We start from the raw sequence: 56575 nt of genomic DNA, 5'->3' as shown, positions 1-56575 counted from the left end.
CCTGCCTCCTCGCGGACACCTTCCCCGCGGCGCGGGTCGTCGCGGTGGACGGCGCGGAACCCCTCCTGGAGCGGGCCCGCGCCCGCGCGGAGCGACTCGGCATCGCCGACCGTTTCAGCACCCTGGAAGCCGAACTCGGCGACGGGCTCGGGGACTTGGAGTATCCCGCCGATCTGCTCTGGGCGAGCAGGTCCCTGCACCACGTGGGCGACCAGCGCGCCACGCTCGCCGGATTCGCGCGTGGCCTGGCGCCCGGCGGCACCCTCGCGCTGCTGGAGGGCGGTCTGCCCGCGCGCTACCTCCCGCGCGACATCGGCATCGGCCGCCCCGGCCTGCAGGCCCGTATCGACGCGGTGCACGAGGAGTGGTTCAGCCGGATGCGGGCCGAGCTGCCCGGTGCGGTGGCCGAGACGGAGGACTGGCCCGCCCTGCTGACCGCCGCCGGCCTGCGCCACACCGCGACCCGCACCTTCCTCCTCGACCTCCCCGCCCCGCTGTCGGAGGAGGCCCGCGCCTTCGTCGTCACCTCCCTCACCCATCGCCGGAACGGCCTCGCCGAAGACCTCGACCGGGACGACCTCGCCACCCTCGACCGGCTCCTCGACCCGGACGACAAGGCGAGCGTGCACCACCGGCCGGACGTGTTCCTGCTGACGGCGCACACCGTGTACGTCGGGGTCAAGGACGCGTAACCCTCGTCCACTCAGCACTCGCCCGGGCGCGCGAACACGGTGACCCGCGCGCCCCGCACTTCGCGCGCCCCGCACTTCGCGCGCCCCGCACTTCGCGCGTGCCGCACTCCTCGAAGTACGCGGCCAGGATCCGCCGTTTGACGGTCTCCTGCGGGGTCGTGTCCAGCGGCTGTCCGGCGGGATCGCGCAGGGCGACGATGCGGGGCTCACCTGGAGTTCGGCCGGCCTGGCCCTGTGGCGTACGGTCAGCCCGGCCCCGGCGGACGGCGGGCCACGCCGGCCGCTCATCACGTTCCCCGTCGACACCCCCGCCGTGACCGACATCCGGCTCGACCCGCGCGAGGGCGTGCTGCGCTACCGCGAAGGCTCCCAGGCAGGAGTCGTTCGCACCCTCTCGCTGCACGGGCTCATCAGCCCGGCGTGGCGGAAGAAGGCGCAGGCCGCCGCCGCGTTCGACGCCGCCGGGGAGCCGACCGAACCCGCGGTGCGGCCTGCGGTGAGGGCCATCGCCGCCGACGGCACGGTGCACACCGCCGTCAACACCCGCGACGGGATCCGCGTCAGCCGACAGGGCCCGCACCCCGGCTCCCGCGTCATCGGAAAGCCGACCGAAGGCCCCGCCGCGATCGACCCGGCCGGGCGTACGGTCGTGACCCTTGAAGGAGTCCTGATCGACGTCGCGACGGGCAGGCGGAGGCAGGGATTCGCGGGTGAGGATCTCCTGCCCACCGCGGCCTTCAGCCCGGACGGACGCTTCTCGGCCGCCGCTGACATCCAGGGCCGCCTCACCCTGTGGGACGGTGGAGGCCGGCACCGGATCGCTGTCCTGGCAACCGCCGACTCCACCGTCGAGCGACCCGCCCTGGGTTTCTCGGCCGACGGCTCGCTGCTGGCCGCGAGCCGGGCCGATGGTTCCGTCCGGGTGTGGGAGACGGCGTCACCACAGTTGCCGGGGGCGACCCTGCCGGCCGGTGACGGTCTCATCCTGGCTGTTGGATTTACGCCGGGCGGAAGGGAGTTGCGCATCGCAACGGCCCACATGCCCCTCCGTTCCGTGCAGTTGGCGCCGGGCCGAGCGGCGGCCGAGGTGTGTGCACGGGCTGACGGCGGGGCGACCCGGGCCGAGTGGAGCAGGTATCTGCCCGACGTGCCCTATCGGCACACGTGTTGAGACTCCCAGCTCTGACGTCGAGTTCTGCGGGCTTGACTTCGAGAGCGCTCCAAGTGGTGAACTCCCGGAGTTCACTGGAGACGTATGGGGGTAACCATGACCGACTCGCCTGTCGCACTCATCACGGGTGGCGGAAGCGGTATCGGCGCCGCGGTCGCACGGCGGCTTCTGGACGCGGGGCACCGGGTCACGGTCACCGGACGGGGTGAGAAGCGGCTGCACGCCTTCGCCGGGGAACTCGGCCGTCCCGAGGGGATGTTGACGGTTGTCGGAAACGCGGCCGAGTACGACCAGGTGCAGGCGGCGGTCGACGCGACGCTCAAGGAGTTCGGCCGGCTCGACACCGTCGTCGCCAATGCCGGCTTCGCCACGCACGACACGGTCGCCGAGGGCGACCCGGCGGGCTGGTCCGAGATGGTGCTGACCAATGTGCTGGGTCCCGCACTGCTGATCAGGGCCTCCATCGATGCGCTGAAGGAGACACGCGGCCGGATCGTGCTGGTCGGCAGCGTCGCGGGTCACATCCACACCCCGGGCAACATCTACGGGGCGACGAAGTGGGCCGTGACCGGCCTCGCCGAGAACACCCGCCGTCAGGTCACCGAGTTCGGTGTCGGGGTGACCCTGATCTCCCCAGGCCGCGTGGAGACTCCGTTCTGGGACAGCTACGGCAGCCTGCCGCCGGGCCATCTGCTCACGGCGGACCAGCTCGCCGAGTCGATCGTCTGGGCGATCGGGCAGCCGGAAGGCGTCGACGTGAACACCGTGGTCGTACGCCCGCTTGGCCAGCCCGTCTGACGGGCGCGGCGTAAGGGGAGCGGGGAACTGCGCGATCGGCCACGGACGGCGCGCAGTCCCCCAACGACGTTCAGCGAATGGTCAGTTGCTCTGAAGGAACTGCTTCGCCAGTGAGTCACCCAGCGACACCGCCGCACTGTGATTCTCGATCGGCGACACCTGCGAGTTCTTGAACAGGATGTACGTCACGCCGGAGTCCGTACCGCCGGTCTCGGGATTCGGGTCGATGCCAAGGGCCTGGGCGGTGGCGTACGAGGCCTCGCCAATGATCTTCGTGGGCCCGGTGTCACCCACCACCGCGTACTCGACCTTGCCGTTGTAGATGACGGCGACCACGCCGCCGCCCTTGATGCCGGAGCTCGTGTACTTCCAGATGCTGCTGGTGCTGGGCACGACGACGTACGGGAGCGAGTCGGCCCGCAGCGGCTTGCCGTCGGACTGGTGGAACGCGGTGTCGTCCTGGAACCAGGGGTCGGTGTTGCCGTTGCACTTGCTGGTGACCTGGCCGTCGCAGTCGATGTCCATGTCGGCCTTCCAGAACACCGCGCCGTTCTTGCCGCACACGGGAATGGTGGCCGAGGTCTCGTCGTCGGTCTTGTACTTGCCGTTCGAAATCTGCGAACAGGACGTCACCTTGGCGAGCAGGTCGGCCGCGCTGACCGAACCCTCCCGTGCGGAGCGGGGGTTGACGGCGCCGGAGGCGTTGGCCGGGAGTACCGCGGTGGCGAGGAGCGCGGCGCCGGAGGCCGCGGCGAGGGTCAGTGTTCGAGTGCGCACTGTGGGGGACCCTTCTGTTAGGAAACTTTCCTTACCGGGTGCCGTACAAGGTGGACCCCTCCGCATGACCTCGTCAAGCCCCGTGGTGCAACGCCGGCCTTCTGACTCGATTGCGACCATTCCTCTGCGGGAGAAGACTGGCTATGAAGGCGTCTATATCGAACATTCCGGGTAGTTGCCCGGCTTCTGGGAGGCGAGGCGTCATGTTCGTACGGACTGTGTACGCGACCGGCGATCCCGCGACGATCGACACGGCGATCAGATCGTTGAATACGCAGGGCCGGGACCTGCTCGAGGACCGCCCGGGGTATCGCGGATCCGGCATCTTCGTGGACCGGAAGCTCGGCAAACTCTTCGTGCTGAGCTGGTGGGAGTCCGAGGAGGCCAGGCGGAACAGCGACGAGGTGCTGCGCGAGCGGCGTGTGGCGCTCCTGGAGCCGTTCGTGGCGACGCTGGCGGTCGACAACTACGAGGCGGTGGTCTTCCATCCGGTCCGGCAGCCGCAGGCGGGAGGCGGACTGCGGGTCACCAGGCTGGAGTTCGATCCCGCGGACGCGGATCTGCTTGCCGACACCTTCCGGGCGACGGTGGTCCCCGTGCTCGAGAGCCTTCCGGGGCTGGCCAGGACGTCTCTGCTCATCGACCGGGAGCGGGGGCGCGGCCTGGTCGGCACCCTGTTCGTCGACCGGGAGTCCCTGGTCGCGTCCCGCGGCGCCCAGTCGGCGGTCCGGCGCGAGGGTGCGGCCAAGGCGCATGTGACCGTGACCGGACTGGAGGAGTTCGAGATCGTCTTCACGGACGTGCGGGGCGGCTGACGCCTCCTGTGCGGGGGCCGGCCGGCGACGGATCGTTCGGCGGGTCGTGTCCCGTACCCGCCGACGACGGGTCGTTCGACGGGTTGTGCCCCTAAGGGAGCCTGTCGACGACCGCCGCGGGGTCTCCCGTGCGCGTCCGCCCCACCGCGCGGGAGACCCCGCGGCGGGGCGGACCGTCGTACGGCTGCGGGCCTCAGCCCATGTCGAAGGTTGCCGGGTCCGGACCCAGACGGCGGTCCTCGTTCAGCGCGGTGATCGCCGCGATGTCCTCGGTGTCCAGCGAGAAGTCGAAGACGTTGATGTTCTCCTTGATCCGGGACGGGGTCACGGACTTGGGGATGACGATGTTCCCCAGCTGGAGGTGCCAGCGCAGCACGACCTGCGCCGGCGTGCGGCCGTGCTTCTGGGCGATGGCGACGATCGCCGGGACCTCCAGGAGGCCCTTGCCCGAGCCGAGCGGCGACCAGGCCTCGGTCGCGATGCCCTGCTCCGCGTGGTACTCGCGCGCTGTGTGCTGCTGGAGGTGCGGGTGCAGCTCGATCTGGTTGACGGCCGGGATGACGGACGTCGCGCCGAGCAGCTTCTCGAGGTGCTCCGGAAGGAAGTTGGAGACGCCGATGGCCTTGGCGCGGCCGTCCGCGTAGAGCTTCTCGAAGGCCTTGTACGTGTCGATGTACTTGCCCCGGGACGGCAGCGGCCAGTGGATCAGATACAGGTCGAGGTACTCCAGGCCGAGCTTGTCCAGGGACGCGTCGAAGGCGCGCAGCGTCGAGTCGTACCCGTGGTCGCTGTTCCAGAGCTTGGTGGTGACGAAGAGATCCTTGCGGGCGATGCCGGAGGCGGCGATGGCCTTGCCGGTGCCCTCTTCGTTGCCGTAGATCGCCGCGGTGTCGATGCTGCGGAACCCGGCCTCCAGCGCGGTGGCGACCGCCCGCTCCGCCTCGTCGTCCGGCACCTGCCAGACGCCGAAGCCCAGCTGCGGCATCTCGACGCCGTTGTTCAGGATGATCGGGGGGACCTTGCTCACGAGCTTTCGATCCTTCAGTCGTCGGGTGGTACTCCCATGGTCAACGATCACGGGCCGTAATGCATTCCTGACCGGTGGATTCGTTGTGGATTCATGGTGAGGGCCGGGCGTCGGCCCTTGGCGCGAGCGGAGGTTGGCCGGAAATGGATCCGACCTTCTCGGTCCGGACCATTGACCGGGTCCCGTCACCCCGCAACTCTGTAACACGTCACTGAACGCTCCCGTGAACTCAGTGCACGCACGTGAACGCCAGCGTCTGCTTGGGCCCCACCACACCTGTCTGGGCTCCACACCCCCCACCTATCAGGAAAGCGGGTACGCACACATGAACGAACAGCTGGCTCTCGAGGTCTCCCGCACGCAATCGACCGTTCGGGAAACATCGGAGGAAAGAGTCTGGGAGGCCCCCGGGTATCTCGTCGTCGAGACCGCCCTGGAGGTCACCGCGTACGCCCTCGGCGAGCGCTAGACCATCGGTGGTCGAACCATGACCGCGACAACCGTGCGCGACGACGGGCCGCGGCCCCTTGGCGAACCCCCGAGTTCACCGAGCGGCTGCGCGCCGTGGCCGAGGAGCGTTACCACGACCGGCACCCCTTCAACATCCGTCTGCACCAGGGCGAGTTGACGCGCGAGGAGCTGCGCAGCTGGATCGCCAACCGCTTCCACTACCAGCGCCACATCCCCGTCAAGGACGCCCTGATCCTCGCCAAGCTCGACGCGCCCGCGCTCAGCCGCGCCTGGCTGCGCAGGATCCAGGACCACGACGGAACGGCCGGCTGCGAGGGCGGCATCGAACGCTGGCTGCGGCTCGGCGAGGCGGCCGGCCTGGACCGCCCGACACTGTGGGACGCGTCCCGGGTGCTGCCCGGAGTGCGGTTCGCGGTCGAGGGTTACGTCACCTTCTGCCGCCGGCGACCGGCCCTGGACGCGGTCGCCGCCTCGCTCACCGAGCTGTCGGCACCCGGGCTGATGCGCAAGAGGATCGCCGCTTTCGAGCGGCACTATCCCTGGATCGACGCCGACGGGCTCACGTACTTCCGGGCCCGCATCGGCCAGGGCGGACGGGACGGCGAGGAGCCCCTCGCACTCGTCCAGGCCTGGGCCCGCACCAGGGAACAACCCGAACGCGCGGTGGCCGCACTGGCGTTCAAGTGCGAGGTGCTGTGGGCCTTGCTGGATGCGGTGGACCGAGGCGGCTGGGAGGACCGGGGCGGCCGGGAGGACCGAGGTGACCGCGTGGACCGGAGCGACCGGGAGGACCGGGGCGACCGCGTGGACCAGAGAGACCGCGTGGATCAGGGCGGCGGAGTGGCCCACGCCGACGTGCCGCGCGCCCCGGCGAGCGGGTCATGACCTGGCGCCCCGCCCTCTCCAGGTCGGTGATGCACCGTCACGACTACGTCAGGGAGACCGACTTGCTCCTCCTCCCCGAGCGAGTCGTCGTCCTGCGCGGCGCCGCGGGCAGCGTCATCCGACTCTGCGACGGCAGTCGTGAGGTGCCCGAGATCGTCGCCGAGCTGGGCGAACGGTTCCCCGGCGCGCCGGTCGCCGACGAAGTCCCCGCATTCCTCTCGACGTTGCGAAAGGAGGGCTGGCTCCAGTGATCGCGGCTCCCCCCTGGGCCCTGCTCGCCGAACTCACCCACGGCTGTCCCCTGCGCTGCGCGTATTGCTCCAACCCCGTCGAACTGATCAGTCGGTCAAGAGAGCTGGGCCATGGCGGTATCTCCGCTGCTGCTCGGCACCGATCTCACCCACCTCGACTCCGTCGACAAGGCGATGCTGACGAACGACCGGCTCATCGGCGTCGACCAGGACGGCGTCGCCGCCAAACGGGTTGTGAACAGTGGTGTCAAGCAGGTCTGGAGCAAGAAGGAAAACAGCGGCGACTACGTGGTGGCGTTGTTCAATACCGGTACGTCCGGCAACGCGACGGTCACCGTGAACTGGTCCCAGGTGGGCTTCACGGGCTCCGGCGACGAGACGTCTACATGGCGTCCCTGCGCGGCGAACGCCTCTGGCGCATCCCCATCAACGGCGACACGGAGAACGTCGGCACGGCCGCCGCGTACTACGTCGGCACCTACGGCCGGCTGCGCACGGTCACCAAGGTCCCCGGCGCAGACCAGCTCTGGCTCTCGACCACCAACTGCGACAACAACGGAGGTGCGGCGGACGGCTCGGACAAGATCTTCAAGGTGAGCATCAACTAGCGGTCACTGAGTGGGCGCTGCGCCGAGGTACGCGTCTCTGACCCTCGGGTCGGCGTGTACCTCGGCGGGTGTGCCCTCGGCGAGCACGTGGCCGAGGTCGAGGACGACGACGCGGGAGCAGAGTTCCATGACGAAGGCGACGTTGTGCTCGACGAGGAGGACGGCGCAACCTTTTTCAACTGTCAGATAACGGATGACAGATGTCAATTGACGGATAACAGATGACAGATGACCAATTTCGTCAGCTGTCATCCCGGACGCGGGCTCGTCCAGCAACAACACCCTGGGCGGGTCCGCGACCGCCCGCGCCAGTTCGACCATCCGAGCCTGACCGACGGGAAGCGCTCCGGCGTACGCGCCGCCGATGTCCTCCAGTCCGCAGCTGCGCAGGACGGCCGCCGCGCGTTCCCGGCGGCTCTTCTCGTACGTCCGTCGTGTCGGCGCCGCCAGCAGATCCGCCGCGAGTCCGCCCCCGCCGCCGCGCCATTCCTGGGCCACGAGGAGGTTGTCGGCCACCGTGAGCCGGCCGAACAGCTGCTGCCGTTGAAAGGTGCGGCGCATGCCGTGGCGGGCGCGCCAGACGGGGGAGCGGCGTGTGATGTCCGTGCCGTCGAGCAGGATGCGGCCCTCGTCGGGGCGGCGGATGCCCGACAGCGCGTCGAAGAGGGTGGTCTTTCCGGCGCCGTTGGGGCCGATGAGCCCGCACACCTCGCCGGGGCGCAGGGCGAGGTTCACACCGTCGAGGGCGCGGATGCCGCCGAAGCGGACACCGACGCCGACGGCTTCGAGTACCGGTGTGCCGGTCATGGCCGCACCACCCCTTCGGGCCGCGGCCCCTGTTGTCCGGACCCGCCCGCCGCGATCCCCAAGTACGCCTCCGCCAGCCGGTCCGCGTCCACCTCGCCGCGCGGACCGCACCACGTCACCCGCCCCTGCGCGAGATACGCGACCGTGTCCGCGACCCCGAGGACTTCGGCCGCCTTCTCCTCGACCAGCAGCAGCGCCGTCCCCGCCTCCTTCAGCTCGGTCAGCAGCCGGAACACCTCTTCGACCACGCGCGGGGCGAGACCGAGCGACGGCTCGTCCACGATCAGCACCTTCGGCGGGCGCTGGAGGAGCGGAGCGAGCGCCAGCATCTGCTGCTCGCCGCCGGACAGCGAACCGGCGAGGACGCCGCGGCGCCCCGCGAGGCCGGGAAAGCGCGCGTACACGGCGTCGCGCCCGTCCCGCGCGCGCAGGTGCAGGGCGAGGTTCTCCTCGACGGTGAGGGAGGGGAAGATCCCGCGTCCCTCGGGCGCGAGCACGATCCCCGCGCGCGACCGGCCGACGGCCCGTTCGCGGGTGGCGTCGCGCCCGGCGACGTACACCTGGCCGGTCAGCGGTGCCAGGAGTCCGGCGGCGACACGGCAGGTGGTGGACTTTCCGGCGCCGTTCGGGCCGAGCAGGGCGAGGATCTGGCCGGGACGCACGGCGAGGTCGACGCCGTGCAGGACGGGGGCGCCGTCGTATCCGGCGTGGAGGGCGCGGAGTTCGAGGGCCGCTTCGGGGGAGGGTGGCGAAGGTGCCGCGGCTGTCACAGGCGGTGTCGTCGTCGCGCGCCCACGGTGCAGTCGGGTGGAGACCGCCGCCGCGTACCCGTCCGGGTCGTTGGCCAGCGCCAGCCCCGCCAGGCCGAACAGGACCACCGGCAGATGGACGGACTCGGTGACGTAGTCCGACAGCAGATGCGGTACGACGGCGTAGACGAGCCCCGCGACCACGGCGAACTGCGGACGGTGTACCCCTGCCGCCACGACCACCGCGAGCCAGATCAGCCCGGTCATCGCGGTGAAGTCGGTCGCGGTGATGCGGGTGCTGTACGACGCGTACATCACGCCGCCGAAGCCCGCGAGCCCGGCCGACAGCGTGAAGAGCATCAGCTTGGTGCGGAGCACCGACACGCCCGATGCCATGGCCGCCGCAGGGGCCGAGCGGACCGCGAGCATCGCGCGCCCGGACGGCGAGTGGCGCAGCGCGCTGAGCGCCGCCACGGCGACCGAGACGAGCACGATCATGGCCACGCCCATCGCGCGGTCGTCGCCCAGGTCCACCGGCCCGAAGACCGGGCGCGGGATCGCCCAGCCCGTGTCGCCGTTCCTCAACCAGCCCATCTGGAAGAGGACTTGGTCCGCGAGGAAGGCCAGCGCGAGGGTCGCGAGGGCGAGGGTGCGCCCGTCGAGCCGCAGCGCCGGAAGCGCCACCAGGGCGCCCAGCACGGCCGCCGCGCAGGTGCCCACCGCCGCGGCCGCCACGAACGGCCAGCCATGGCTCATCAACAGGCCCGCCACCAGCGCCGCGCCCGTCACGAACGTCGCCTGCGCCAGCGACACCATCGCGCCGAGCCCCGTCACCACGGTGAACGAGACGAACACCAGGGAGAGGGCCAGACCTTGGGCGAGGATGCCGCTCCAGAAGGGCGTCGTGATCGTGTAGAAGGCGAGGGCGAGCAGGAGCCCGGCGGCCGTCCACGGTCCCCAGCGCCGTACCCACGACCGCCGCGCCAAGTAGTCCACCGGCGGCGCGTCCGTGGCCGCCGTGCCCGCCGTCCGCTGCCGTCGGGTCAGCACCAGCAGGCCGGCGAAGAGGATCAGGAACGGAACGGCCGTACGGAACCCGGTGATCCGCTCCGCGAAGGTGGCGTACCCCGCGACCAGGTTCTGCAGCACCCCGAGCCCGAGGCCGCCCACGAAGGCGAGCGGAATCGAGGCGAAGCGGCCGAGGACCGCGGCCGTCGCCGAGACGAACAGGAAGAGGGTGAAGTCGTGGGCGGACAGGCCGAGGAGCGGGGTGGCCAGGACACCCGCGAGCCCGGCGAGCGCCGACGACAGCATCCACGCGATCGACGACAGCCGGTCCGCGCTCATCCCGCGCAGCTCCACGAGGGACCGATTGTCCACCGCGGCACGGAGTTTGAGCCCCAGCGCCGTGTGCCGCATCAGGATCCACAACCCGATCGCGACCACGGCGGTCGCCACCCAGGTGATCAACTGGTCGGAGTCGACGCCGACTCCGTCCATCAGCTGCCACGACTTCGCCGGACTCGGCCCGACCCCGGGAAGCCCGAACTGGTTCTCGGCGGGCTTGACCGAGACCCCCGCGTCCTCAAGCAGCTCGACGATCCAGAGCCCGAGGGCCGGCAGCGCCACCAACAACCCGATGGTGGCGACGATTTGAGCGGTCTCGCCCACCCGCGCCAGCTTGCGGAACATCAGCCGGTCCAGACCCCAGCCCAGCGCGGGCGCCACGACGCACACCAGCAGGACGGCCGTCGGGACAGCGGGCCAGCCGAGGCCCGAGTGCAGCTCGTAGAAGGCGAGCGCGCACAGATACGCGGTGGCGCCGTGCGCGAAGTTGAACAGGCCCGAGGCCGAGTAGGACAGGACGAGTCCGGTGGCGAGCAGGGCGTACAGCGCGCCCGAGACCAGTCCGCTCAGCACGAATCCCAGCAGGTCCGACATCCCAAGTCCCCTTCAAAGAGCCGCTACTTGAAGGGAATGGGCGAGTAGCACTTGAAGGGCGCCGACACGACGTACTTCCCGTCCTTGAGCTGGACGAGCGCCCCACAGCCGAACGACTCCTTCTGCCCGCTGGGCTCGGCGCGGTCGCCGACCATCGTGCCCGTGTCGGAGAACCCGCCCGCCGCCTTCTGGAAGGACGCCACCGTCAGGTCCTTGCCCGCCTTCTGGGCAATGGCGAGGAAGAGATCGGCGCTCATGTACCCGGTCATCATGTGCATGTTCAACGGGACGTCCTTCCCGGCCGCCTTCCTGATGTCCTCCTTGAACTGCTTCATCGCCGCGCTGTTCTGCTCGAACGGCTGGAACGACAGCAGGATGTGCACCCCGTCGAGCGCCTTCTTCGTCGCGTTCTTGGCGAGCAGCGACGGGTCGTAGTCGGTGGGATCGGTGAGCACGCCGTGGTATCCGGTGCGCTTGAGTGCCGTGAACAGGCCGATGTTGTACGGGGTTTGCATCACGGAGACGACGGCGTCCGGCGCCTTGCCGCCGTTGCTGCGCAGGATCTCCTTCGTGTACGCCGACCAGTCGCTCGGCACGGCGCCCGCGGGCACGGACGACTTCGCGAACGTCACCTTGAAGCCCGCCGAGGTGAAGCTCTGCTTGTAGGTGCGGATGGCGAAGGTGCCGGCGTCGCTGTCGTTGGCGAGGATCGCCACGGACTTGCCCTGCGAGCCGCCCGTCACCTGCTTGAGCCCTTCGGGCCAGGTCTGCGAGATGGTGCCGCCGGGCATCGGCACCATGCAGCCGCCGAATCCGTAGATGTAGGTCGGCCCGCAGAAGGAGGGCAAGGTGCCCCAGCCGAAGGTCGGGACCTTCTGCTGCTGGAGGAAGTCGGCGCCCGAGAAGGTCGTCGAGCTCATCGGCGCGATCGCGAACACCTTGTCCTGCTGGACGAGTTTGCGGGCTGCCGCGAGGTTCTTGGCCGGGTCCTGGCCGTCGTCCTCGGCGCCGAGGTAGTCGATCTTCCTGCCGTTCACGCCGCCCTCCGCGTTCGCCCGGTCGAAACGGGCCTTCGCGCCGAGGTCGGTGTCCTTCTTCGAGTAGCCCGTGGCGGTGGTCATCGACACGATGCCGCCGACCTTGATCGAGTCCGTGGTCACCCCGCGCACGGAGCTTCCCGCCTTGTCCGAACTCCCGCCGTCGGCAGCCGAGTTGCAGGCGGTGGCGAGCAGCAGCGCGGCCACGGCGGCGGTGATGGTGCGGATCGGTCGCGACACGGTCGGTCCCCCTCCGTCGAGTGACCGAAAGTGTGCGCAACATCTGACGGGTCGTCAATAACTGACGCGACAGTAAGTGATGAACCGTCAGAATCTCTCTCCGGGCGGGCTCATGCCCGTGCTGCGCCTCCCGTTCCGGGAGGGCTCACGCCCGTGCAGCGCCTCCCGCTCCGGGACGCCTCACGCCCCGTACAGCGCCTCCACCTCGGTCGAGTACGCCTTCTCGATCGCCTTCCGCTTCAGCTTCAGCGAAGGCGTCAGCAGCCCGTGCTCCTCGGTGAACTGGTGGGCCAGTATCCGGAACGTACGGATCGACTCGGCCTGCGAGACCAGCGTGTTCGCGGCGACCACCGCGCGCCGCACCTCGGTCTCCAGATCGGGGTCCCGGACGAGCTCGGCGGGGGCCAGCTGCGGCTTGCCGCGCATCTGGAGCCAGTGCTCGACGGCCTCGGAGTCGAGGGTGACGAGCGCCGCGATGTAGGGCCGGTCGTTGCCGACGACGATGCACTGGGCGACCAGCGGATGGTCGCGCACCCGCTCCTCCAGGACGCCCGGCGAGACGCTCTTGCCGCCGGAGGTCACCAGGATCTCCTTCTTGCGCCCGGTGATGGTGAGATAGCCGTCCTCGTCGAGGGAGCCCAGGTCACCGGTGGCCAGCCAGCCGTCGTGCAGGGTGGCGTCGGTGGCCTTGGGGTCGTTGAGATACCCCTGGAAGACGTTGCCGCCGCTCAGCCAGATCTCGCCGTCGTCCGCGATGTGCACGGTGGTGCCCGGGATCGCCTGGCCGACGGTGCCGAACCGGGTGCGCTCGGGCGGGTTGGCGGTCGCGGCCGCCGTGGACTCGGTGAGCCCGTACCCCTCGTAGATGAAGACGCCCGCGCCCGCGAAGAACAGCCCGAGCCGCCGGTCCATCGCCGAGCCGCCCGACATCGCGTGCTTGACCCGGCCGCCCATCGCGGCCCGCACCTTGGAGTAGACGAGCTTGTCGAAGAGCTGGTGCTGCACGCGCAGGCCGGCGGAGGGGCCGGGTCCGATGCCCCAGGCCTTCGCCTCCACGGCGTCCGCATAGCGCACGGCGATCTCGACGGCCTTCTCGAACGGGCCCGATTTGCCTTCCTTCTCGGCCTTGCGGCGGGCCGCGTTGAAGACCTTCTCGAAGATGTAAGGCACGGCCAGGAAGAACGTCGGCTGGAACGCGGCCAGGTCCGGCAGCAGGGCCGCCGCGTTCAGCTGCGGCTGGTGCCCGAACTTGACCTTCCCGCGGACCGCGGCGACCTGCACCATGCGCCCGAAGACATGCGCGAGCGGCAGGAACAGCAGCGTGGCCGCCTCGTCACCGCGCTTGGAGTGGAAGACGGGCTCCCAGCGCTCGATGACCGTGTCGGCCTCGAACATGAAGTTGGCGTGGGAGATGACACAGCCCTTGGGGCGCCCCGTGGTGCCGGAGGTGTAGATGATCGTCGCGATCGACTCGGGCGTGACCGCGCGCCGGTGCCGGTGGACCACCTCGTCGTCCATGTGCGCGCCCGCCTCGTACAGCTCCTGCACGGCGCCCACGTCGAGCTGCCACAGCTTGTGCAGCTGCGGCAGCCGGTCCACGACCGTGGCGATGGTCATGGAGTGGTCCTCGTGCTCCACCATGACCGCCGACACCTGCGCGTCGTGCAGCATCCAGAAGACCTGCTCGGCGGAGGAGGTCGGGTAGATGGGCACGACCTGGGCACCGATCGTCCACAACGCGAAGTCGAAGAGCGTCCACTCGTAGCGCGTACGGCACATGATCGCGACCCGGTCGCCGAACCGGATTCCCTGGGCGAGCAGGCCCTTGGCAAGGGCGAGGACCTCGTCACGGAACTCGGCGGCGGTCACATCGCGCCACTGGTCGCGCTCGTCCTTGCGGCCGAGGGCGATGTGGAGGGGGTCTTCGAGGGCATGGTCGAAGACGACGTCGGCCAGGCCGCCCAGCGGCGGTGCCGACGCCAACGGAGGGTTGGTGAACTCGCGCAATCCCGCTCCTTGTAGCGCTCCGCACAGCGCCGTGAAAGCTACCCCACCGGGCCGCCGGGCGGGAGGGGGGTCGGAGCGCCGAGGGGTACGGCATATGCACTGGTCAGTCGAGGAAATGCCCGCACTTGGGGAAGGGCCGGACAGAATCCCTTACGGTTCCGTAAGTTTCGGTGGCGTAATCTCCACGGAATCTGTACGACCCGATTACGGTGCGCGGTGCGTCGGATACCGGACGTGGAGGATCCGCTTCCGGCCAGGTGTGGCCCCGCGCGGGCCTGCGTGGCCCTGTCCCGGCCGTCCTGCGGGGCCTGGCCCGGCCCCCCTGTCCGGCGTCCTGTGGGGCCCTGTCCGGCCCTGTCCGCCCGCCCCGCACGGCCTCGTGCGGTGACACCGCGTCCCTCTCCTCCGGAGTTACCCGCGAGGAGCCGTCACTTTCTCGGCGGGCGCCTCGGTCACGCCGGCCGCGGGACGCGGTGTCCGCACCAACACCAGTACCAGCGCACCGGCGATCATCCCCGTCACACCCGCGGTCACGGACGCCGTGTTGAGCCCCGACGCGAACGCCGCACGCAGGGTGTGCTCGGAGAGCGTGCCCCGCAGCGCCCCGGCGCCACCGCCCGCCAGCGTGTGGGCGGCGTCGTGCGACAGGGTGTCCTGCATGCGGGAGGTCAGTACCGTGCCGAAGGCGGCGACCCCGAGCGCGTACCCGAGCTGCCGGACCGTGTTGACCGCGCCGCCCGCCATGCCCGCCCGCTCCAGCGGTACGGCGGCCAGCGCGGCGCCCGCGATCGCGGGGGAGACGAACCCGGTGCCGATCCCCACCAGCACCAGGCCCGGCACCAGGACCGTCCAGCTCGTGCCCGCGTCCAGCACGGCCTGGCAGAACGCGCCCGAGCCGATCAGCAGCAGCCCGCCGCCTATGGTCAGCCGCGCCGGAACCCCGTGCAGCAGCTTCCCGGCGAGGATCGCGACCACCACCGAGGCGCCCGTCATCGGCAGCAGGGTGAGCCCGCCGCGCACCGGGCTCATGCCCAGCACCGTCTGCATCCAGATCGAGAGATACGGGATGACGCCGAACGCGGCCCCGTTGAAGGCGAACGCGCCCGCCATCACGCCCACGAACGCGGGCTTGCGCAGCAGCGACAGATCGAGCAGCGGATGGGCGACACGCCGCTCGACGAGGATGAAGGCGACCAGCGCCGGCGCCGCGAGCCCGAACGAGCTCGCCGTGACCGCCGACGTCCAGCCGTCGGACCCGGCCCGCACCACCCCGTACGTCGTCGCCCCCGCGAAGCACGCGAACGCCGCCGTGCCCGCCCAGTCGATCTGCATCCCGCGCGGACCACGCGACTCCGGCACCACCCGCAAAGTCAGCCACACCGACGCCACGCTCACCGGCAGGTTCACGAAGAAGATCCACCGCCAGCCGGGCCCCTCGGTGAGCAGCCCGCCGAGCACCGGCCCGACCGCCGCCGCGCTCCCGCTGACCGCGCCCCACACCCCGAGCGCCACCGACCGCTGCCGCCCGTGGTAGACCGAGCCCAGCAGCGGCAGTGTCGTCGCGAACATCGCCGCCGCGCCCACGCCTTGCAGCCCGCGCGCGGCCACCAGCATCCCGGGCCCGGACGCGAGCCCGCACAGCAGCGACGCCACCGCGAACAGCGCGACGCCCGCCACATGCACCCGGCGCCGGCCGAGGATGTCGGCCGCGGCCCCCACTCCCAACAGCAGCGCGGCCAGCGCCAGCGCGTACCCGTCGATCACCCATTGCAGATCACTCAGCGACGCGTGCAGCGCCCGCGCCATGTCCGGCAGCGCGACGATCCCGATCGTCACGTCCAGCAACAACATGAACGTGCCCAGGCACACCGCCGTGAGCGGCCCCCATGTACGCATGTCCTCAACTCCTTGTGTCACGGATGCGTATGCCTCCGTACGATGGGGTCGTGCTGGATGATCACGGTGGCCACGGACGCCGGATCGACGGAATCCGACAGGGACGGGCCTCATGGAGATGGAATCCCACACCTTCGACAAGCTCGATCTGCACCTGCTGTCCGCGCTGGAGACGAACGGCCGCGCACCCTTCAGCCGGATCGCGGCGGTGCTCGGTGTCTCCGACCAGACGATTGCGCGGCGCTATCGCAGGCTGCGCGCCGAGGGCGGGCTGCGCGTCGTCGCCGTCCGCGACGCCGAACGGCTCGGCCGGGACCACTGGATGCTGCGGCTGCGCTGCGCGCCCGACAGCGCGGACACCATCGCGGACGCGCTCGCCAAGCGCCCCGACACGGCCTGGATCGGGCTCGCCTCGGGCGGTACCGAAGTGGTCTGCATGACCCGCCCACGCAGCCCCGGTGACCACGACGACCTGCTCCTCGGCAAGCTCCCGCGCACCCCGAGCATCATGGAGATCCGCGCCCACCAGCTGATGTACCGCTTCTTCGGCGGACCGTCGGGCTGGCTCGGCAAGTTCCGCGTGCTGACGGACGATCAGCTCGCCGCGCTGCGCCCCGAGTTCCCCCCGGGCCCCGGCCCCGCCCGGATCGAACCGGAGGACGAGCCGCTGGTCGCGGCCCTCGAACGCGACGGGCGTGCCACCTACCCGGAGCTGCAACGGGCCATCGGCGGCTCGGAGTCCGCCGTCAAGCGCCGCCTCGCCGGGCTGCTCGCCTCCGGAGCCGTGTACATCGACGTCGAGTACCACTCCGAGATCCTCGGCTACCCACTCGCCGCCTGCCTCTGGATCACCACGGCTCCCGGCGCCCTCCACTCCGTCGGACAAGCCCTCGCCACCCACGACGAGATCGCGTTCGCCTCCGCGACCGCGGGCCCCTCCAACATCGTCGTGACCGCCGTCGCCCGCGACACGGCCGGTCTCTACGGCTACCTCAGTGGCCGGCTCGGCAGCCTCGAAGGCGTCCAGTACATCGAGACGACGCCCTTCCTGCGCCGCATCAAGCAGCTCACCTACGCCAGACCGTCCCGCTAGGCGACGCCGACCTCACGTTCTACTCCCGTCCAGCCTTCACCGCACCGAGCGTCAACGTCGCTCTTCCTCACGTGGCAGCCATCAATGGTCCCCCTGTGCGGAGGGCGGGATGAGCAAGCTCGCGGAAGCAGCGTGAAATACGCCTGGCGACGCGGTGGCAGCCTGCGCATACCCGGGCAAGCCCTGGACCGCGGGCAAGCCCTGGGCCGGAGCAGCTCACCCGCGCGAGGCCGGTGTGCCGCCGCCCCGGTGCAGCCGCTCCCCGCCCCCGAGGATTGCCGCCGCCAGCGCGTCCGCCGCTCCCTGCGCGGACGTACGCCGCCGCCCGTGCACCAGGACGAAGTCGACCTCCCCGAGCTCCGGCAGCCCCGCTCGCTCGGGGACCCGGACCAGCCCGGGTGGGACGAGCCCCCGTGAGTGGGCCATCACTCCGAGGCCCGCGCGGGCGGCCGCGATCAGGCCGTTCAGGCTGCCGCTGGTGCACGCGATGCGCCAAGGGCGGCCCTGGCGTTCCAGGGCTTCGAGGGCGAGGGCGCGGGTGATGCCCGGCGGCGGGTAGACGATCAGCGGGACCGGGCGGTCGGCGTCGAGGCGCAGGCGCTCCGCGCCGATCCACACCAGGCGGTCGTGCCACACGAGCTCGCCACGGGGATCCTCGGGCCGCCGCTTCGCCAGCACCAGGTCGAGCTTTCCCGCCGCGAGCTGCTCGTGCAGCGTGCCGGAGAGCTCGACCGTCAGCTCCAGGTCCACCTCGGGATGGTCGTACCGGAACCCCTCCAGGATCTCCGGCAGCCGGGTGAGGACGAAGTCCTCCGACGCGCCGAAGCGGAGCCGGCCCCGCAGCCGCGTCCCGGTGAAGAACGACGTCGCCTGCTCGTGCACCTCCAGGATCCGGCGCGCGAAGCCGAGCATCGCCTCGCCGTCCTCCGTGAGCTCCACGGAGTGGGTGTCCCGCGAGAACAGCTGCCGTCCTGCGGCGTCCTCAAGGCGGCGTACGTGCTGGCTGACCGTGGACTGGCGCAGCCCGAGCCGCCGGGCGGCCTGCGTGAAGCTCAGGGTCTGCGCCACCGCCAGGAACGTACGCAGCTGGGACGGGTCGTACACGCCCCCAGGGTAGTGCGGATATCGCGAAACGCAATAACAGTCAGAGCGGTATGACGGATTCCCGATCGCGGGCCGGAAGAGGACGATGGAGAGGGCACGACCTGACGCCAGTCGCCCCCTACGACAACCGAGCAGTGGAGCACCGTGAAACGCCTGCAGTGGCCGAGTTGGATGCCGATCGACCCGTACATCCTGCTGTTGCTCGGGACAGTGGGCCTCGCGGCCCTCTTCCCGGCGCGGGGTACGGGCGCCGACGTCGCGTCGGGCGCGTCCACGGCCGCGATCGCCTTCCTGTTCTTCCTCTACGGGGCGCGCCTGTCCACCCGCGAGGCGATGGAGGGGTTCAAGCACTGGCGGCTCCACGTCACCGTGCTGGCCTGCACCTTCGTGGTCTTCCCGCTGCTCGGCCTGGCCGCTCGCGGACTGGAGCCGGTGTTCCTGACGCACAACCTCTACACCGGACTCCTCTTCCTCACGCTCGTCCCCTCGACCATCCAGTCGTCGATCGCCTTCACCTCCATCGCGCGCGGCAACGTGCCCGCCGCGATCTGCGCGGGCTCCTTCTCCTCGCTCGCGGGCATCGTCATCACCCCACTGCTCGCCGCGGCGCTGCTCGGCAACAGCGGCGGCGGGTTCTCCGCCGACTCGCTCGTCAAGATCGTGCTCCAGCTGCTGGTGCCGTTCCTCGCCGGACAGGTGCTGCGCCGCTGGATCGGCCGGTTCATCGCGCGGCACAAGAAGGTTCTCGGATACGTCGACCGCGGCTCGATACTCCTCGTCGTGTACGCCGCGTTCAGCGAGGGCATGGTGCAGGGCATCTGGCACCAGGTGAGCCCCGTCAGGCTGGCCGGACTCCTCGTGGTCGAGGCCGTGCTGCTGGCCGTCATGCTGGCGCTGACCTGGTACGGCGCGAAGGCTCTGTGCTTCGACCGGGAGGACCGGATCGCGATCCAGTTCGCGGGGTCGAAGAAGTCGCTCGCCTCCGGACTCCCCATGGCCAGCGTGCTGTTCGGCGCGCACGCCTCGCTGGCCGTGCTGCCGCTGATGCTCTTCCACCAGATGCAGCTCATGGTGTGCGCGGTGATCGCCAAGCGCCGCGCCCGCGACCCCGAGCCTGTTGCGACCCCGGTCCCCCCAGTCGCAGAGTCACGAATCGCGGTCGGTACAGGGACACGTTCCGACTGATGTTCGCCTGGGCCGAAGCGCCCGTCGCGTCCAGCCAGTTGACGTCGTAGCTCAGCACGAGCCGGTCGCCGTCGCTCAGTTCGGCGTGCACCTGCGGGTTGTACGCCGCCACCTCTCCCTGGGGCAGCGGCGGACTGAAGCTGCGGGTGGGCCCGCGCCAGGGTCCGGTCGGCGAGCACGCCCAGTACGACGTGACCGTCGTCAGGCCCGAGGCGCCGGCCGCCATCGTGAACAGGACGTACGTGCCGCCCTCGCGGACCACCGTGAACGCGCTGCCCACGCCCTTGCGCCGGCCGTCCCCGAGCACCGGCGCCGGACGCGCCCGCACCGTCCACCGCGAGCCGTCCCAGTACTCCCAGGCGTCCGGTTCGGCGAGCCTGCCGCGCGGCACGCGCGCGACGTACGCCTTCGACGTGGGGCGCGAGGCGGCCTGTCCGTCGTCGCCGCCGAAGATGTACGTCCAGTCGCCCGCGTCGACCGCCGAGGTCCCGAACAGCACGCGCTGGGAGGCGTCCGCGACGGAACGCTGGTCCAGGACCGTGGTGATGCCTTCGAGGCGCAGGTCGGGCAGCGAGAGCGTGGCGACCTCGGTCGACGTGGGCACGCCGTAGATCCAGGGGGCCTGGCCCGTCGTACGGGTCCACAGCAGGACGCGGACGACCTGCTGGGAGGAGCCGGGGGAGCGGGGCTCGACACGGGCCGCGACCGGCCAGCGCCACTGGTTCGGCCCGGGGTCCGGGAAGACGGGGGCGGGCAGCGTGGTCTGCAGACGGCCTTCGTGGGACATCACGACGGCCGAGTTGCGCACCAGTGGCGCCGAGAAGTCGCGCCAGGCGTACGACTCGCCGACCGGGTTCGGCGGCCCGTGCACCTGGCCGAGATACGTGTCCGAGAACAGCCACAGCACCCGCCCGTCCGGCAGCCGCACCGAGTGGGTGCCGTCGCCGCCGGTCCAGTCGTCGGTGCGCGTCGCGTCGTCGCCGTACCGGGCGAACTCGCCCGTGAGCTTCGTGTCAGCGGCCCAGGTCTTCACCGTACGGGCCGTACACGCGCCGCCGCCCTCCCGGTGGTGGTCCGGGAGGGCAGTGAGCAGCACGGCCGCGCAGACCAGGGCCAGCAGGATGCCGAGCCCGGCCCCGTTCTGCCGTCGTACTCGTGCGTCGTCGGGCACGGACGGGACGTTAGTGGTCTCCGCTCACATGGTCCATGGGGAGCCACAGGACGGTGTCCCGGGTCACGTTCCCGGAGGGCGCCGCGGACAGCTCTTCGTCGCTCAACGCCCGGTCGTAGACCCGTACGTCGTCGATCGCACCGGTGAAGTACGCCCGGCTGTCGAGCCGTTGGCCGATGTACACCCCGAACGGCGAGTTCCGGCTGACCGATCCGGGCACGTCCGCCGTGCCGACCGTCGTACCGTCGACGAACAGCGTGAGCAACCCGCCGCCCCGGCGCAGCGCCAGATGGTGCCACTGGCCGTCGTTGTAGGCGCCCGTGGTGCGCACGGACGCCGTCGTCGGGGCCGCAGCGCCGTTCCTGGTGGTGATGAGCCCGGTGATCCGGTTGGACGCGGGCTCGCCGCGCAGCCACACCTGCGGCTGCGTCGTACCGATCCCGCCCATCCACAGCAGCGGCTGCTCACCGGTGGCTGCGGTGTAGCGGAACCACAGGGACGCCGTGAAGTCCTTCGTCCCGAGCGGGAGCCGGTCCTGGTACGGCAGTCGTACGGCGTCGTCGGTGCCGTCGAACTGCAGGGCGCCGCCGAACACACCCTCCGTCTCCTCGGCGCCACCGAGCACCGCGGCCCGCTTGGCGTGCGGAGCGAGGTCGGCGGTTGTCGGGTCCGGGCCGCGACGCGGCTTCAGCCAGTGCTCGGTGAACCGGGCGAAGCGGATCTCGTCGCGCGCGTCGACCGCGCCGCCCTCGTACATCAGCCCCACCGTGTCGCCGTCGACGCGGACCATGTCCGAGTACCCGGACCAGTCCGTGGTGACGACCGTGCCCCGGTCCACGCTGTCCCAGGTGCGTCCGCCGTCGTAGGAGGAGCGGATCATCATGGTCCGGCGGCGGTCCGGGTCGCCCGGGCAGGCCAGCAGCAACCGGTCGCCGAGGCGCAGGGAGGAGCCCTGCACCTGGGGTGTGTAGAGGTCTGGGATGTCGCGGAAGGGCGTGACGAACGTGTCGCCGCCGTCGCGGCTGACGGCCTGGGTGCGGTGGCCGAGGTCGGTGCCGTCCTGCTCGCGCCCGCTGACGAGGACGGATCCGTCGGTGCGTTCGGTGAGCGTCATCTCGGACGGTTTCTGGCGGAAGGTGCCGTCGTCCGCGATGGGCCACGAGTCGGTCGCGCCGATGTCCCAGTGGTCGCCGCCGTCGTCGCTGGTGATGAGCGCGGCGTGGTTGGCGGTGACCCGACTGCCGTTCCATGTCTCGCTGTTGACGCCGAAGACGAGGCGTCCCGCGTGCCTGCCCCGGGTCAGCTGGATGCCGTGCACGGGCCCGGTGGCGTACCAGGAGTTCCAGTCGGCCGGCAGGATCTCGTCGCTCAGGTCGCGCGGCTGCGACCAGGTGAGGCCGTCGTCGTCGCTGTACTGCGTGTGCGGGGTGCGGTTGCAGGGGACGGAGCAGCTCGCGCTGTCCGTGCGGCCGGGGTTGTAGGTCTCGGCCAGGACGATGCGGCCCGTCTCGCGGTCCACGATGGGCGCCGGGTTGCCGTGCGTGTCGCCGCCGCCGTCGTTGACGACCTGGAGGGGGCTCCAGGTGCGCCCGCCGTCGGTGGAGCGCTTGACCACGATGTCGATGTCGGCCGCGTCACCGCAGTTGAGGACACGCCCCTCGGCGAACGCCAGCAGCGTGCCCTCGGTCGTCTTCACGACGGCCGGTATACGGAAGCAGGCGTAGCCGGGATCCTGCGAGGCCTTGAACAGCACCTGCTGCTCGAACTCGCCTGTTGGGGCCGCCTGTTCGGCCCCTGCCGGGCTCGGCAGCGCGAGCAGCGCGGCGACGGTGAGTACGGCTGTCAGGGTGGATCTCAGACGTGCGCGGAGACTTGACGGCATGGTGCGACCTGCCCTTCATGCGTCTGAAATGCATCTGGACATCTGGACATCCCACGTCCAACGTTCGCGTCACAGACGCTACTTGGGCTCTCAGGTGCCCCACAAGAAGCGTGCACCGGTCGTGCTCACCCTCGATCTCGCCGACGGCGCGGGGGCGGCAGAAGGGGAAGTACAACCGCGGGCTGGGGAGTTGGGGCGGGGACCGCTCCGCTCTTGCGGCAGACCAGGGCGTCCGGATCGTTCGCGGGCACCTGGAGCGTGTAGCCGTCCGGGCAGGTGGGTCCGGGGTCGCCCTTGGGTCCGGGGTCGCCGGGATCTCCCTTGTCACCCGCGTCCCCCTTGTCGCCCCTCGTGCCCGACAGGCCGGAGGACCCCGGCTGGCCCTGGTAACCCTGCTCGCCCTGGGGGCCGGGAGGTCCCATGGGTCCCAGGGAGCCGTCCGATCCGGGCTCTCCCGACGGGCCGGGCGAGCCGGACGGTCCCGGGGCACCTGGTTCACCGCGCGGCCCGCGCTGCCCAGCGGCACCTGTCTTCCCGCCCGCGCCCGGCGCACCTTTGGCGCCGGGCTCTCCCGGAGCCCCGGCGGGCACGCGCACCCGGTCGATCAGGTCGTCCACGGCCTCGGAGGGGTCCGGGGCCGCGGGAGTTCCGCCGCCTGCCTCGACCTGGGCGCGCAGATCGCGTACGTCCTGCGCCAGCGTGGACAGCGCCTTGCCGCGCCGGTCCGCCTCCGAGCGCAGTTCCTCCGCCTTGCGGTCCCCGGCGTCGATGCGCGCCCACAGGATCACCGCGATACCGGAGAGGGCGATCAGCACACAGACGAGGAAGATGCTGCGCCAGCGCAGGGCGAGCAGCCGCTGGAACCCGTTCACGGCGCACCTCCGAGGCGGTGGATGTCGAGGCGCAGCCGGGCGATCTCCGACTGGTCCGCCGCGTGCAGCGTGGACAACTCGTCGATGCGCGTGTCGCGTTCGACGACCTGGCGCTCGAGGCGGTCGCGCTCGGACTGCAGCTTGTCGGTGAGACTGGAGAAACCGTTCAGGGCGTTCTCGCCCCGCTTCCCCAAGTACGCCACGACGGCCGCGCCCAGCACGCCCGCGCAGGCCAGTAACGAGCCGAGCAGGGTGGTGCCGGCATCCAAGTAACTGCCTCCTACCCGGACGACGGGCCGCGCAGGCGTGGCCCGGTGGAACTCACCGGGAGTAACGAGCCCGGGCGCGTGGGGATGTGCGCGTGACGCCTGGCACCCCGGATGGGTGGTGACGGAGCGTCAGCGACGATGTACCACCGTGCCGTCGCTCGACACGACCGGCGGCCTCAGGGACGCGGCGCCGCCGTGCCGTCGCGCTGTCAGGGACGCAGCCCCCGCCGTGCCGTCGCGCTGTCAGAGACGCAGCGTCACGGTGCCGTCGCGCTGTCAGGGACGCAGCCCCCGCCGTGCCGTCGCGCTGTCAGAGACGCAGCGTCACGGTGCCGTCGCGCTGTCAGGGACGCAGTACCACCTTGCCGAGATTGCCGCGCGACTCGATCACCTGGTGTGCCTTCGCCGCGTCCTCCAAGGCGAACTCCCCGTGCACGGCCGGCCGCAGCGCCCCGTCCACGAACAGCCGCCACAGCTCCTGCCGCCACCGCTCGTACAACTCCGGCTCCCCGCGTGCGATCCGCGCCATCTGGAAGCCGATCACCGACTTGGCGCCCACCAGCAGGTCGTACGCCTGCACGGTCCCGCCGCCCGAGCTGTACGCGACGAGCCGCCCGCCGGGAGCGAGCGCGGCGACGGCCGGGGTGAGCAGCTCGCCGCCGACCGCGTCGAGGACGTAGTCGACGGGCGTGCCCCACCCGTCGGTGTCGTACGTGATCACCTCGTCGGCGCCGAGTCCGAGCACGAACTCCGCCTTGCCGGGGGCGGACACCGCGCCCACGACGCGCGACGCGCCCCGCAGCCGGGCGAGCTGCACGGCGAGATGGCCGACGCCACTGGCCGCCGCCGTGACGAGCGCCGACTCGCCGGGGACGGGGCGCGCCGCTTCCAGGGCGCCGAGCGCGACCAGACCGCTGCGGACCAGGGCGACGGCGTTCACGGCGCTCGCGCTCTCGGGCACGGGGCCGGCCATGGCTTCGAGCAGGAGCGCGTAGTCGGCGTACCCGTGCCCGAAGCAGAGTCCGGTGACGCGGTCGCCCACCCCGAAGCGGGTGACTCCCGGGCCGACGGCGACGACTTCCCCGGCGATCTCGCCGCCGAGCGGGATCGGCTCGGCCGCTTCGGTCACCTTGCGCACGACGGGGAGGGTCACGCCGATCGCCTCGGTGCGGACGAGCAGCTCGCCGGGCCCGGCGGTGGGCGCGGGAACGTCTTCCAAGAACAGTGGGCCACCGGCGTGTTCGTACCGAACGCGACGCATCACACCTCCAGGGATCCCGGGACAGGTCGTTGGGAGTCCCAACGGTATCCGGAGATTCGTTGGGATGTCCAACGGATATTCGCTACCCTGGCGGCATGTCCGCACCCCTGTCCGCGATCCGCGCCCTCCCCAGCTGGCTGCTCGGCCGGGCCGCCGCCCGTGGCCGGGCCCTCGTCGCCGAAGCACTGGCGGCCGAGGGCCTGAAGATGTGGCACCACGTGGTGCTCTCCGCCGTCTCCGAGCTCGGCCCCGTCGCCCAGGCGGAGCTCGGGCGCGGCATCCAGCTCGACCCCAAGGACCTGGTCGGCGTCCTCAACGACCTTCAGGGCGCCGGTCTGGTCGTCCGCGAACCGGACCCGAAGGACCGCCGCAAGAACGCGGTGTCGATCACCGAGGAGGGGGCCCGTCTGCTCAAGCGCTGCGAAACGGCGGCCCGCGAGGCGAACGACGCCCTGATGGCCCCGCTCTCGGCCGCCGAACGTGAGCAGTTCATGGGCTTGTTGATCCGGATTTCCGGTACGGACGGCTGACGCGAGCTAACGTTCCGTCATGACCGCACCCGAAGCCGAACCCCGTCTCGCCCTCGACCCCGCGCGCACGGCCCTCGTGCTCGTCGACCTGATGGACCGCATCGTCGGGCTGCCCCTGGAACCACGGAAGGGCACCGAAGTCCTCGCCACGGCCGAGGAGGTGGCGGCGGCCTTCCGGAAGGCGGGTGCGCTCGTCGTCCTCATCCGGGTCGAGCGGTCCGGAGTCGCCGAGCAGCCGCCCGGCAGCGGACTCGCCGCCGGGCTCGCGGCGGAGGGCGACATCGAGATCGTGAAGCGGACCATCGGCGGGTTCCAGGGCACCGGCCTCGACGAGCGGCTGCGCGAACACGGCGTCACCACGCTCGTGTTCGGCGGGATCGCCACCAACCTCGGCGTCGAGTCCACCGCCCGCGCCGCAGGAGACCTCGGCTACGACCTCGTCTTCGTCGAGGACGCCATGTCCGCGTTCACCGCCCCCGAGCACGAGGCCTCCGTCCGCCTCGACTTCCCGCGCCTGGGCACGGTGGTGACGGCGGCGGAGGTGCACTTCGTCACGGGCTGAGCGACGGCAACCTACGAGGCGAAGGGCCTCCAAAAAGGAAGGGGCGCGGCGGGGCCCCTCCGGCGCAGGGGGCGCTCCCCGCCGTTCGGGGCCCCGCCGCCGTGTCGCGGGGAGCCGGTCAGCCCTGGGCGGCCGCGGCCCGCAGGGCGATGCGGTGCTCGCCCGCGTACACGTTCATGGAGGCGCCGCGCAGGAAGCCCACCAGGGTCAGGCCCGTCTCCGCGGCCAGGTCGACCGCCAGGGACGACGGGGCCGAGACCGCCGCGAGCACCGGGATGCCCGCCATGACCGCCTTCTGCGCCAGCTCGAAGGACGCCCGGCCGGAGACCAGCAGGACCGTCCGGGAGAGCGGGAGCGTGCCGTTCTGCAGGGCGCGGCCGACCAGCTTGTCGACCGCGTTGTGCCGGCCCACGTCCTCGCGTATGTCGACCAGCTCGCCCTCCTCCGTGAACAGCGCCGCCGCGTGCAGGCCCCCGGTCCGGTCGAAGACCCGCTGCGCCGCCCGCAGCCGGTCGGGGAGGCTCGCGAGCAGTTCGGGCTCGAGCCGGACCGGGGGAGCGGTGGCGCCCTCCGTGTCGTCGATCGTCCAGCGGGCCGTCGTGCGGACCGCGTCCAGGCTCGCCTTGCCGCACAGACCGCAGGACGACGTCGTGTACACGTTGCGTTCGAGCGTGATGTCGGGGATGACGACGCCGGGCGCCGTCCGCACGTCGACGATGTTGTACGTGTTGGAGCCGTCCACGGTGGCGCCCGCGCAGTACACGATGTTCTGCAGCTCGTCGGCCTTGCCCAGCACCCCTTCGCTGACCAGGAAGCCCGCGGCGAGCGCGAAGTCGTCGCCCGGCGTGCGCATGGTGATCGCGAGGGGTTTGCCGTTGAGGCGGATCTCCAGTGGTTCCTCGGCGACGAGCGTGTCCGGGCGGGTGCTCACGGCCCCGTCCCGTATACGGATCACCTTGCGTCGTTCCGTGACTCGTCCCATGTCCTGATCAGTCCCGGTTCTGTACGTGCTGGTGGCCGAAACGGCCCTTGCTGCGGAGAGCGTGGTGGGTCACCGGGCCGACGTACGGCGAGGTGACCTTCACGCTCCCATTGTCCTGCACGTGCGGAGCGGGCTCGCGGCCCGCTCCGCACGTATGCGAAGAGCGACCGTCCCGCCGCTCCGCACCCTTCGCGTTCCCTCACGCAGCGGTCCGCAACGCGAGCAGGTCCGAGATGGCGTGGACGGTACGGAGCGTCGGCACCGGAACCCCGGTGATCTCCGCCAGCTCCACGACGGCCGCGAGCAGCACGTCGAGTTCGAGCGGTTTGCCGCGCTCCAGGTCCTGGAGCGTGGAGGTGCGGTGGTCGCCGACGCGTTCGGCACCGGCCAGCCGCCGCTCGATGGAGACGCCGACCTCGCAGCCGAGGGCCTCCGCGACGGCCAGCGTCTCGGTCATCATGATCTCGATGACCTTGCGCGTGCCGCCATGCAGGCACATCTGCCGCATCGTCGCGCGGGCCAGCGCGCTGATGGGGTTGAAGGAGATGTTGCCGAGCAGCTTGAGCCAGATGTCGTTGCGCAGGTCCGGCTCGACCGGGCACTTGAGCCCGCCCTCCTGCATGGCCTCGCTGAACGCCCGGCAGCGCGGGGAGATCGAGCGGTCGGGCTCGCCGATGGAGAATCGGGTGCCTTCGAGATGCCGTACGACTCCCGGCCCTTCCAGCTCGGTCGCGGCGTACACGACGCATCCGATGGCCCGCTCGGGCGCGAGCACCGCACTGACCGCGCCGTCCCGGTCCACGCTGTCGACACGGTGCCCGTCGTGGGGGCCGCCGTGCCGGTGGAAGTACCACCAGGGGATGCCGTTCTGGGCGGCGATCACCGCCGTGGTGTCGTGCAGCAGTGGCTCGATCAGCGGCCCGCACGCCGCGTACGAGTTGGCCTTCAGACCCAGGAAGACATAGTCGACCGGACCGATCTGGGCCGGGTCGTCGGTGGCGTGGGCCCGCGCGGTGAAGTCACCGCGTGGGCTGAGAACTCTGACTCCGTGCTGCCTCATGGCCGCGAGATGCGGTCCACGGGCGACGAGGTGCACATCGGCGCCTGCGCGGTGCAGCGCGGCGCCGACGTAGGCGCCGATCGCACCGGCGCCCAGAACTGCGACTTTCACTGTGTGGCGCTCCGTTCGGTCGAGGGTACCGAGGAACTGTCGAACACTTCGAAGTTTGTCGACGAAATATTGTCTACAGGATGGAACGGGCGACAGCAAGAGTCGGGACGGCCTGTAACACCCACCGGACGACCGTTCGTCGCGCCAGGGCTGCCGCTCATCGCATACGGTCGACCAGTTCTTGCCCTGCGGGTTCCCAGACGGACAACCGCTTCCTATCGTGCGGATCATGAGCCCCCCTGTCGCCCCGCCCGGCTGGAGCCGCTGGCTCGTCCCGCCGGCCGCTCTGTCGATCCATCTCTCCATCGGCCAGGCCTACGCCTGGAGCGTGTTCAAGCCGCCGCTCGAATCGGCGCTCGACCTCAGTGGCACCCAGAGCGCGCTGCCCTTCCAGCTCGGCATCGTGATGCTCGGCCTGTCCGCCGCGTTCGGCGGCACGCTCGTCGAGCGCAACGGGCCGCGCTGGGCGATGACCGTGGCCTTGATCTGCTTCTCCTCCGGCCTGCTGATCGCCTCGCTCGGCGCCGCCACCGAGCAGTACTGGCTGATCGTCTTCGGCTACGGATTCGTCGGCGGGATCGGCCTCGGCATCGGCTACATCTCGCCCGTCTCCACCCTGATCAAGTGGTTCCCCGACAGGCCCGGCATGGCCACGGGCATCGCCATCATGGGCTTCGGCGGCGGCGCGCTGATCGCCTCGCCCTGGTCCACCCAGATGCTGAAGTCCTTCGGCTCCGACTCCTCCGGGATCGCGCTCGCCTTCCTCGTGCACGGATTGTCGTACGCCGTCTTCATGTCCCTCGGCGTGCTGCTGGTGCGGGTGCCGCGCGGCGAGAAACCGGTCGCGACCGGACCGAGTTCGCTGGAGGGGGTGCAGGTCTCCGCCCGCAACGCCGTGCGCACCCCGCAGTTCTGGTGCCTGTGGGTCGTTCTCTGCATGAACGTGACCGCGGGCATCGGCATCCTGGAGAAGGCCGCCCCGATGATCACGGACTTCTTCGCGGACACCTCCACACCGGTCTCCGTCTCCGCGGCCGCCGGATTCGTCGCGCTGCTGTCGGCGGCCAACATGGCGGGCCGTATCGGCTGGTCCTCGACGTCCGACCTGATCGGGCGCAAGAACATCTACCGGGTCTATCTCGGAGTGGGCGCGCTGATGTACGCGCTCATCGCCTGGTTCGGCGACTCCTCGAAGCCGCTGTTCATCCTCTGCGCGCTGGTGATCCTCTCGTTCTACGGCGGTGGTTTCGCGACGATCCCCGCGTATTTGAAGGACCTCTTCGGCGCCTATCAGGTCGGCGCGATCCACGGCCGGCTGCTCACCGCCTGGTCCACGGCGGGCGTGCTCGGCCCGCTGATCGTGAACTGGATCGCGGACCACCAGGAGGCGGCAGGCAAGCACGGCTCGTCCCTCTACGGCCTTTCGTTCCTGATCATGATCGGCCTGCTCGCCGTCGGCTTCGTCGCCAATGAGCTGGTACGACCCGTCCACACCCGCCACCACATTCCCGCACCGAGGGAGGCCTCCGATGTCGAACAGCAGCAGCCAGAGTCCGCCTGACCTCCCCCACTCTCGGCTCCGCTCGAGCGGGGGGACCCCCATTCCACTGATCGTCTTCGCCTGGCTGTGGGTGGGCGCGCCGCTCTGCTACGGCGTGTACGAGCTGGTACTCAAGGTCAAACAGCTGTTCACGGGGTGAGGCGGTCTGACAGAAGCCGACAAGCCTGGCGCTCCATTCCTGTGGCTTTACCTGCCGCCGTACCCGTGAGTACCTGATCAGACTGGTGGATCCCGCTACCCAAGGCAACGAGGGGGACCACTCATGAACGGCTCACGGATCGCCGCCGTCGGCCATTACCAGCCCGCCAAGGTACTCACCAACGAGGATCTGGCGGGCCTGGTCGACACCAGCGACGAGTGGATCAGGAGCCGGGTGGGCATCCGCACACGTCATATCGCCGGACCCGACGAGCCGGTCGACGAGCTGGCCGCGCACGCCGCTGCCAAGGCGCTCGCTGCAGCGGGCCTGACCCCGGGCGACATCGACCTGGTTCTCGTCGCCACCTCCACGGCGGTCGACCGTTCGCCGAACATGGCAGCCCGGGTCGCCGCCCGGCTCGGCATCCCCTCGCCCGCCGCGATGGACGTCAACGTCGTCTGCGCGGGCTTCACCCACGCCCTCGCGACCGCCGACCACGCCGTGCGCGCCGGTGCCGCGACCCGGGCCCTGGTCATCGGCGCCGACAAGATGTCCGACGTGACGGACTGGACCGACCGTACGACGTGTGTGCTGGTCGGGGACGGTGCCGGTGCCGCCGTCGTCGAGGCCTGCCCGGCCGGGAAGGAGCCCGGGATCGGCCCGGTGCTGTGGGGCTCGGTGCCCGAGATGGGGCACGCCGTGCGCATCGAGGGCACGCCCGCGCGGTTCGCGCAGGAGGGGCAGAGCGTCTACCGCTGGGCGACCACCCAGCTCCCGCCGATCGCCCGCAAGGCCTGCGAGCGCGCGGGTCTGGCCCCCGAGGACCTCGCCGGAGTCGTCCTGCACCAGGCGAACCTGCGCATCATCGAGCCCCTCGCCGGGAAGATCGGCGCCGTCAACGCCGTCGTCGCGCGTGATGTCACGGAGTCGGGGAACACGTCCGCCGCGAGCATCCCGCTCGCCTTCTCCAAGCTCGTCGAGCGGGGAGAGATCTCCACCGGCGACCCCGTCCTGCTCTTCGGCTTCGGCGGAAACCTGTCGTACGCGGGTCAGGTCGTCCGCTGCCCGTGAGGCGACCCTGAGCTGCTCGTTCGGTCCGTCGCACACGCCCCGTGGACCTCTGTGTGGCGAGCCCAACTCCCCTACCTGCTGGCCTTTGTGCGTCGTAGACTGTAGGCGAAAGACAATTCATAATTGACTTTCAACTCGCGGCGACGGCGCTGCCCAGGAGGGACCGTGATGTTGTCGACAGGACTGCCGCAGGGAGCGGTGCCCAAGCTCGAACGGCCCGGGCCGCTGCGCGACCGCGTCTACGAGGCGCTGCTCGAACTCATCACCACCCGCGCCCTCAAGCCGGGCCAGCACCTCGTCGAGAGCGAACTCGCCGGGCACCTCGGAGTGTCCCGGCAGCCCGTGCGAGAGGCGCTCCAGCGTCTCAGTACCGAGGGCTGGGTCGATCTGCGGCCCGCCCAGGGCGCTTTCGTGCACGAGCCGACCGAGGAGGAGGCGGACCAGCTCCTCACCGTTCGTACGCTCCTGGAGGCCGAGGCCGCCCGGCTCGCCGCCGCCAACGCGGGTTCCGAGGCGATCACCGCGCTCGAAGAGCTGTGCGCGGAGGGCGAGCGGGCGGTCGCCGCCGACGATGTCGACAGCGCGGTCGCCATGAACGCCCGGCTGCATGCCAAGGTCATGGAGCTGGCCGGCAACACGGTCCTCGCCGAACTGGCCGCCCAGGTCGGCCGACGCGTCCGCTGGTACTACACACCGGTCGCCCGGCAGCGCGGCCACCAGTCCTGGACCGAGCACCGCGAACTGATAGCGGCCATCGCGGCCCGCGACGAACAGCGCGCCACAGCGGTCATGCGCGCCCATACGGAACACACGCGCAAGATGTACCACGAGCGCGAGAGGTAGGGCCTGCCGCAAGCGAGAAGCAGGGCCTGTCGGCAGGGCGGGCGGACCGTTTCGGGAGAGAGGGGCGGTCAGGCCGCCGGCGGCGGCTCCGGCGCGGAGCGGCACGGCGCCCACCGGGCCTCCGCCCCCAGCATCGCCACCAACACCCCGACCAGAGCGAGGAGTTCGGCGACCGCCGAGAGGTGGATGCCGAGGAGTGCGGTGGCCAGGGCGGCCGGTACCGCGGCCGCGCGGTAGGTCACCGGGAAGAGTCGCAGGACCGCGCGGAAGGCCACGTCGCCGGTGAGAAAGAGGGCCACGCCGCCCGCGAGGGCGAGTGCCGGGCCGGTGTGCAGCTGTTCGGTGAGATGGCCGAGCGACTTCTTCACGCCCGCGGCGAGATAGGCGATACCGAGCAGCATGGGAAGGAAGGCGTAGTAGTACGCGTTCATCGCCAGGCGCCAGCGCCGGTCGGGCGGAGTCGTCGCGAACACCTCCTCCGCGCCGTGCTCGTCGCGCACGAAGTACGTCCACCACAGCGCGGCCGCCAGCGCGAGAGCGAGGAACGCACCGCCGAACAGGTCCGCCGTGAGCGGCAGATCGCCGATGCCGATCCCGATCGCGATGACGGACTCGCCGAACGCGACGATCAGCAGCAGTCCGTGCCGCTCCACGAAGTGCGCCGGGTCCAGACCGCCCAGCTGAGTGCGCAGAAAGGCGGCCTCACGGCCGTCCCGGCGCCGCGGCCCGTGCTCGGCCAGAAACGGCGTCACGAACTGGAGCACCAGGGCCAGCAGCCAGAACCCGTCCGCGGCAAGCCCTTCGAAGAGTCCCGCCACCGTGACCGACAGCGCGGCCAGGGAGTTCGGCACCGCGTACCAGATGACGTCGCGGCCGTGGCTCCTGGTGTAGAGCGCGCTGTGCACCAGGACGACGGCCAGGAAGCCCAGGCCGAAGATGACACCGCCGTCGTCGAAGGTGCGCGGGATGGCGAGGGCGCACACCAGGAACGCGCCCATGCCCAGCATCAGCAGGATCCGCCGTGACGGGCGGTCGGGCGGCACCTGGTTGGTGAGGTACGCGTAGGCGCCGTACATCCAGAACAGCACCACGAAGATCAGCGCGACGCGCGCCGCCGTCGCGAACGACAGGTCGGCGGTGAGCAGCACGGTGAGCTGGGTGAGGGTGAAGACGAAGACCAGGTCGAAGAAGAGCTCCAGGGTGCTGACTCTGCGCCCTGACTCTTCGACTTCTTTTACCGCCACGTCCGTTGCCGTGTTCATGCGCTCCCCCTGAGCCGATCGATGGAGCAGATCGTATGGGGGCGGCTCACCTGTCTGCTCGGGTGGTTCACCTGCCTGCTGGGCCGGTTCACCTGTCCGCGCACGACGCTCCTTTGTCCTGTGAGTGGAGAAAGTTGGCAGCAATCTCCGCACAGCTTCTTCCCAGCTTCGGCAGCCACTGCTACGTTCCCCTCGAAAGCAAGCCACGGCGATGTGACCAAATCCCGATGGACGCAAGCCGGTTGAGGCGGGAGGGGCTCGTGAGACGGATGACCGCACGACCCGCGAACGCGCACCAGGCCCGACTGCTCAGGCTGTTGCGCGACGGTGGCCCCAACTCCCGTGCCCAGCTGGGCGATCAGGTCGACCTCTCGCGGTCGAAGCTGGCCGTCGAGGTGGACCGGCTGCTGGAGACGGGCCTGATCGTGGCTGACGGACTCGCCGCCTCCCGCGGTGGCCGCCGCTCCCACAACATCCGGCTCGCACCGGCCCTGCGCTTCCTCGGCGTCGACATCGGCGCGACCTCGATCGACGTGGCCGTCACCAACGCCGAGCTGGAAGTCCTCGGGCACATCAACCAGCCCATGGACGTCCGTGAGGGCCCGGTCGCGGTATTCGAGCAAGTCCTCTCCATGGCCGCCAAGTTGAGGGCCTCGGGGCTCGCGGAGGGCTTCGACGGCGCCGGCATCGGCGTACCCGGTCCCGTCCGCTTCCCCGAGGGCGTCCCGGTGGCCCCGCCGATCATGCCCGGCTGGGACGGCTTCCCGGTCCGCGAGGCGCTCAGCCAGGACCTCGGCTGCCCGGTCATGGTCGACAACGACGTGAACCTCATGGCGATGGGGGAGCAGCACGCGGGCGTCGCACGCTCCGTGGGCGACTTCCTCTGCGTCAAGATCGGCACCGGTATCGGCTGCGGCATCGTCGTCGGCGGTGAGGTCTACCGCGGTACGACCGGCAGCGCCGGCGACATCGGGCACATCCAGGCCGTGCCCGACGGCCGCCCGTGCGCCTGCGGCAACCGCGGTTGCCTGGAGGCCCACTTCAGTGGCGCTGCGCTCGCGCGTGACGCCACGGAGGCTGCCCAGCAGGGCCTCTCCCCGGAACTCGGGACGCGTCTGGAGACGAACGGCACCCTCAGCGCCGTCGACGTCGCCGCCGCGGCCGCCGCGGGCGACGCCACCGCGCTCGACCTGATCCGCGAGGGCGGCAACCGCACCGGCCAGGTCATCGCCGGGCTGGTCAGCTTCTTCAACCCCGGCCTGGTGGTGATCGGCGGTGGCGTGACAGGTCTCGGCCATACGCTGCTCGCCGCGATCCGCACCCAGGTCTACCGCCAGTCGCTACCGCTCGCGACCAACAACCTGCCCATCGTGCTGGGGGAGTTGGGGCCCACCGCCGGAGTCATCGGCGCGGCCCGGCTCATCAGCGACCACCTGTTCTCACCCGCCTAAAGCCCCGAAAAGTCACCTCACCCGTACAGCGCCCCGCTCTGCCCTGCCTGAAAACGCTTGCTCCGCACGCGCACCGCCCTGAAACCGGCCCGCACGCCCGCCAAGGGGAACCGCCATGGCACCAGAACCACCGCTGCTCACCATGTCCGGCATCACCAAGTCGTTCCCCGGAGTCCGGGCCCTCGACGGCGTCGACCTCGACGTCCAGGCCGGCGAAGTGCACTGCCTGCTCGGCCAGAACGGCGCGGGAAAGTCCACGCTCATCAAGGTCCTGGCCGGCGCCCACCAGCCCGACGACGGCACGATCGGCTGGCGCGGCGAACACGTCACCCTGCGTTCCCCGATCGCCGCCATGCGCCTCGGCATCGCCACCATCTACCAAGAACTCGACCTGGTGGAGGGCCTGTCGGTGGCCGAGAACGTCCACCTGGGGCATGAGCCCACGGCCGCCGGTTTCGTCGTACGAGGAAAGACGGCACGGGCGTCAACTACCGCTCTGCTCAGGCGCCTTGGCCATCCGGAGATCGATCCCGCGCGGCTCGTCGGTGAACTGTCGGCCGCCCAGCAGCAGATCGTCTCCATGGCCCGTGCGCTCTCCCACGACGTACGCCTCATCGTCATGGACGAGCCGTCGGCCGCCCTCGACCCCGACGAGGTCGACAACCTCTTCCGCATTGTCGGCGATCTGACCGCGGACGGCGTCGCCGTCGTCTACATCTCGCACCGTCTGGAGGAGATCCGCCGTATCGGCGACCGCGTGACCGTTCTGAAGGACGGGCGCGCGGTGGCGGGCGGGCTGCCCGCGAAATCCACGCCGACGCGCGAGGTCGTGGCGCTGATGACGGGGCGCAATGTCGAATACGTCTTTCCGGACCGGCCGCGGTCCCGGCCTCCCGGCGAGCCCGTGCTCAAGGTCCGAGGCCTGGCCCGTGAGGGGGAGTTCGCCCCGCTCGACCTCGACCTGCGTCCCGGCGAGATCGTCGGTCTGGCCGGGCTCGTCGGCTCCGGACGCTCCGAGATCCTGGAGACGATCTACGGGGCGCGCAAGGCGACGGCCGGTCACGTCAGCGTGCATGGACGGCCGTTGCGGCCGGGCAGCGTACGCGCCGCCGTCCGCGCCGGACTCGGGCTCGCCCCGGAGGAACGCAAGGCGCAGGCCCTGCTGATGCTGGAGTCCGTCACCCGCAATGTGTCGGTGTCGTCCATGTCCCGCTTCGCGCACGGGGGTTGGATCGACCGGCGTGCCGAACGCGGCGCGGCGCGGGCGGCGACCCGCGAGCTGTCGCTGCGCCCCGACAATCCGGCGGTCCCGATCCGGACACTGTCCGGCGGCAACCAGCAGAAGGCCGTCCTGGCGCGCTGGCTGCTGCGCGGCTGCCGCGTACTGCTCCTCGACGAACCCACCCGCGGGGTCGACGTCGGCGCCCGCGCCGAGCTGTACGCGGTCATCCGGCGGCTCGCCGACGAAGGCCTCGCCGTCCTGCTGGTCTCCAGCGAAGTGCCCGAGGTGCTCGGGCTCGCCGACCGCGTCCTGGTGCTCCGCGAGGGGCGCGTCGTCCATACGGCGCCCGCCCAGGAGCTCGACGAACACCGCGTACTCGACCTCGTCTTGGAAGGGACATCATGACGCAGCCCGCGTCACCGCCCAGGCCCGGCGACACCCGGAAGATATCGCCGGCGGACGGCATCGGCTCGTGGCGGACACTCGCGGGCCGCGCCGACGTCCGCACCCTCTCGCTCCTCGGCGTGCTCGCCGCCCTGATCGTCATCGGCGGCATCACCAAGCCCGACGAGTTTCTCGACACCCGCAATCTCCAACTTGTCCTCACCCAGGCCTCGGTGATCGGCGTCGTCACCGTCGGCATGACCTTCGTCATCACCTCCGGCGGCATCGACCTGTCGGTCGGCGCGATCGTCGCGCTCTCCTCCGTGTGGGCGACGACGGTCGCCACACAGGAGTACGGCTTCGCGGGCATCCTCTTCACCGCGGTGATCGTCGGCGTGGGCTGCGGCCTGGTCAACGGTCTGCTCATCGCGTACGGCGGGATGGTCCCGTTCATCGCGACCCTCGCCATGCTCGCCTCGGCCCGGGGTCTTGCCCTCCAGCTCACGGACGGCAAGACCCAGATCGTCACCGTGAACAGCATCTTGAAGCTCGGCGAGCGCGACTCGTACGTGCTCGGCGTCCCACCGCTGGTCCTCGTCTTCGCCGTCGTCACGGTCATCGGCTGGCTGATCCTCAACCGCACCACCTTCGGGCGGCGCACGGTCGCGGTCGGCGGCAACGCGGAGGCGGCCCGGCTCGCGGGCATCGACATACGCCGCCAGCGGCTGTACCTCTACCTGCTCTCCGGACTGTGCTGCGGCATCGCCGCCTTCCTGCTGATCATCCTGTCCGGCTCGGGCCAGAACACCAACGGCAACCTGTACGAACTCGACGCCATCGCGGCCGCGATCATCGGCGGCACCCTGCTCAGCGGGGGCCGCGGCACCATCACCGGCTCGGTGCTCGGCGTCCTGATCTTCACGACGATCACCAACATCTTCGCGCTGAACAACCTCCAGAGCGACGTCCAGCAGATCGCCAAGGGCGCGATCATCGTCGCCGCGGTCCTGGTCCAGCGGCGCACAGCGAACACCACCTGAGCCGTAGCGCACCACCGACCTGACACGGGAAGGGTCCACCGCCATGCCAGAACCCACGAGCCTCACCAGCCGCAGAGGACTGCTCTTCGGGACCGCCGCCGTCTCGGCCGGTGCCTTCCTCGTCGGCTGCACCAGCAACGACACGAAGGACGAGAAACCGGCCGCGAACAGCCAGCCGGCCGCCGACGACAAGCCCGGCAAGCACGTCACCATCGGCTTCGCGGGCCCGCAGGCCGACCACGGCTGGCTCAACGCGATCAACGACAACGCCAAGAGCCGCGCCAAGAAGTACTCGGACGTCACCCTGGAGATCACCGAGGGCTCCAACGACACGGCCGCACAGATCGGCCAGATCGAGACGCTGATCAACAAGAAGGTCGACGTCCTGGTCGTGCTGCCCGCCGACGGCAAGGCGCTCACCCAGGTCGGCCTCCAGGCGATGCGCGCGGGCATCCCGGTCGTCAACCTCGACCGCATCTTCAACTCCCCGCAGGCGTACCGCTGTTGGATCGGCGGAGACAACTACGGCATGGGCCTCAGTGCCGGTCACTACATCGGCGAGAAGCTCAAGGACAAGAAGGGCGCCCGCGTCATCGAGCTCGCCGGGCTCGACAACCTGGAGCTCACCAAGCAGCGCACCCAGGGCTTCGACGCTGCCCTCAAGAACTACCCGAACATCAAGAAAGTCGCCCGGCAGGCAGCCGACTTCACCGTCGAGTCCGGCCAGGCCAAGATGGCCCAACTCCTCCAGGCCCAGTCGAAGTTCGACGCCCTGTGGAACCACGACGACGACCAGGGGGTGGGCGCCCTGCGCGCCATCAAGCAGGCCGGGCGCGACGACTTCCTGATGGTCGGCGGCGCCGGCGCCCTCTCCGCCTTCCAAGCCATCGACGCCGACAACAGCGTCCTGAAGGCCACCGTTCTCTACCCGCCGACCATGGCCGCGTCCGCGATCGACCTCGCCCGCGCCCTCGGCCAGGGAAAGGGCATCGGCGGCCTCGCCGAGTTCGAGATTCCCGCGTCGCTCACGCTCTACTCGGCCGTCGTCGACAAGGACAACGTCCAGCAGTACATGGCCACCGGCTTCAAGTGATGCGCCCCGCTCACACCCCCCACCGTGCCACCACGACGAGGAGGACATCCGCATGGGACAGCCGCACCAGGGCGAGGCAGCCGGGGCCGAGGCGGGGGCCGATTCCGGGCCCGAGGCCACCGTCGCCAAGCCGCCGCTCGGCGTGGGCATGGTCGGCTACGCGTTCATGGGCGCCGCCCACTCACAGGGCTGGCGCACCGTGGGCCGCGTCTTCGACCTGCCGCGCCGTCCGGTCCTCGCCGCCGTCTGCGGCCGTGACGGAGAGGCCGTGCGGGCGATGGCGGACCGGCACGGCTGGGCGGCGGCCGAGACCGACTGGCGCGCCCTGATCGCCCGTGACGACGTCGACCTCGTCGACATCTGCACCCCCGGCGACAGCCACGCCGAGATCGCCGTCGCCGCCCTGGCCGCGGGCAAGCACGTGCTGTGCGAGAAGCCCCTGGCGAACACGGTCGAGGAGGCGGAGGCGATGACGGAGGCCGCCGAGGCCGCCTTCGGGCGCGGCCAGATGTCCATGGTCGGCTTCAACTACCGACGGGTGCCCGCCACTTCACTCGCCCGGGACATGGTCGCGGAGGGGCGCCTGGGTGCCCTGCGGCACGTACGGGTGACGTACCTTCAGGACTGGCTGGTGGACCCGGAGTTCCCGCTCACCTGGCGGCTGCGCAAGGAGCTGGCCGGGTCGGGCGCCCTAGGGGACCTGGGGGCGCACATCGTCGACCTCGCGCAGTATCTGGCGGGAGAGCCGGTCGTCGGGGTCTCCGCGCTCACCGAGACGTTCGTACGGGAACGGCCGCTGCCCGGCGGTGCCACGAGCGGGCTGTCCGCCGTGTCGGAGCGGGGCGGGGTCGGCACGGTCACCGTCGACGACGCCGCCCTCTTCACCGCCCGCTTCGCCTCCGGCGCCCTCGCCTCCTTCGAGGCCTCCCGCTTCGCGACCGGCCGCAAGAACTCCCTGCGCATCGAACTCAACGGCGAGCACGGCTCGTTGGCCTTCGACCTGGAGCGGCTCAACGAGCTCTCGTACCACGACCACACCGAACCCGGCGCGCACGCGGGCTTCCGCCGCATCCTCGTCACCGAGCCCGACCACCCCTACCTGGACGCCTGGTGGCCGCCCGGCCACGGCCTCGGCTACGAACACACCTTCGTGCACCAGGCGCGTGACCTGGTGAAGGCCATCGCGGCGGGCCGCCGGCCCGTGCCGTCCTTCGCCGACGGTCTGCAGGTGCAGCGCGTGCTGGCGGCGGTGGAGGAGAGCGCCGAGAAGAACTCCGTCTACACACCCATAGCGGTTCGAGGAGGCCTTTAGCCATGCCGCGCACCTTCACGCTCTTCACCGGCCAGTGGGCCGACCTGCCCCTCGAAGAGGTCTGCCGGCTCGCCCGCGACTTCGGCTACGTCGGACTCGAACTCGCCTGCTGGGGCGACCACTTCGAGGTCGACAAGGCGCTCGCCGACCCCTCGTACATCGAGTCACGGCACGCGCTCCTCGACAAGTACGGTCTCAAGTGCTGGGCGATCTCCAACCACCTGGTCGGCCAGGCCGTCTGCGACGCCATCATCGACGAGCGGCACCGGGCCATCCTGCCCGCCCGCATCTGGGGCGACGGCGAACCCGAAGGCGTACGGCAGCGGGCAGCCGCCGAGATCGCCGACACCGCACGCGCGGCGGCCGCCTTCGGCGTCGACACCGTCATCGGTTTCACCGGCTCGGCGATCTGGCATCTGGTCGCGATGTTCCCGCCCGCCCCCGAGTCGATGATCGAGCGCGGCTACGAGGACTTCGCCACGCGCTGGAACCCGATCCTGGACGTCTTCGACGCGCAGGGCGTGCGGTTCGCGCACGAGGTCCACCCGAGCGAGATCGCGTACGACTACTGGACAACTCACCGCGCACTGGAGGCCGTTGACCACCGTCCCGCCTTCGGCCTCAACTTCGACCCCTCGCACTTCGTGTGGCAGGACCTCGACCCGGTCGGTTTCCTGTGGGACTTCCGCGACCGGATCTACCACGTCGACTGCAAGGAGGCCCGCAAGCGGCTCGACGGACGCAACGGCCGTCTCGGCTCGCACCTGCCCTGGGGCGACCCGCGCCGTGGCTGGGACTTCGTCTCCGCGGGCCACGGCGACGTCCCCTGGGAGGACGTGTTCCGCATGCTGCGCTCCATCGACTACACGGGACCCGTCTCGGTCGAGTGGGAGGACGCCGGCATGGACCGGCTCCAGGGCGCCCCCGAGGCCCTGACCCGCCTCAAGGCGTACGACTTCGAGCCGCCGTCGGCATCGTTCGACGCGGCGTTCGGCGGCAACGGCTAGGCCGCACCGGCCCCTTGCGGGCCGCTTCTGAGAGTTCCGGGGTGACGGCGCACCCCGGCGTCACGCACCCACCCGTACGACCAGCCCCTTCATGGAGGCATTTCGTGCACCCGTACGCCAGAAACAGGAAGAACGAGAGTCACACAAGACGTCAGAGACTGCGCGGGGCACTCGCCCTGCTGAGCGGCGCGCTGCTGGCGGCCGCTTCCCTCACCCTCACCGCACCCCCGGCCGGCGCAGCCGTCGCCGACTCAGGAAGCGCGGCCGCGGCCGAGGACTTCCAGCAAGTCACCCTCGCCAAGGGCGAACCCGAGGTCGGCGAGCCCATGTCGCTCGCCGTGCTCCCGGACCGCTCGGTCCTGCACACCTCGCGCGACGGCGAACTCCGCCTCACCGACGCGGCGGGCAACACCCGGCTCGCGGGCAAGCTGGACGTCTACTCGCACGACGAGGAAGGCCTGCAGGGTGTGGGCATCGACCCCGCCTTCGCGAGCAACCGCTTCATCTACCTCTACTACGCGCCGCCCCTGAACACCCCGGCGGGCGACGCCCCGGAGACCGGCACCGCCGCCGACTTCGCCCCCTTCGACGGCGTCAACCGCCTCTCGCGGTTCGTCCTGAAGACCGACGGCACCCTCGACAACGCCAGCGAGAAGCAGATCCTCGACGTCAAGACCTCCCGCGGCATCTGCTGCCACGTCGGCGGCGACATCGACTTCGACGCGGCGGGGAACCTGTACCTCTCGACCGGGGACGACTCCAACCCCTTCCAGTCGGACGGCTTCACCCCCATCGACGAGCGCGCCGACCGCAACCCGGCCTTCGACGCCCAGCGTTCGGCCGGCAACACCAACGACCTGCGCGGCAAGATCCTGCGCATCAAGGTGAACGCCGACGGTTCGTACTCCATCCCCGACGGCAACCTCTTCCCGCCCGGCACGGACAAGACGCGCCCCGAGATCTACGCGATGGGTTTCCGCAACCCGTTCCGCTTCAGCGTCGACAAGGCGACCGGCATCGTCTACGTCGGTGACTACGGTCCGGACGCGGGCGCGGCCGACCCGGCGCGCGGCCCCGGCGGCCAGGTCGAGTTCGCACGGGTGACCGGGCCCGGCAACTTCGGCTGGCCGTACTGCACGGGCAAGAACGACGCCTATGTGGACTACGACTTCGCGACGGGTGCTTCGGGTGCGTCCTTCGACTGCGGTGCGCCGAAGAACACCTCGCCGCACAACACGGGGTTGACGGACCTGCCCCCGGCCCAGCCCGCCTGGATCCCGTACGACGGCGCGTCCGTCCCGGAATTCGGCAGCGGCTCGGAGTCCCCGATGGGCGGCCCGGTCTACCACTACGACGCCTCGCTCGACTCGCCGGTGAAGTTCCCGCAGGCGTACGACGGGAACTTCTTCGCCGGGGAGTTCGGCCGCCGCTGGATCAAGCGGATCGTGTCGGACGGCAACGGCACCGTGCAGTCCATCAACTCCGTCCCGTGGACGGGCACGCAGGTGATGGACATGGCGTTCGGGCCCGACGGCGCGCTGTACGTCCTCGACTACGGCACCGCCTGGTTCGGCGGCGACGAGAACTCGGGGCTGTACCGCATCGAGAACGCCACCGACGGCCACTCGCCCGTCGCGCAGGCGGCAGCCGACCGCACTTCCGGGCAGGCCTCGCTCAAGGTCCGCTTCTCCTCGGCCGGTTCGTCCGACGCCGACGGTGACGCCCTCACGTACAGCTGGGACTTCGGCGACGGCGGCAAGTCGACGGCGGCGAACCCGACGTACAACTACAAGAAGAACGGCACGTACACGGCGACGGTGACCGCCAAGGACGCGAGCGGGCGTACGGGAAGCGCGAGCGTGCAGATCGTGGTCGGCAACACCGCGCCCAAGGTGACGCTCGAACTCCCGGGTGACGGGCAGCTGTTCAGCTTCGGGGACACCGTGCCCTTCAAGGTGAAGGTGACGGACCCGGAGGACACGACCATCGACTGCGCCAAGGTGAAGGTCAACTTCATCCTCGGCCACGACAGTCACGGTCACCTGCTGACCTCGGCCAACGGGTGCAGCGGCACCATCTCGACCGGCGCGGGCAGCGGCCATGACGAGGACGCCAACATCTTCGGGGTCTTCGACGCCGAGTACACGGACGGCGGAGGCGGTGGCCAGGCTCCGCTGACCAGCCACGACCAGCACGTCGCCCAGCCCAGGCACCGCCAGGCCGAGCACTACGGCGACTCCTCGGGGATCACCGTCCAGACCAAGGCCACCGCGCACGGCGGCAAGACGGTGGGCGACATCAACAACGGCGACTGGATCTCGTTCAAGCCGTACATCCTGAGCAACGCCCAGAAGATCACGGCACGCATCTCGTCCGCCGGAGCGGGCGGCACCCTCGAGGTCCGCGCGGGCTCTTCGACCGGCCGGGTGCTGGGCACCGCGACCGTGCCGGTGACAGGCGGCTGGGAGACCTTCCAGGACGTCAGCGCGGATCTGTCGCGCGCACCACGCGGTACGACCACGCTCTACCTCGTCTTCAAGGGGAGCGGGACCGGTGCGCTGTACGACGTGGACGACTTCACCTTCACCACGAGCTGACAGGAGGTGTGACTGGCATGCGCGCAGCAGCGCAGACGCTGACGGTGGGTGCCGCGGCCGCCCTGCTCATCGGCTGTGTGTCGGGACCGGCCGCCTCCCAGGGGGCCGACGAGAGCCGGGTCCTGGTCTTCTCGAAGACCGCCGGGTTCCGGCACGACTCGATTCCCGACGGGATCGCGGCGGTACGTGAGTTGGGGGCCACGAACGGCTTCGCCGTCGACGCCACCGAGGACGCGGGCGCCTTCACCACGAAGAACCTCGCCCGGTACGACGCCGTCGTTTTCCTGTCCACCACGGGGGACGTCCTCGACGACACCCAACAGTCCGCCTTCGAGCGGTACATCAAGGGGGGCGGCGGCTATGTGGGCATCCACGCGGCCGCCGACACCGAGTACGACTGGGCCTTCTACGGCGGCCTCGCGGGCGCCTACTTCCAGTCGCACCCGGCGATCCAGCCGGCGACGGTCGAGGTCGAGGACCGGGCGCACCCGGCGACTTCAGGGCTGCCGAGGGCTTGGGACCGCACCGACGAGTGGTACAACTACCGCTCCAACCCGCGCGACCGGGCCCACGTCCTGGCCTCGCTCGACGAGTCGTCCTACACCGGCGGCACGATGAGCGGCGATCATCCGATCGCCTGGTGCCAGGAGTACCGGGGCGGCCGCGCCTTCTACACCGGGGGCGGCCACACCAAGGAGTCGTACGCGGAACCGTCCTTCCGTCAGCACCTGTTGGGCGGAATCCGGTACGCCATCGGCGCCGCGCAGGCCGACTGCCGCCCGGAGAACGGCTACCAGTCGCTCTTCGACGGCACGGCGGCGTCGCTGGCGGCGTGGAAGCAGGCGGGGCCGGGTTCGTTCTCGCTGTCGGACGACGGGACGCTCACGTCGAACGGCGGGCTGGGGATGCTCTGGTACGCCGGCTCTGGTTATGGTTCTGGCTCTGGCTCCGATTCTGGCTCCGATGCTGGTTCCGGCTTTGGCGCGTACTCGCTGAAGCTGGACTGGAAGGTGGCCGGGGACGACAACTCCGGTGTCTTCGTGGGCTTCCCGGCCTCCGACGACCCCTGGTCGGCCGTGAACAACGGCTACGAGATCCAGATCGACGCGACCGACACCCCCGACCGCACCACGGGGGCCGTGTACAGCTTCCAGTCCGCCGACCTCAAGAAGCGCGACCGCGCGCTGAACCCGCCGGGGGAGTGGAACACGTACGAGATCCGCGTGGAGGGCGAGCGCCTCCGCGTCTGGCTCAACGGCGTGAAGATCAACGATTTCACCAACACCGATCCGGCCCGGAGTCTGCGGGACGGTCATGTCGGCATCCAGAACCACGGACCCGACGACCAGGTGTCCTTCCGCGACATCCGGATCAAGGAACTGCCCGTGAAGCCCTCGGCAGGTACGGCTTCGCCGGGCGACTGAGCGGCGGCGGGCGGGAGACGCCGTACTCCCGCCCGCCGTCCCGTCCTTCTCATCCTCATCTGTATCTCCATCTCCTCCGTGAATCTCCTCTGTGGCTGACGTACGACAAGGAGGCTGCCCATGTCCGCGTCCCTTTCCGAACCCAGGGTGGGGGTCTGGCTGATCGGAGCGCGAGGTTCCGTCGCCACCACCGTCATCGCGGGCTGCGCGGCCGTCACCGCCGGTCTGCACACCCCGACGGGCATGGTCACCGAGACCGACCTCTTCGCCGACTGCGGCCTGCCCGCCCTGTCGTCCCTCGTCTTCGGCGGCCACGACACGGTGGACTGCCCGCTCCCGAAGCGGGCGGAGGCCCTGGCGGCCGGTGGCGTACTCCCGCATGGCCTCCCCTCGGCGATCGCGGCCGAACTGGAGGCTGCCGATCGGGAGATCCGCCCCGGTGGCCCCGTCGCCGGCGACACCCGCGATCCGGCCGGGTTCGTGGACGCCTTCGCGGCGGACATACGGGAATTCGTACGCCGGTGTGGCCTGTCCCGGGCGGTCGTGGTGAACGTGGCATCCACGGAGCCCACTCCCGTCGGGGCCGCGCTGCCACCAAGCTCGCTGTACGCGGCGGCGGCGCTGCACGCCGGCTGTCCCTACGTGAACTTCACCCCCTCGACGGGCCTGCACCACCCGGCACTGGCCTCCTTGGCCGAATCCAGCGGCCTCCCCTACGCGGGCCGCGACGGCAAGACCGGCCAGACGCTGCTCCGGTCGGTGCTGGGCCCGATGTTCGCCCAGCGCGCCCTGACGGTCCGCGCCTGGTCCGGCACGAACCTGCTGGGCGGCGGCGACGGAGCGGCCCTCGCCGACCCCGGCGCCGCAGCGGCGAAGAACGCGGGCAAGGAGCGGGTGCTGGCGGACACCCTGGGCGTGACCCCTGAGGGCGAGACCCACATCGACGACGTCCCCGCCCTCGGCGACTGGAAGACCGCCTGGGACCACATCGCCTTCGACGGCTTCCTCGGCACACGCATGATCCTCCAGACCACCTGGCAGGGCTGCGACTCCGCGCTGGCCGCCCCCCTCGTCCTCGACCTCGCCCGCCTGGTCTCCGGCGCCCACGAGGCCGGCCTCACCGGCCCACTGAGCGAACTCGGCTTCTATTTCAAGGACCCGGTGGGCGAGGGGCCTGCGTCGCTGGGGGAGCAGTACGCGGCCTTGGCGGGCCTCGCACGGCGGCTCCGGGGACGTTCCGGGGAGGTGCGGTGAGGGCGGGAGCGAGGACGAGGGGGAGGGCGAGAACGGAGGTGAGGACGGGGACTGCGAGGGTGAAGGCAACAGGCCGGGCCTGGGCCGAACTGCTCCGCCTGCCCGCCCTGTTCACCGTCCCCGGAGACGCCCTCGCGGGGGCCGCCGCCGTCGGAGCCCGCCCGAACTCCCGCACCCTCCTCGCCATCGGCTCCTCCCTCTGCCTGTACGAGGCGGGCATGGCCCTCAACGACTGGGCGGACCGTGCCGAGGACGCCGTAGAACGCCCGCACCGCCCGCTGCCCTCCGGCCGTATCCGCCCGCCCGCGGCACTCGCGGCGGCCGGAGCCCTGACGGCGGCGGGCCTCGCCCTCGCAGCCCGCGCGGGCGGCTCGTCCCTCGCGGTCGCCGTCCCCCTCGCGGCCACCGTCTGGGCGTACGACCTCACGCTCAAACACACTCTCGCCGGACCCGCGGCAATGGCCACCGCACGCGGCCTCGACGTACTCCTCGGCGCGACGGCCACCGCCGACGACATCGCGCGCACGCACACGGCTCGCAGCCGTGATCCGCTCTTCGGCACGGCGACCACCGGAAGTGCCGCGCGCGGCCAGGACGTGCTCCTCGGCGTGACCGCCGCCTGTCGCACCGCCCGCCACGCCCTCCCCTCCGCTCTCGCCCTGGCCACCCACACCCTCGCGGTGACCACGGTGTCGCGCGGCGAGACGCGGGGTGGTTCGCCGGTGGCACCGCTGACCGCGCTGACCGCGACCGGTGCGCTGGCCTGGGGGCTGTCGCACGGCCGGTCAGGCGCGGGTCGGCCTGCCGTCGATACCCCGACAGCTGGTCACGCAGGACGTGTTGACGCCCCGAGCACGAGACGCGGCCAAGCATCCGGCGCCGCTCCAGGTTCCTTCCCCTCCCCCTCCCCGAACCCCGTGACAGAAACCCTGCGCGGAGCCCTCACCCTCGCCTACGCCGCCACCTCCGCCCGCCCTCTCTTCCACGCTGCCCTGAACCCCTCACCTCCGCTCACCCAACGAGCCGTCGGCGGCGGAATCCGCGCCATGATCCCCCTCCAAGCCACCCTCGCCGCCCGCGCGGGCGCCCCCGTCACAGCCCTCCTGACGGCCGCACTCGCCCCAGCCGCCCGCACGTTCGCGAGGAAGGTGAGCGTCACATGACTCGGAGCCCTCACTCCCACCCCCTCCGCTTCGGCTACGGCACCAACGGCCTCACCGACCTCCGTCTCGACGACGCCCTCGCCCTCCTCGCCGACCTCGGCTACGACGGCGTGGGCCTGACCCTCGACCACATGCACCTCGACCCGCTCGCCCCGGATCTCGGCGCCCGCACCCGGAAGGTGGCGCGCAGGCTGGAGGCGCTCGGCCTCGGTGCCACCGTGGAGACCGGGGCCCGCTATGTCCTCGACCCACGGCGCAAACACGGACCTTCGCTCCTCGACCCGGACCCGGACGACCGGGCGCGCCGCGTCGACCTGCTCATCCGGGCGGTAGGAGTCGCCGCCGAGCTCAGCGCCCATGCCGTGCACTGCTTCAGCGGAGTCACCCCGCCCGGCACGGACGAGGACACCGCCTGGAAACGCCTGGCCGAGGCGCTCGCTCCGGTGCTGGACGCCGCCACCCGCGCCGGTGTCCCCCTCGCCGTCGAACCCGAACCCGGCCACCTGCTCGCCTCCCTTGCCGACTTCCACCGCCTCCGCCGAGCACTCGGCGACCCGGCGGCCCTCGGCCTCACCCTCGACATCGGCCACTGCCAGTGCCTCGAACCCCGGCCGCCCGCCGACTGCGTACGCGACGCCGCCCCCTGGCTGCGCCACGTCCAGATCGAGGACATGCGCCGCGGCATCCATGAGCACCTCCCGTTCGGGGACGGGGAGATCGACTTCCCGCCCGTACTCGAAGCCCTGGCCGCCACCGGCTACCAGGCCCTGACCGTCGTCGAACTGCCCCGCCACTCCCACGCGGGCCCCCACTTCGCCGAACAGTCCCTCCCGTTCCTCCACCGCGCGGCCCGGGCGATCCCCAAGGGCCCCGAAGGGAGAACCCCGTGAACCACCAGCACCGCACCCACGGCCACCAGTCGAGCGGCACCGCCCGACAACCCGCCCTCGCCGTCCTGCACGCCCGCCTGAACACCCATCTCGGCGGAGCCGCCCGCGCCTGGCTGGACCAGGCCCTCGACGAGGCGGCCGCCCACCCTGGCACCCACGGCCCCATCTCCGTCTGGGAGCTGCGGATCGCCGAGGCCGGGCGCCGGTGCGGACCCGAGTACGCCGACGCCGCCCGCGTCCTCCTCCTGCACGCCGCTCGCGCCGACCCGGACGCCCTCACCCGCGTCTACCGTCAGGGCACCGCCGCCGAACGCCGAGCCGTCCTGCACGCCCTGCCCCATCTCGTGCCCGGCCCGGAAGCGCTGCCCCTCGTCGAGGACGCCCTGCGCACCAACGACACCCGCCTCGTCGCCGCCGCCGTCGGCCCATACGCCGCCCGCCACCTGGACCCCCACGGCTGGCGCCACGCCGTCCTGAAGTGCCTGTTCACGGGTGTCCCCGTGCACGAGGTGGCCGAGCTGCCCCGGCGTGCCCACGCCGACCACGAACTCGCCCGCATGCTCGGCGACTACGCCGACGAACGCACCGCTGCGGGCCGTCCCGTACCCGAGGACCTGTACCGCGTCCTGGCCCTGACCGAGCCCACGGCCACCCCCACCGGCACGGCCGACCGCCACGTCGGCTCCCGCAGGTGCGGCACTCCCGGCAAGGAGTCCTGATGCGCATCTTCGACCCCCACATCCATATGACGTCACGGACCACCGACGACTACGAAGCCATGCACGCCGCGGGCGTCCGCGCCGTCGTCGAGCCGTCTTTCTGGCTCGGCCAGCCCCGCACCTCACCCGCCTCCTTCCTCGACTACTTCGACTCCCTCCTCGGCTGGGAACCGTTCCGCGCCGCCCAGTACGGCATCGCCCACCACTGCACGCTCGCCCTCAACCCCAAGGAGGCGAACGACCCCCGCTGCGTCCCCGTCCTCGACGAACTGCCCCGCTATCTCGTCAAGGACCAGGTCGTGGCCGTCGGCGAGATCGGCTACGACTCGATGACTCCCGCCGAGGACACGGCGCTCGCCGCCCAGCTCCAACTCGCCGCCGACCACGAGCTGCCCGCGCTCGTCCACACCCCGCACCGCGACAAACTGGCCGGCCTGCGCCGCACCCTGGATGCCGTCCGTGAGTCCGCTCTCTCCCCGGACCGGATCCTGGTCGACCACCTCAACGAGACCACCGTGAAGGAGGCCAAGGACAGCGGCTGCTGGCTGGGCTTCTCCGTCTATCCGGACACCAAGATGGACGAGGAACGGATGGTCGCGATCCTGCGCGAGTACGGGCCGGAGCAGGTGCTCGTCAACTCGGCCGCGGACTGGGGGAGAAGCGACCCCCTCAAGACCCGCCGGGTCGGCGACGCCCTGCTGACGGCAGGGTTCAGCGACGACGACGTCGACCGGGTGCTGTGGCGCAACCCCGTGGAGTTCTACGGACTCAGCGGCAGGCTGAACCTCCGCCTCACGCCCCCGGACGTCACCCACGAGGGCAACTCCATCCTGCGCGGCGGGGAGTGACCCATGCGCTTCCGCCACCCCGACGGCTCCACCGTCCACCTCGCCTACTGCACCAACGTCCACCCCGCCGAAACCCTCGACGGCGTCCTCGCCCAGCTCCGCGACCACTGCGAACCCGTCCGCCGCCGCCTCGGCCGCGACCGCCTCGGCATCGGCCTGTGGCTCGCCAGGGACGCCGCCCACGCCCTGGTCACCGACCCGTCCGCGCTGCGCGGCCTGCGCACCGAACTCGACCGCCGCGGCCTTGAAGTCGTCACCCTCAACGGCTTCCCGTACGAGGGCTTCGGCGCCGAAGAGGTCAAGTACCGCGTCTACAAGCCGGACTGGGCCGACCCCGAACGCCTCGCCCACACCACCGACCTGGCCCGCGTCCTGGCCCAGCTCCTCCCCGACGACGTCACCGATGGCAGCATCTCCACCCTGCCGCTGGCCTGGCGCACCGCCTACGACGACGCGCGAGCGGCGACCGCACACAGGGCACTGACCACGCTCGCCGAACGCCTCGACGCCCTCGACGAACTCACCGGCCGTTCCATCCGCGTCGGCCTGGAACCCGAACCCGGCTGCACCGTCGAGACCACCGCGGACGCCCTCGCCCCGCTCACCGCGGTAGGCCACGACCGGATCGGCGTCTGCGTCGACACCTGTCACCTCGCCACCTCCTTCGAAGACCCGCACACCGCCCTGGACGCGCTCGCACGAGCCCGTGTCCCCGTCGTCAAGTCCCAGCTCTCAGCCGCCCTGCACGCCGAACACCCCCATCTCCCCGAAGTCCGCGCGGCCCTCGCCGCCTTCGACGAACCCCGCTTCCTGCACCAGACCCGCACCCTCCCCCACTCTCAACGGCGTTCGAGCGGGGGGACCCCCATCGCGGCGGGCCTGCGAGGCACTGACGACCTCGGCGAGGCCCTGGCCGGCGACGCCCTGCCCGACGCCTCCCCGTGGCGCGCCCACTTCCACGTCCCGCTGCACGCGGCCCCCGCCGCGCCTCTCACCTCCACGCTCCCCGTACTCCGAGCCGCGCTGACTCGTCTGGTCGGCGGCCCGCACCCGCTCACCCGCCATCTGGAGGTCGAGACCTACACCTGGCAGGCCCTCCCACCCGAGCTGCGCCCGCGCGCCCGGGCCCAGCTCGCCGACGGCATCGCCGCCGAACTCACCCTGGCCCGCGACCTGTTGACGGACCTCGGCCTCAAGGAGCTGCCGTGACCCAGCCGTCGGTACCACAGCCCGCACACCCCGGCGAGCGCGCGCGTCCCACCCCACTCCTGGTCCTGGACGTCGTCGGCCTCACCCCCCGTCTCCTCGACCACATGCCCCGCCTCAAGGCCCTCGGCCAGTCCGGCTCCCGTGCCCCGCTCGGCACCGTCTTGCCCGCCGTCACCTGCGCCGCCCAGTCCACTTTCCTCACCGGCACCCACCCCTCCGAGCACGGCATCGTCGGCAACGGCTGGTACTTCCGCGAGCTCGGCGAGGTACTCCTGTGGCGTCAGCACAACGGCCTGGTCTCCGGCGACAAGCTGTGGGACGCCGCCCGGCGCGCGCACCCCGGCTACACGGTCGCCAATATCTGCTGGTGGTACGCCATGGGCGCCGACACCGACATCACCGTCACTCCCCGTCCCGTCTACTACGCCGACGGCCGCAAGGAACCCGACTGCTACACCCGGCCTCCGGCCCTGCACGACGAACTCACCGAGAAATTCGGCACGTTCCCCCTGTTCCACTTCTGGGGTCCCGGCGCCGACCTCGTCTCCAGCCGCTGGATCATCGACGCGACCCGCCACATCAACCGCACCCGCCGCCCGGACCTGACCCTCTGCTACCTCCCTCACCTCGACTACGACCTGCAGCGCTTCGGCCCCGACGACCCGCGCTCCCTTCAGGCGGCCGCCGACCTCGACGCGGCCCTGGCTCCCCTTCTCGACGAGGCGCGGGCGGAAGGCCGTACCGTCGTCGCGCTGTCCGAGTACGGCATCACCCGCGCGGATCGCCCCGTCGACATCAACCGCGCCCTGCGCCGCGCCGGGCTCCTCGACGTGCACACACAGGACGGCATGGAGTACCTCGACCCGATGGCGTCCCGCGCCTTCGCCGTCGCCGACCACCAGATCGCCCATGTCTACGTACGACGTCCCGAGGACCTGGAGGCCGCCAAGGCAGCCCTCGCCGACCTGCCCGGCATCGAGCAACTCCTTGACGACGAGGGCAAGAAGACCCACCACCTCGACCATCCGCGTTCCGGCGAACTCGTCGCCATCGCGGAGCCGGACGCCTGGTTCACGTACTACTACTGGCTCGACGACGCCCACGCGCCCGACTTCGCGCGGCTCGTCGAGATCCACCGCAAACCCGGCTACGACCCGGTCGAACTCTTCATGGATCCCCTCGACCCCTACGTCAAGGTGAAGGCGGCCACGGCGCTGGCCCGCAAGAAGCTCGGCATGCGCTACCGCATGGCGGTCGTGCCGCTGGATCCCTCACCTATTCGCGGCAGCCACGGCCGCCTCCCCCTGAGCGACGACGACGGTCCGCTCATCATCTGCTCCACCCCCCGCACAGTCACCGGCCGCGTCGCGGCCACCGAAGTGAAATCCCTGCTGCTCGATCTGGCAGGCCTCACCTGACGAGTCCTGACGGACTGTGACGAGCCCGTGTCGAGCAACTACAGAAAGTGAAGCACGCGCCACTGACAACGGGTCTGGCCACGTGTCCCGCACGCGCCCGCCCGTGTCCCGCACGCCTCTGACCTGCACACGAGCCGCAGAGAGCCCGGCACCGTCAGAGCCCACCACCGACCCGAAAGAGAGAAACCGTGACCGCGTTCAACGACGAATCCGGAACCGGCGACGCCCTGCGCCGCACTCTCGGCGTCAGCCGCCGCCGATTCCTCTCCACCTGCACCGCCGCCGCGACCGCGGCGATCGCCGCCCCGGTCCTCGGCGCCTCACCCGCCCTGGCCCAGGACCGGGACAGAGGCCACGACCACGGCGGCGACGTCCTCGTCCCCGCGAACAAGCGCGGCATCATCCTCTACACCGTCCGTGACGCCACCGGCCGCGACCCGCTCGCCACCGATCTGCCCTCCGGATTCCGCGAGGTCTTCAACCAGCTCTCGCGCTTCGGTTACCGGCAGGTGGAGTTCGCCGGATATGGCCAGCACGCCAACGCGCCGGGCGGCGCGAGCCTGGAGTCCGTGGAGGGCGCCAAACTGCTGCGCTCCTGGCTCGACGACTACGGGCTGCGCGCCCAGGGCAACCACGGCTTCATACCGCCGTCCTGGCCCTTCACCACACCCGACCTGGACACCTTCAAGAAGCACCTGGAGATCGCCAACGTCCTCGGCATGGCCCACATGGGCACCGGCGGCGACCCCACCGGCAGCGTCTACCGCGCCGACTGGGACGTGGCCGCCGACAAGTGGAACGCGCTCGGTGATATCGCGCGCCGTGAGGGCCTCAAGCTCTACACCCACAACCACGACGCGGCATACGACTTCCTCCTCGACGGCGGCCCGCTCGACGCCCAGGGCCGCCCGACCCGCAGCTCCGGCATCCGCAAGCTGGAGTACTTCCTGAAGATCACCGACCCGAAGGTGGTCTGGCTGGAGATGGACATCTTCTGGGCGCACGTGGCCCAGTACAAGTTCCACACCTATACCGCCCACGACGGCTCCACTCGGGAGAAGGTCTTCGACCCGGCCGGGCTCGTCGCAGGCCACAACAAGCGCTACCCGCTCTTCCACGCCAAGGACGGAACCGTCAACACGACCAACGGCATGGGCTACGACATGGTTCCCTTCGGCACCGGCGTCATCGACTACACCACGTTCTTCTCGCGCGTCGGCGCCCGGAACTACCACAACCCGATGGTCGAGCAGGACAACGCCCCGAGCGCCACTGATCCCGCGCAGTCGCTCAACCACGCGAAGATCGGATACGACAACCTCGCGGCCCTCCGCGAGAAGCGCGGCTAGCCGAGCGCGCACCCCACCCGAGACGGGCGCCCTCGCGCACACGAACGGGCAGCCCTCCCCGCGGAACGCTCACCGGGGAGGGCCGCCCGTTGTCCGAACTCGCCCGCTCAGCCCACCGTTTGCGGCTGCGGAGCCGGAGTACCGGCCCGCGTCCGTCCCGGCTGCCGCAGCAGCAGGGCGATCGCGGCCGCCACCATGGAGACGCCGCCGGCCAGTGCGTAGGCGCCGTTGTAGCCCCAGGCCGCGACGACCATCGAGCCGAGCCCGCCGCCGAACAGGCCGCTGATCAGCTTGCCGCTGTACACCAGGCCGTAGTTGGTGGCGTTGTAGTTCTCGCCGAAGTAGTCCGGAGTCAGGGCCGCGAACATCGGGTAGAACGCCCCGCCGCCGAACCCGGAGAGGAAGGCGAAGAACAGGAACAGCGCTTCACTGTGGATGTCGCCGGCCCAGATCACGCCGAACTGCGCGAGCCCCAGGACGACGATGACGAACACCAGGGTCTGCTTGCGGCCCCAGCTGTCGGACAGCCAGCCCACCACACCCCGGCCGATGCCGTTGATGACGGCCATGACGCCCATCGACGACGCCGCCACCAGCGGGCCGAAACCCACCTCCTTGGCGAAGTCGACCTGGAAGGAGATCCCGAAGATCGACACGCCCGCGGTCATGACGAGGGCGACCCACATGAGCGGGAGCATGCCGGTCCTGATGGCCTCCTTGGGCGTGAACTGCTTCACCGCGGGAGGGTTCTTGGCGAGGCTGGCGGCACCCTTCTCGGTACCGCCGTACGTCAGCGGGTCGACGTCCGCCGGCCACCAGTTCTTCGGCGGGTCCTTGAAGAAGAAGGCGGTCGCCAGCACCACGATCATCACGTAGCAGCCGATGAGGTCCAGTACGCGGTGGTAGTTGGCCGTGTCGAAGGCGTAGTTGAAGATGAAGATGAACGGCAGCGAGCCGTACGCGAATCCGCCGTTGACGAACCCGGTCTTGGCGCCGCGCCGCTCGGGGAACCACTTGCCGACCATGTTGATGCAGGTCGCGTACACGAGACCGGATCCGATGCCGCCGATGACACCGAACCCGAGGATCGCCAGGAGGACGTTGCTCAGGTGAGAGAGGGCGAGGAAGCCGACCGCGCACATGCCCGAGCCCGCGTACATCGCCTTGCGGGCGGTCAGGATGCCCTTCTCCCGCATCCAGCCGGCGGGGAAGGCTATGCCGGCCTGGAAGAAGACCCAGACGCTCAGGATCCAGAAGGTGTTGCTCTGCGTCCAGCCGTGCGCGTGGGACAGGGTGTCCTCGGCGGAGCCGTACGCGTACTCGAAGACGCTGATGGCCATCATGGCGATCCACGGCAGATACACCATGAGCTTGCGTGAATGGCCGAGGATGTCCCGGTCCGTCTCACCGATCCGGTAGACCCGGCCCCGGGCGTCGGTGACTTCGCGGTACGAGCGGTTCGAGGCGTCGGAGTCCTCCGACGCGTTCTTCGTGGCGATGGGTTCCGCCGTCATCAAGCCATCTCCTCGCCGAGCGGGTGCGGGTTGGGAACGATGCTCCGGGCCTGCGGCCGGCCCGGTGACTTCAGGAACAGCGCCAGCACGGCGGACGCGAGGCCGATGGATCCGGCGAGCACGAAGGCGCCGTGGTAGTCCCACGCGTCGACGACGATCGCGCCCATGCCGGAGCCCACGAGGCCCGAGATCAGCTTGGAGCTGTAGACCATTCCGTAGTTGGAGGCGTTGTTGTTCTCACCGAAGTAGTCCGCCGTCATGGCCGCGAACAGCGGGAAGATCGCCCCACCGCCGAATCCGGAGACCATGGAGCAGAACAGGAAGAACGGCATGCTGCCCATCTGGCCGGAGACCAGCACACCGAACTGGGCCGAGCCCAGCACCAGACACACGATGATCAGTGTGTGGCGCCGGCCGACACGGTCGGATATCCAGCCGATGACGCCGCGTCCCGTGCCGTTGACGATGGCCTTCAGAGACATCGCCGTGGCCACGATCCCGCCCGCGAAGCCCATGTCCTTGCCGAACGGCACCTGGAAGGCGATGCCGAAGATGTTGATCCCGGCCGTGCAGAGCAGACAGAACCACATCATCCAGAGAACGGGGGTACGAGCGGCCTCCTTGGGGCTGTACTGCTTCACGGCCGGCGGGTTCTTCTCCAGCGCCCGCCGGATCCTCGGGTCGTCCGACACCTTCAGCGGGTCCACGTTCGCGGGCCACCAGCCCTTCGGCGGGTCCTTGAAGAACCAGCCGGCGACCGCGACCACCGCGCAGCAGAGCAGACCGACGCCGATCAGGACGCCCCTGTAGTTGCCCAGGTCCATGTACGAGGTGAACAGGAAGACGAAGGGCACGGACCCGTAGGCGAAACCGCCGTTGACGAAGCCCGTCTTGCCGCCCTTGCGCTCCGGATACCACTTGCCGACCATGTTCACGCAGGTCGCGTAGACGAGACCGGCGCCGATACCGCTGCACATGCCGAAGCCGAGATAGGCGATCAGCACATGCGGCGCGAAGGCCAGCGACAGGTAGCCCAGCAGGGTGCCCAGCGCGCCCAGCAGCATCGCCGTACGGGCGGGGAGGCGGCCGCTCTCCCGCAGTTGCCCGGCCGGGAACGCCACGGCCGCCTGGAAGAACACCCAGACGCCCATCAGCCAGAAGATGTGTCCACTGCTCCACAGGTGAGCATCGTGGAGCGTGTCCTCCGCCGATGTGAACGCGTACTCGGCGGAGCTGATGCCCAGCATGCCCGCCCAGGGCAGGAAGACCATCCATTTACGCTTACGGCCCATGATGTCGACGTCGGATTCGCCGACGCGGTAGACGCGGCCATTGCGGTCCGTCACCTCTTGATAGGGGACGGACGTCGAGAAATCGGTGGTTGTCATCGAACTCAAGCACCCCTTGCGTCGAAAGATCTGGTCAGCGCCCCCTGCCAAATGCCTTTCGTGCGCTCACGGGTCCCGGGGGGGGGGGGGGGGGGGGGGGGGGGGGGGGGGGGGGCGCGCTCCCCCCCCCCCCCGCCCCCCCCCACCACCCCCCCCCCCACAC

50 protein-coding genes and 2 pseudogenes (1 of these 52 running past the window's edge) are annotated in these 56575 nt (G+C 70.6%); 33 read left to right on the top strand and 19 right to left on the bottom strand.

Annotated features, from left to right (window positions below; genetic code table 11):
- The 3 genes from ACZ4WS_RS04155 to ACZ4WS_RS04145 all read left to right on the top strand — a co-directional run.
- Positions 1–692 carry the 3' portion of a methyltransferase domain-containing protein gene (locus ACZ4WS_RS04155; protein ID WP_467976887.1) on the top strand. 184 nt of this gene lie to the left of the window's left edge, so the window shows 692 of its 876 coding nt (coding positions 185–876); its start codon lies beyond the left edge, outside the window; its stop codon occupies positions 690–692.
- A 313-nt stretch (positions 693–1005) separates the two neighbouring features.
- A complete protein-coding gene (locus ACZ4WS_RS04150; protein WP_467976885.1) occupies positions 1006–1863 on the top strand; it encodes a WD40 repeat domain-containing protein in 858 nt (285 codons plus the stop codon).
- Between the two features lie 96 nt (positions 1864–1959).
- Complete coding sequence (locus ACZ4WS_RS04145) at positions 1960–2661, top strand: SDR family oxidoreductase (protein ID WP_467976883.1); 702 nt, start codon at positions 1960–1962, stop codon at positions 2659–2661.
- A gap of 81 nt (positions 2662–2742) precedes the next feature.
- Here ACZ4WS_RS04145 and ACZ4WS_RS04140 read toward each other — a convergent pair whose 3' ends face one another.
- Positions 2743–3438, bottom strand: coding sequence for a glycoside hydrolase family 75 protein (locus tag ACZ4WS_RS04140; RefSeq protein ID WP_467976881.1), 696 nt, complete (start codon positions 3436–3438; stop codon positions 2743–2745).
- 203 nt (positions 3439–3641) lie between these two features.
- On the opposite strand from ACZ4WS_RS04140, the gene ACZ4WS_RS04135 reads away from it, so the two are divergent.
- Positions 3642–4253 carry a hypothetical protein gene (locus ACZ4WS_RS04135; RefSeq protein ID WP_467976879.1) on the top strand — a complete coding sequence of 204 codons (612 nt, stop codon included), beginning with the start codon at positions 3642–3644 and terminating at the stop codon, positions 4251–4253.
- Between the two features lie 193 nt (positions 4254–4446).
- Here ACZ4WS_RS04135 and ACZ4WS_RS04130 read toward each other — a convergent pair whose 3' ends face one another.
- On the bottom strand, positions 4447–5238 hold the full coding sequence (locus ACZ4WS_RS04130) for an aldo/keto reductase (RefSeq protein ID WP_467977188.1): 792 nt from the start codon (positions 5236–5238) through the stop codon (positions 4447–4449).
- Positions 5239–5605: 367 nt separating this feature from the next.
- Between ACZ4WS_RS04130 and ACZ4WS_RS04125 the strand changes: the two genes are divergently transcribed.
- The 5 genes and pseudogenes from ACZ4WS_RS04125 (at position 5606) to ACZ4WS_RS04105 (ending at position 7495) form a co-directional block, all read left to right on the top strand.
- A complete protein-coding gene (locus ACZ4WS_RS04125; RefSeq protein ID WP_467976878.1) occupies positions 5606–5749 on the top strand; it encodes a pyrroloquinoline quinone precursor peptide PqqA in 144 nt (47 codons plus the stop codon).
- Between the two features lie 86 nt (positions 5750–5835).
- Positions 5836–6636, top strand: coding sequence for a pyrroloquinoline-quinone synthase PqqC (gene pqqC, locus ACZ4WS_RS04120; protein ID WP_467977186.1), 801 nt, complete (start codon positions 5836–5838; stop codon positions 6634–6636).
- On the top strand, positions 6633–6887 hold the full coding sequence (gene pqqD, locus ACZ4WS_RS04115) for a pyrroloquinoline quinone biosynthesis peptide chaperone PqqD (RefSeq protein ID WP_467976877.1): 255 nt from the start codon (positions 6633–6635) through the stop codon (positions 6885–6887). The genes pqqC and pqqD overlap by 4 nt, the downstream gene beginning before the upstream one ends.
- 111 nt (positions 6888–6998) lie before the next feature.
- Positions 6999–7244, top strand: a pseudogene (locus tag ACZ4WS_RS04110) (alpha-galactosidase); the annotation flags it as partial.
- A gap of 29 nt (positions 7245–7273) precedes the next feature.
- Positions 7274–7495, top strand: coding sequence for a hypothetical protein (locus ACZ4WS_RS04105; RefSeq protein WP_467977205.1), 222 nt, complete (start codon positions 7274–7276; stop codon positions 7493–7495).
- 3 nt (positions 7496–7498) lie between these two features.
- On the opposite strand, the gene ACZ4WS_RS04100 is transcribed toward ACZ4WS_RS04105, so the two are convergent.
- The 5 genes from ACZ4WS_RS04100 to ACZ4WS_RS04080 form a co-directional block, all read right to left on the bottom strand.
- Positions 7499–8302 (bottom strand): ABC transporter ATP-binding protein, encoded by an 804-nt coding sequence (locus ACZ4WS_RS04100; RefSeq protein ID WP_467976875.1) that lies wholly within the window; start codon positions 8300–8302, stop codon positions 7499–7501.
- Complete coding sequence (locus ACZ4WS_RS04095; RefSeq protein ID WP_467976874.1) at positions 8299–10992, bottom strand: ABC transporter permease subunit; 2694 nt, start codon at positions 10990–10992, stop codon at positions 8299–8301. The genes ACZ4WS_RS04100 and ACZ4WS_RS04095 overlap by 4 nt, the downstream gene beginning before the upstream one ends.
- A 23-nt stretch (positions 10993–11015) precedes the next feature.
- Positions 11016–12269, bottom strand: a complete 1254-nt coding sequence (locus ACZ4WS_RS04090; RefSeq protein ID WP_467976872.1) for an ABC transporter substrate-binding protein — start codon at positions 12267–12269, stop codon at positions 11016–11018.
- 180 nt (positions 12270–12449) lie between these two features.
- Positions 12450–14276, bottom strand: coding sequence for an AMP-dependent synthetase/ligase (locus ACZ4WS_RS04085; protein WP_467976870.1), 1827 nt, complete (start codon positions 14274–14276; stop codon positions 12450–12452).
- Positions 14277–14687: 411 nt separating this feature from the next.
- A complete protein-coding gene (locus ACZ4WS_RS04080) occupies positions 14688–16172 on the bottom strand; it encodes an MFS transporter (RefSeq protein WP_467976869.1) in 1485 nt (494 codons plus the stop codon).
- Between the two features lie 112 nt (positions 16173–16284).
- Between ACZ4WS_RS04080 and ACZ4WS_RS04075 the strand changes: the two genes are divergently transcribed.
- Positions 16285–17265, top strand: a complete 981-nt coding sequence (locus tag ACZ4WS_RS04075) for an Lrp/AsnC family transcriptional regulator (RefSeq protein WP_467976867.1) — start codon at positions 16285–16287, stop codon at positions 17263–17265.
- Between the two features lie 216 nt (positions 17266–17481).
- On the opposite strand, the gene ACZ4WS_RS04070 is transcribed toward ACZ4WS_RS04075, so the two are convergent.
- Complete coding sequence (locus ACZ4WS_RS04070; RefSeq protein WP_467976865.1) at positions 17482–18369, bottom strand: LysR substrate-binding domain-containing protein; 888 nt, start codon at positions 18367–18369, stop codon at positions 17482–17484.
- 171 nt (positions 18370–18540) lie between these two features.
- Between ACZ4WS_RS04070 and ACZ4WS_RS04065 the strand changes: the two genes are divergently transcribed.
- Entirely contained in the window at positions 18541–19554 is a 1014-nt protein-coding gene (locus ACZ4WS_RS04065) for a bile acid:sodium symporter family protein (protein WP_467977184.1), read from the top strand.
- Here the strand turns inward: ACZ4WS_RS04065 and ACZ4WS_RS04060 are convergent.
- The 5 genes from ACZ4WS_RS04060 to ACZ4WS_RS04040 all read right to left on the bottom strand — a co-directional run bounded on the left by ACZ4WS_RS04060 (position 19436) and on the right by ACZ4WS_RS04040 (position 25009).
- Positions 19436–20725 (bottom strand): DUF4185 domain-containing protein, encoded by a 1290-nt coding sequence (locus ACZ4WS_RS04060; RefSeq protein WP_467976864.1) that lies wholly within the window; start codon positions 20723–20725, stop codon positions 19436–19438. The genes ACZ4WS_RS04065 and ACZ4WS_RS04060 overlap by 119 nt on opposite strands.
- Positions 20726–20735: 10 nt before the next feature.
- Positions 20736–22607, bottom strand: a complete 1872-nt coding sequence (locus ACZ4WS_RS04055; RefSeq protein ID WP_467976862.1) for an exo-alpha-sialidase — start codon at positions 22605–22607, stop codon at positions 20736–20738.
- A gap of 125 nt (positions 22608–22732) precedes the next feature.
- Complete coding sequence (locus ACZ4WS_RS04050) at positions 22733–23479, bottom strand: collagen-like domain-containing protein (RefSeq protein ID WP_467976861.1); 747 nt, start codon at positions 23477–23479, stop codon at positions 22733–22735.
- Positions 23476–23748 carry a hypothetical protein gene (locus ACZ4WS_RS04045; protein WP_467976859.1) on the bottom strand — a complete coding sequence of 91 codons (273 nt, stop codon included), beginning with the start codon at positions 23746–23748 and terminating at the stop codon, positions 23476–23478. The genes ACZ4WS_RS04050 and ACZ4WS_RS04045 overlap by 4 nt, the downstream gene beginning before the upstream one ends.
- Positions 23749–24091: 343 nt before the next feature.
- On the bottom strand, positions 24092–25009 hold the full coding sequence (locus tag ACZ4WS_RS04040) for a quinone oxidoreductase family protein (protein ID WP_467976857.1): 918 nt from the start codon (positions 25007–25009) through the stop codon (positions 24092–24094).
- 95 nt (positions 25010–25104) lie between these two features.
- Between ACZ4WS_RS04040 and ACZ4WS_RS04035 the strand changes: the two genes are divergently transcribed.
- Together ACZ4WS_RS04035 and ACZ4WS_RS04030 are read left to right on the top strand one after the other, a co-directional pair.
- On the top strand, positions 25105–25539 hold the full coding sequence (locus ACZ4WS_RS04035; RefSeq protein ID WP_467976855.1) for a MarR family winged helix-turn-helix transcriptional regulator: 435 nt from the start codon (positions 25105–25107) through the stop codon (positions 25537–25539).
- A 19-nt stretch (positions 25540–25558) separates the two neighbouring features.
- The gene (locus ACZ4WS_RS04030; RefSeq protein WP_467976853.1) at positions 25559–26101 is read left to right on the top strand and encodes an isochorismatase family protein; all 543 of its coding nucleotides are present in this window, start codon (positions 25559–25561) and stop codon (positions 26099–26101) included.
- Between the two features lie 118 nt (positions 26102–26219).
- On the opposite strand, the gene fdhD is transcribed toward ACZ4WS_RS04030, so the two are convergent.
- The 3 genes and pseudogenes from fdhD to ACZ4WS_RS04015 all read right to left on the bottom strand — a co-directional run bounded on the left by fdhD (position 26220) and on the right by ACZ4WS_RS04015 (position 28254).
- Positions 26220–27083 carry a formate dehydrogenase accessory sulfurtransferase FdhD gene (fdhD, locus tag ACZ4WS_RS04025; RefSeq protein ID WP_467976851.1) on the bottom strand — a complete coding sequence of 288 codons (864 nt, stop codon included), beginning with the start codon at positions 27081–27083 and terminating at the stop codon, positions 26220–26222.
- A 7-nt stretch (positions 27084–27090) separates the two neighbouring features.
- Positions 27091–27234 (bottom strand): annotated as a pseudogene (locus ACZ4WS_RS04020) (2Fe-2S iron-sulfur cluster-binding protein); the annotation flags it as partial.
- A gap of 48 nt (positions 27235–27282) precedes the next feature.
- Complete coding sequence (locus tag ACZ4WS_RS04015; RefSeq protein ID WP_467976850.1) at positions 27283–28254, bottom strand: 2-dehydropantoate 2-reductase; 972 nt, start codon at positions 28252–28254, stop codon at positions 27283–27285.
- Positions 28255–28483: 229 nt separating this feature from the next.
- Between ACZ4WS_RS04015 and ACZ4WS_RS04010 the strand changes: the two genes are divergently transcribed.
- From ACZ4WS_RS04010 to ACZ4WS_RS03995, 4 genes are all read left to right on the top strand, one after another.
- Positions 28484–29815 carry an OFA family MFS transporter gene (locus ACZ4WS_RS04010; RefSeq protein ID WP_467976849.1) on the top strand — a complete coding sequence of 444 codons (1332 nt, stop codon included), beginning with the start codon at positions 28484–28486 and terminating at the stop codon, positions 29813–29815.
- Positions 29784–29954 carry an MFS transporter small subunit gene (locus tag ACZ4WS_RS04005; RefSeq protein ID WP_467976847.1) on the top strand — a complete coding sequence of 57 codons (171 nt, stop codon included), beginning with the start codon at positions 29784–29786 and terminating at the stop codon, positions 29952–29954. The genes ACZ4WS_RS04010 and ACZ4WS_RS04005 overlap by 32 nt, the downstream gene beginning before the upstream one ends.
- A gap of 123 nt (positions 29955–30077) precedes the next feature.
- Positions 30078–31025, top strand: a complete 948-nt coding sequence (locus ACZ4WS_RS04000) for a beta-ketoacyl-ACP synthase III (RefSeq protein ID WP_467976846.1) — start codon at positions 30078–30080, stop codon at positions 31023–31025.
- 168 nt (positions 31026–31193) lie between these two features.
- A complete protein-coding gene (locus tag ACZ4WS_RS03995; RefSeq protein ID WP_467976844.1) occupies positions 31194–31868 on the top strand; it encodes a GntR family transcriptional regulator in 675 nt (224 codons plus the stop codon).
- A gap of 68 nt (positions 31869–31936) precedes the next feature.
- On the opposite strand, the gene ACZ4WS_RS03990 is transcribed toward ACZ4WS_RS03995, so the two are convergent.
- Complete coding sequence (locus ACZ4WS_RS03990; RefSeq protein WP_467976842.1) at positions 31937–33130, bottom strand: low temperature requirement protein A; 1194 nt, start codon at positions 33128–33130, stop codon at positions 31937–31939.
- 269 nt (positions 33131–33399) lie between these two features.
- On the opposite strand from ACZ4WS_RS03990, the gene ACZ4WS_RS03985 reads away from it, so the two are divergent.
- The 16 genes from ACZ4WS_RS03985 to ACZ4WS_RS03910 all read left to right on the top strand — a co-directional run bounded on the left by ACZ4WS_RS03985 (position 33400) and on the right by ACZ4WS_RS03910 (position 53510).
- A complete protein-coding gene (locus ACZ4WS_RS03985) occupies positions 33400–34581 on the top strand; it encodes an ROK family transcriptional regulator (protein WP_467976840.1) in 1182 nt (393 codons plus the stop codon).
- Positions 34582–34696: 115 nt separating this feature from the next.
- The gene (locus tag ACZ4WS_RS03980; protein ID WP_467976838.1) at positions 34697–36208 is read left to right on the top strand and encodes a sugar ABC transporter ATP-binding protein; all 1512 of its coding nucleotides are present in this window, start codon (positions 34697–34699) and stop codon (positions 36206–36208) included.
- Positions 36205–37227 carry an ABC transporter permease gene (locus ACZ4WS_RS03975; protein WP_467976836.1) on the top strand — a complete coding sequence of 341 codons (1023 nt, stop codon included), beginning with the start codon at positions 36205–36207 and terminating at the stop codon, positions 37225–37227. Before ACZ4WS_RS03980 ends, ACZ4WS_RS03975 begins: the two co-directional genes overlap by 4 nt.
- Before the next feature lie 43 nt (positions 37228–37270).
- A complete protein-coding gene (locus ACZ4WS_RS03970) occupies positions 37271–38320 on the top strand; it encodes a substrate-binding domain-containing protein (RefSeq protein ID WP_467976834.1) in 1050 nt (349 codons plus the stop codon).
- Positions 38321–38372: 52 nt separating this feature from the next.
- A complete protein-coding gene (locus ACZ4WS_RS03965) occupies positions 38373–39632 on the top strand; it encodes a Gfo/Idh/MocA family protein (RefSeq protein WP_467976833.1) in 1260 nt (419 codons plus the stop codon).
- Between the two features lie 2 nt (positions 39633–39634).
- Complete coding sequence (locus tag ACZ4WS_RS03960) at positions 39635–40639, top strand: sugar phosphate isomerase/epimerase family protein (RefSeq protein WP_467976831.1); 1005 nt, start codon at positions 39635–39637, stop codon at positions 40637–40639.
- Positions 40640–40743: 104 nt separating this feature from the next.
- Complete coding sequence (locus tag ACZ4WS_RS03955; RefSeq protein ID WP_467976829.1) at positions 40744–43236, top strand: PQQ-dependent sugar dehydrogenase; 2493 nt, start codon at positions 40744–40746, stop codon at positions 43234–43236.
- A gap of 17 nt (positions 43237–43253) precedes the next feature.
- On the top strand, positions 43254–44660 hold the full coding sequence (locus tag ACZ4WS_RS03950) for a ThuA domain-containing protein (RefSeq protein ID WP_467976827.1): 1407 nt from the start codon (positions 43254–43256) through the stop codon (positions 44658–44660).
- 120 nt (positions 44661–44780) lie between these two features.
- A complete protein-coding gene (locus tag ACZ4WS_RS03945) occupies positions 44781–45914 on the top strand; it encodes an inositol-3-phosphate synthase (protein ID WP_467976826.1) in 1134 nt (377 codons plus the stop codon).
- A 59-nt stretch (positions 45915–45973) separates the two neighbouring features.
- Entirely contained in the window at positions 45974–47077 is a 1104-nt protein-coding gene (locus tag ACZ4WS_RS03940; RefSeq protein WP_467976824.1) for a UbiA family prenyltransferase, read from the top strand.
- The gene (locus ACZ4WS_RS03935; RefSeq protein WP_467976822.1) at positions 47074–47967 is read left to right on the top strand and encodes a sugar phosphate isomerase/epimerase family protein; all 894 of its coding nucleotides are present in this window, start codon (positions 47074–47076) and stop codon (positions 47965–47967) included. The genes ACZ4WS_RS03940 and ACZ4WS_RS03935 overlap by 4 nt, the downstream gene beginning before the upstream one ends.
- A gap of 65 nt (positions 47968–48032) precedes the next feature.
- A complete protein-coding gene (locus ACZ4WS_RS03930; protein WP_467977182.1) occupies positions 48033–48686 on the top strand; it encodes an EboA domain-containing protein in 654 nt (217 codons plus the stop codon).
- Positions 48686–49534, top strand: coding sequence for a TatD family hydrolase (locus ACZ4WS_RS03925; RefSeq protein WP_467976821.1), 849 nt, complete (start codon positions 48686–48688; stop codon positions 49532–49534). Before ACZ4WS_RS03930 ends, ACZ4WS_RS03925 begins: the two co-directional genes overlap by 1 nt.
- A 3-nt stretch (positions 49535–49537) precedes the next feature.
- The gene (gene eboE / locus ACZ4WS_RS03920) at positions 49538–50743 is read left to right on the top strand and encodes a metabolite traffic protein EboE (protein ID WP_467976819.1); all 1206 of its coding nucleotides are present in this window, start codon (positions 49538–49540) and stop codon (positions 50741–50743) included.
- Complete coding sequence (locus ACZ4WS_RS03915; protein ID WP_467976817.1) at positions 50740–52161, top strand: nucleotide pyrophosphatase/phosphodiesterase family protein; 1422 nt, start codon at positions 50740–50742, stop codon at positions 52159–52161. Before eboE ends, ACZ4WS_RS03915 begins: the two co-directional genes overlap by 4 nt.
- 188 nt (positions 52162–52349) lie before the next feature.
- Positions 52350–53510, top strand: coding sequence for a sugar phosphate isomerase/epimerase family protein (locus tag ACZ4WS_RS03910; protein WP_467976816.1), 1161 nt, complete (start codon positions 52350–52352; stop codon positions 53508–53510).
- 107 nt (positions 53511–53617) lie between these two features.
- Here ACZ4WS_RS03910 and ACZ4WS_RS03905 read toward each other — a convergent pair whose 3' ends face one another.
- Both ACZ4WS_RS03905 and ACZ4WS_RS03900 read right to left on the bottom strand, forming a co-directional pair.
- Positions 53618–55024, bottom strand: a complete 1407-nt coding sequence (locus ACZ4WS_RS03905; RefSeq protein WP_467976814.1) for an OFA family MFS transporter — start codon at positions 55022–55024, stop codon at positions 53618–53620.
- Positions 55024–56412, bottom strand: a complete 1389-nt coding sequence (locus ACZ4WS_RS03900; protein ID WP_467976812.1) for an OFA family MFS transporter — start codon at positions 56410–56412, stop codon at positions 55024–55026. Before ACZ4WS_RS03900 ends, ACZ4WS_RS03905 begins: the two co-directional genes overlap by 1 nt.
- Positions 56413–56575 lie beyond the last annotated feature (163 nt).

Source organism: Streptomyces sp. NPDC029292 (assembly GCF_055569295.1).
Note: the sequence above shows the minus strand (reverse complement) of the source record. Positions and strands in the feature narration are given on the sequence as shown.

What these genes read in the sequence shown, in the direction of transcription:
- ACZ4WS_RS04005 (WP_467976847.1), top strand. Translation starts at nt 29,784, where the DNA reads ATGTCGAACAGCAGCAGCCAGAGTCCGCCTGACCTCCCCCACTCTCGG.
- ACZ4WS_RS04030 (WP_467976853.1), top strand. Translation starts at nt 25,559, where the DNA reads ATGACCGCACCCGAAGCCGAACCCCGTCTCGCCCTCGACCCCGCGCGC.
- ACZ4WS_RS03935 (WP_467976822.1), top strand. Translation starts at nt 47,074, where the DNA reads ATGACTCGGAGCCCTCACTCCCACCCCCTCCGCTTCGGCTACGGCACC.
- ACZ4WS_RS04130 (WP_467977188.1), bottom strand. Translation starts at nt 5,238, where the DNA reads ATGCCGCAGCTGGGCTTCGGCGTCTGGCAGGTGCCGGACGACGAGGCG.
- ACZ4WS_RS03965 (WP_467976833.1), top strand. Translation starts at nt 38,373, where the DNA reads ATGGGACAGCCGCACCAGGGCGAGGCAGCCGGGGCCGAGGCGGGGGCC.
- ACZ4WS_RS04000 (WP_467976846.1), top strand. Translation starts at nt 30,078, where the DNA reads ATGAACGGCTCACGGATCGCCGCCGTCGGCCATTACCAGCCCGCCAAG.
- ACZ4WS_RS04095 (WP_467976874.1), bottom strand. Translation starts at nt 10,992, where the DNA reads ATGTCGGACCTGCTGGGATTCGTGCTGAGCGGACTGGTCTCGGGCGCG.
- ACZ4WS_RS04105 (WP_467977205.1), top strand. Translation starts at nt 7,274, where the DNA reads ATGGCGTCCCTGCGCGGCGAACGCCTCTGGCGCATCCCCATCAACGGC.
- ACZ4WS_RS03960 (WP_467976831.1), top strand. Translation starts at nt 39,635, where the DNA reads ATGCCGCGCACCTTCACGCTCTTCACCGGCCAGTGGGCCGACCTGCCC.
- pqqD (WP_467976877.1), top strand. Translation starts at nt 6,633, where the DNA reads ATGACCTGGCGCCCCGCCCTCTCCAGGTCGGTGATGCACCGTCACGAC.
- ACZ4WS_RS04040 (WP_467976857.1), bottom strand. Translation starts at nt 25,009, where the DNA reads ATGCGTCGCGTTCGGTACGAACACGCCGGTGGCCCACTGTTCTTGGAA.
- ACZ4WS_RS04010 (WP_467976849.1), top strand. Translation starts at nt 28,484, where the DNA reads ATGAGCCCCCCTGTCGCCCCGCCCGGCTGGAGCCGCTGGCTCGTCCCG.
- ACZ4WS_RS03990 (WP_467976842.1), bottom strand. Translation starts at nt 33,130, where the DNA reads ATGAACACGGCAACGGACGTGGCGGTAAAAGAAGTCGAAGAGTCAGGG.
- ACZ4WS_RS03950 (WP_467976827.1), top strand. Translation starts at nt 43,254, where the DNA reads ATGCGCGCAGCAGCGCAGACGCTGACGGTGGGTGCCGCGGCCGCCCTG.
- ACZ4WS_RS03900 (WP_467976812.1), bottom strand. Translation starts at nt 56,412, where the DNA reads ATGACAACCACCGATTTCTCGACGTCCGTCCCCTATCAAGAGGTGACG.
- ACZ4WS_RS04035 (WP_467976855.1), top strand. Translation starts at nt 25,105, where the DNA reads ATGTCCGCACCCCTGTCCGCGATCCGCGCCCTCCCCAGCTGGCTGCTC.
- ACZ4WS_RS03925 (WP_467976821.1), top strand. Translation starts at nt 48,686, where the DNA reads ATGCGCATCTTCGACCCCCACATCCATATGACGTCACGGACCACCGAC.
- ACZ4WS_RS04065 (WP_467977184.1), top strand. Translation starts at nt 18,541, where the DNA reads ATGCCGATCGACCCGTACATCCTGCTGTTGCTCGGGACAGTGGGCCTC.
- ACZ4WS_RS04135 (WP_467976879.1), top strand. Translation starts at nt 3,642, where the DNA reads ATGTTCGTACGGACTGTGTACGCGACCGGCGATCCCGCGACGATCGAC.
- ACZ4WS_RS04055 (WP_467976862.1), bottom strand. Translation starts at nt 22,607, where the DNA reads ATGCCGTCAAGTCTCCGCGCACGTCTGAGATCCACCCTGACAGCCGTA.
- ACZ4WS_RS04080 (WP_467976869.1), bottom strand. Translation starts at nt 16,172, where the DNA reads ATGCGTACATGGGGGCCGCTCACGGCGGTGTGCCTGGGCACGTTCATG.
- fdhD (WP_467976851.1), bottom strand. Translation starts at nt 27,083, where the DNA reads ATGGGACGAGTCACGGAACGACGCAAGGTGATCCGTATACGGGACGGG.
- ACZ4WS_RS03905 (WP_467976814.1), bottom strand. Translation starts at nt 55,024, where the DNA reads ATGACGGCGGAACCCATCGCCACGAAGAACGCGTCGGAGGACTCCGAC.
- ACZ4WS_RS03995 (WP_467976844.1), top strand. Translation starts at nt 31,194, where the DNA reads ATGTTGTCGACAGGACTGCCGCAGGGAGCGGTGCCCAAGCTCGAACGG.
- ACZ4WS_RS04145 (WP_467976883.1), top strand. Translation starts at nt 1,960, where the DNA reads ATGACCGACTCGCCTGTCGCACTCATCACGGGTGGCGGAAGCGGTATC.
- ACZ4WS_RS04100 (WP_467976875.1), bottom strand. Translation starts at nt 8,302, where the DNA reads ATGACCGGCACACCGGTACTCGAAGCCGTCGGCGTCGGTGTCCGCTTC.
- ACZ4WS_RS03975 (WP_467976836.1), top strand. Translation starts at nt 36,205, where the DNA reads ATGACGCAGCCCGCGTCACCGCCCAGGCCCGGCGACACCCGGAAGATA.
- ACZ4WS_RS03980 (WP_467976838.1), top strand. Translation starts at nt 34,697, where the DNA reads ATGGCACCAGAACCACCGCTGCTCACCATGTCCGGCATCACCAAGTCG.
- eboE (WP_467976819.1), top strand. Translation starts at nt 49,538, where the DNA reads ATGCGCTTCCGCCACCCCGACGGCTCCACCGTCCACCTCGCCTACTGC.
- ACZ4WS_RS03945 (WP_467976826.1), top strand. Translation starts at nt 44,781, where the DNA reads ATGTCCGCGTCCCTTTCCGAACCCAGGGTGGGGGTCTGGCTGATCGGA.
- ACZ4WS_RS03970 (WP_467976834.1), top strand. Translation starts at nt 37,271, where the DNA reads ATGCCAGAACCCACGAGCCTCACCAGCCGCAGAGGACTGCTCTTCGGG.
- ACZ4WS_RS04075 (WP_467976867.1), top strand. Translation starts at nt 16,285, where the DNA reads ATGGAGATGGAATCCCACACCTTCGACAAGCTCGATCTGCACCTGCTG.
- ACZ4WS_RS03985 (WP_467976840.1), top strand. Translation starts at nt 33,400, where the DNA reads ATGACCGCACGACCCGCGAACGCGCACCAGGCCCGACTGCTCAGGCTG.
- ACZ4WS_RS04125 (WP_467976878.1), top strand. Translation starts at nt 5,606, where the DNA reads ATGAACGAACAGCTGGCTCTCGAGGTCTCCCGCACGCAATCGACCGTT.